We start from the raw sequence: 57671 nt of genomic DNA on the forward strand, positions 1-57671 counted from the left end.
AGGTGACAACGTTGAAATGTCAGTAGAATTAATCCACCCAATCGCAATGGACCCAGGTCTACGTTTTGCGATCCGTGAAGGTGGTCGTACTGTAGGTGCTGGTGTTGTTGCTAAAGTAACTGCATAATCACTTTTCAGTGAAAAAAGCGCTCCTTTTGGGGCGCTTTTTTTATATCCAATTGTTAGACAATTCAGTTGAAAGCTGGCCTTAACTGATACTTCAATGTCCCTATTTGCACTTAAGCCTTTTTATTAAGTTTGTATGATAAGAATCAAGAAAACGAACAATAAAGTTTAAGTAACTTAGGTTACTGGTAAGGAGCTTTCAATATGAATGCTAAAGTGAATATCACAAATCGTGCAGGGGCAAGCTTTCCTGTACGTCGTATGAACTTTGATTTTAATGATGTGCCAGAATACTGGATGAATGGTTCCGCTGGACTTACACATTTTATGACAGCGTTATCAGCGCTATTTCCAGCTGGTGAAAAGTTCTTTATTGATAGTGTACGTGCTGTACGTTATCACCCAGCAATTAAAGACAATGAAGAGCTACAAAAAGAAATTAGTGCTTTCATTGGTCAAGAGGCGATGCATACTCAAGAGCATGTAAACTTTAATGCTTCTGCCCAAAAATTTGGTCATGATGTTGAAACTTTAGAAAAGTTCACAGATACGGCTATTCAAACTGCCCGTAAAACTTTTGCAAAGCTCGTAAAACCATTTGGTATGACGCAAGAAATGGTGGACCTGACTGCTACTACAGCCCTTGAACATTTTACTGCAACCATTGCATCTCAGCTTTTAGTTAATACTCACATTCAAGAGTTGATGACAGATAAAACGATGTCAACCATGTGGTATTGGCACGCAATAGAAGAAAATGAACATAAAGCAGTCGCATTTGATGTGTATGAAGGTGTCTTTGGTAAAGGTGTAAAAGCTTATGCTTTACGCACAAGTTCACTTGTTTTTGCAATGGCTCTTATTTTCGCAATTCAATCTTCGTTTGTGGTTCGTCTTTTAAAGCAAGACCATAAATTAAACTTAGATGAGTTATTAGTAATTTATAAATATGGTTATAGCCCGTCGAAAGGCATTATTACGGGTATGGCTAAAGAGATGTTGGCTTATTTTAAGCCAGGTTTCCACCCGAATGATTTAGATACGGTTAGTTTGTTAAAAACTTGGAAATCTAAACTTGGACTTTAAGCTGAAAGTAAATGAAAAGGGCTGTTAGCAGTCCTTTTTTTATTGTCTATAAATTATGAACCACTTTTAAAAGATACTTGTTAATTTTGCCCTAGTATGAGGCTATTGATGACCTCATCTGATAATTTGCTGGCCTCATCTGCACTTAAATAGCGCCTTTAAAGGCGTATTATTATAAATATTAAGAAAATAAATAAGGATATAAGTGAATTTTCGATTCGCTTAAAGGAGTCTGACATGAATGCTAAAGTAAATATTTCTAATCGTGCCGGAGCAAGTTTCCCTGTGCGTCGTATGGACTTTGAGTTTGCTCAAGTTCCACGCTATTGGGCAAATTACGATGCAGGATTAACTCATTTTATGACAGCATTATCGGCTCTTTTTCCGGAAGGAGAGCAGTTCTTTGTAAACAGTACTCGTGCTGTGCGAAATGATCCTAAACTGGCTGATCCAGCACTTCAAAAAGAAATAAGTGCTTTTATTGGCCAAGAAGCTATGCATTCTAAAGAGCATCTAGCATTTAATGCTTCTGCGCAGGCGTATGGATATGATGTTCGTAAAATGGAAAAACAGACAGGTAAAGTTATTAAAGTAGGTACTGCGGTTGTAACCAAGCTAATGAAACCTTTTGGTTATACAAAAGAAATGATTGATTTAACAGGCACCTGTGCTTTAGAACATTTTACCTCAACTATTGCGGCGGAGCTTTTACAAAACCCTGAAATTCAAGCCATGTTCCAAGATGACACCATGTATCACTTATGGATGTGGCATGCGGTAGAAGAAAATGAACACAAAGCTGTGGCGTTTGATGTCTATACCAATATGTATGGGCAGGGGCCAAAAGCTTATTTTATGCGTTCAACTGCTTTAATCATTGCAATGGCCTTAATCTTTGCTACTCAGTCTTATTTTACTGCTAAGTTACTTAAGACTGATGATAAATTAACATGGAAAGATACCAAATACATGCTTAAGTTCATGTATGGCCGTAAAGGTTTTATGACTCGTCAAATTCCAGAATTATTAGATTTCTTAAGACCAAAATTCCATCCAAATGATTCGGATACGACAGCTTTATTGGCCACTTGGCGTGAAAAATTAGGTCTTTAAAAAAACTGACTGGAAAAGAGCAATTTAATTGCTCTTTTTTTTACTCGTTTTTTCTATTTAAGTTTCTATAATACGTTTACTTTGAAATCTAAAAATGTGTTGAAACTCATGATTCGTACTATGCAAGCCTCAGATATTGATAGTGTTGCTCAAATTGAGAAGCTTGTTCAAACACACCCATGGTCTAGGCAGCAATTTGTAGAATCTTTAAATTCTTACCAATGTACGGTAATAGAATTAAATAATAAGGTGGTTGGTTTTTGTATTTTACAACCTGTATTAGATGAAGCGAATTTACTGCTCATGGCAATTGATCCTCTAATGCAAGGTAAAGGATTAGGATATCAATTGTTAGATGCGTCGATTGAACGTTTAGAAAATCATCCCGTACAAATTTTTTTAGAGGTACGTGAAAGTAATAAAGCTGCTATTGGTTTATACGAAAAAGCAGGGTTTCACCAAATTGATGTGCGTCGTAACTATTATCCAACCCAAGAGGGTGGACGTGAAAATGCCGTTATTATGGTAAAAAGCTGTACTGATGATTTTGTTTCTTTATTCTAAGAATGCCTGTCTTGTTGCTGTTTGAACAACAAGACAGAAGCAGGTTATTTAATAATTAAATTATTCCATTCAGAAGGTAATGTGGTCATGAGGGAATTACCCAATTGATTGATCTCTTCTGGTGATAATGACCTATTTAAGCGGCGCCATTGCCCATCAAGTAAAAGTTCTAGCGGCGTATATTGAGATTTATAGTTCATTTTAGCTGAGTGGGGAACCCAATAGCCTAAGTAGACATATTCTAAACCGAGTGTTTTTACATATTCAATTTGATTTAGAATTGAATAAACGCCTAAAGATCTACGGTGTTCATCTGGGTCAAAGAACGTATAGACGGCAGATAACCCATCATCCATTAAATCACAAGTCGAAACGCTAATAAGACGATTGTCTTTCCATAGTTCTAAGAAGAAACTATCTGTACAGCTATGGACCAAGAATTTTTCAAACTGATCTAAACTTGGCGGAAACATATCACCATCGGCATGGCGCTCGTTAATGTAACGTTCATATAGATCATAATGAATTTGTGAGGCTTGCCGTGTTGGTAGAACAGTCATGGTGAGATCTTGATTTCGCTTCCATGCTTTTTTTTGCATGCTGTTCATTTGGAAATCGGCAACAGGTACACGACAAGATAAACACTGCCTGCATAAATGACATTCAGGACGGTATACAAAGTCGCCACTACGACGAAAACCTAATCGCGATAATTCAGAAAGCGTCACCACATCAATCCGATGAATCGGGTCTAAAAAGACCATGCGTGCTGATTTATTTTCTAAATAGCTGCAATCATGAGGTGGAGTAATATAATATTGCAGATCATTTAAAAGGGACTTCGGGTGATATGATTTCATGATTGGTCCCTCCTGTTATCATTCCATTAATTTTGCATTTAATGCTATTGTTTTACTTGAAAATACACGTTCTTGATACTTTTTCCAATTGATAGAGGGGTGAATAATTACATCTTGTAACGATTTAAGATATTCTTGCCGAGAAAGTGTACAAGCCCCAAGACTAATTAAGTGACTATTTACAAGTTGACAGTCAACCCAAGGAAGCTGATTTTCTTGACCAATTAACATTAAAGTATAAAAAGCCATTTTGGAAACATCGGTTTGGGTACTAAACATAGACTCGCCAAAACAACCCTTGCCGATCGTTACCCCATATAAACCACCTACCAGCTGCTCTTCTTGCCAGACTTCTACGCTATAGCCATAACCGGCATCAAACATTCCACAATAGCCTTCAATAATATCTTCACTAATCCATGTTTCATTAGCATAGCTTCGAGGTAATGAACATGAGCGAATGACTTGCTCAAAAGCACGATTTACCGTAATGGTGTAATCATATTTTTTCATGTTCCGAATAAGCGATTTACTCGGTTTATAGTTTTGAGGATAAATGATACAGCGTGGTTCAGGGCTCCACCAACAAATAGGTTCATCTTCATTAAACCATGGGAAAAGCCCATGTGTATATGCTTCATAGAGTGTGGAAGGGGAGAGGTCAGCGCCTATACAAATTAAACCATGACCATCTGGATCTGATTCCTCCGGATCTGGGAAAATATATTGAGATAGAGGCAGTGTTTTCATAAAACTAAAATAATATGTGCTTTAGGGCTATGCTATAAAAATTAATACAGGGCAGCCAGTAATTATTATAAATTCCAAAAAAACAGCCGTTATAAAACGGCTGTTTGAAATATCTAAACTTAAAGGTTATCTAGATATTTTTCGGCATCTAATGCAGCCATACAGCCTGAACCCGCTGAAGTAATCGCTTGACGATAAATACTATCAGCAACATCACCAGCAGCAAAAACGCCTGCTACAGAAGTCGCTGTTGCGTTACCTGAAGTACCACTTTGTACTTGGATATAGCCATCACGTAAGTTTAGCTGACCTTCAAACATAGAGGTATTTGGTTTATGGCCAATTGCAATGAATAAGCCTTGAACTTGTACTTCTTGTTTGCTGTCATCTTTCGTAGATTTTAAGCGAACACCTGTTACGCCAGTATTGTCACCAAGAACTTCTTCAACCTCGTGGTTCCAAACAATACTGATTTTGCCTTCTTTTTCTTTAGCAAATAAGTGATCTTGTAAAATCTTCTCAGAGCGTAAAGAATCACGGCGGTGTACAAGTGTCACATGTTCAGCAATATTTGATAAATAAAGTGCTTCTTCAACAGCAGTATTACCACCACCAACAACCATCACATTTTGGTTCTTGTAGAAGAAGCCATCACATGTTGCACATGCGCTCACGCCTTGACCCATAAATTTTTGTTCAGACTCTAAGCCAAGATATTGAGCTGTCGCACCAGTTGCAATAATTAAAGCATCACAAGTGTACTCATCCATATCACCTTTAAGAACAAAAGGACGTACATTTAAGTCCACTTCATTAATATGATCATAGACAAGTTCGGTACCAAAGCGTTCAGCATGTGCTTGCATACGGTCCATTAGGACAGGACCAGTCAAACCTTCAGGATCGCCCGGCCAGTTGTCAACTTCGGTTGTTGTTGTAAGTTGGCCGCCAAGCTGTAAACCTGCAATAAGTGTTGGTTTAAGATTTGCACGTGCTGCATAAACAGCTGCACTATAACCCGCAGGGCCAGAACCGAGAATAATTAACCGAGAATGACGAGCACTCATTGAGGGTATCCTTATTTATTTCGAGAATTTTGAAAATTATACGTGAAATTGCCGACCAATAGCGTTAAATCAATGTGGATAATATTGATCAGGTCAATCGAATTAAGTTATATAACAATATAGAAGAGCCTTATGTTAACAACAACTGTAAAGAATCATGCACCTTTTTTGTAAGAACAGGTGCATAATATAAAGTTCAATCGTTGAAGATCTGAAATGTAGGTCTTCACATCTCTAAACCAATAATTAAATGGGTTACAGGACAGTATATGACTGCGGTGTCAAGTGTTTATGCACAGCGCTTATTGATGACATTATTCTTGGTCTCTTTTGGGATTTATATGTTTCTGGCGACAGTAACATATACACCATTTGATCCGGGCTGGATGCATATTTCAAGTGATACTCAGCAAGTATCCAATGCAAGTGGTATTGCCGGTGCATGGATTGCAGATTTGCTGTTTGGCTTTTTAGGTTGGGCAAGTTTACTTATTCCAATCTTCCTATTTGTTGAAGCGATTCAAGTCTGGTGGCCACATAGTTTTCTAAACCGCCCATTCCGTTATGCTGCGCAGTTCTTCTTAATTCTTGTTGTGTCGAGTTTGCTTTACCTTCACTGGAATGTACCCGCAGATACTTTAGATAATGCGGCAGGCGGGATTATTGGTTATGAGTTGGGGCAAAGCTTATCTCAACTGTTAACAATTTATGGTGCGACATTATTTCTATTTGTTTTTGGAGTAGTATTGTTCACTTTGGCATTTGGGGTGCAGTGGAGCAAAACATGGGTTACGCTCAAAGCAATGCCTGGTTATTTACAAGATTTATTCTATAAAAATGTATCTCCTAACGAATCTGCTTATGACTTAACCACACAGCCTGCGAATAAAGCAGCAACGGTAAAAGTTGCAGAGATGCCTAAAGCAGAAGAAGTTACGGATGAAGTAGAGCTAAATGCCCAACCAGAAAAAGCTCAAAGCAAAGCGAGCTCTACACGACATGATGAAATAGCAGAGCGTTTATTTGCCGATGTTTTAGCTAAAGAACAAAGTCAACCTGAAACAATTGAAGAAAAACCAACTCCTCAGCCAGAAAACTTTGAGCGTACACTTGAGCAAGCCCAACAGCTTAAAAAAGACAGTGAGCGTTTAGTGGCTACGGGGGAGGTTTGGCGTGCTTTACAGCGTGATGATGTAAGCCATAAACAAGAAATTGATGCGCTGTTACGAGCTGCTGATGATTCAAGTGAACAGCCTTCGACTCATGAGCAATTTCAGCAAACAGTTTATCAGGCTAAACAAAATCAACCATCGAATACTCATCAAGGTTTAGATTGGAATGATGATGAGATTTTTGATGAACTACTTGCTGCAGTTCCAAATAGTAAAACAGCAACTGATGTGCATACGCCATTTGTTCAAGATCATCATGTTGAACCAGAAGTTACACCGCAAGCTCCTCAAACATTAGTTGAATCATCTGTACCTGTATCGAATTTAAATCAGTCACCTAAAAATTTATCGAATGAAGAAGTCTTTGATGATTTTGACGACTTATTGATTGATGAGGATATCCCGCCAGCAACTCAACCGATCAAGGCAAGTAGCTATGCGCAATCTTCGGCTTTTGTAAAAGCGCCTATTCAAACTACGATTGGTGCAGAGAAGCTGTCAAAAGAAGAATTTATTGAAGCTTGGCAGGAAACTGCTGGAAAGCCTCAGGATGACCTTGAGGATGAGTTTGATTTTGATGCGCCTCTAACAGATGCATCAGGTCGACCAATGTCTCGTGCCATGCAAGTGGCCAAAAAGCGTTTAGATTTACCAACATTACCGGGCTTTGAATTGCTTGATAAGGTTGACCCAAATAAGAAAGTTAACTTTACCGAGGAACAGCTTTCTCGTTTGTCTGAGTTACTTGAGATCAAGTTACAAGAGTTTAATGTGAAGGCTCAGGTGGTTGAAGCTCAGCCAGGTCCAGTGGTTACACGTTTTGAATTAGATTTAGCACCGGGTGTGAAAGCATCTAAAGTGACTAATATTTCCCGTGACTTGGCACGTTCAATGTCTATGGCTTCTGTACGTGTGGTAGAGGTTATTCCGGGTAAACCATATATTGGTATTGAAGTTCCAAATAGTGCTCGTGAAATGGTACGTTTGATTGAACTATTGGAAACACCCGCATATCGTGACCCAAGTGCTCTCATTAGTATGGCAATGGGTAAAGATATTTCAGGTAATCCGGTACTAACAGACTTGGCAAAAGCACCGCATATGTTGGTTGCGGGTACTACAGGTTCGGGTAAATCTGTTGCCGTTAACTCGATGATTTTATCGATGTTACTCAAATATACCCCTGACCAATTGCGTCTGATTTTAATTGACCCGAAACAGCTTGAATTAGCCAACTACAACGATATTCCGCATTTATTAACGCCTGTAGTCACTGACATGAAAGATGCAGTGAGTGCTTTGAACTGGTGTGTAAATGAAATGGAACGCCGTTATAAGCTTATGTCATTCCTCAAAATTCGTAAGTTAAGTGACTACAACCGAAAAGTTGAAGAAGCGCTTGCAAATGGAGAAGACTTGATTGACCCGACGTGGAAACCAAGTGACTCGGCGACACAAGAGCGTGCGCCTCGTTTAACGCCATTACCATCAATTGTGATTGTGGCAGATGAGTTCGCTGATATGATCATGCAAGTTGGTAAGAAAGCAGAAGAAATGATTACGCGTTTGGCGCAAAAATCTCGTGCTGCTGGTATTCACTTATTGCTTGCAACTCAACGTCCATCGGTAGATGTCATTACAGGCCTTATTAAAGCCAATATTCCAACGCGTGTAGCTTTACGTGTAAACAGTAAAATTGACTCACGTACTATTTTGGATGCAGGTGGTGCAGAAGACTTGTTAGGCCATGGTGATATGCTGTTCTTAGGGCCAGGTAAGATTGAGCCAGAACGTGTGCATGGTGCATTTATTAGTGATGATGAAGTTAACCGTATTTGTGATGCATGGCGTGAACGTGGCGAACCAGACTACGTAGATGAGATCTTAACTCCATTTGATGAAGAGCCTGCTTCGCGTGGCTTTGAAGAAGGTGATGGTGGTTCAGACCGTGATGCACTTTATGATCAATGTGTATCGTTTGTTTTAGAAACTCGAAAAGCTTCTACGTCTTCATTACAGCGTAAGTTTAGCCTTGGTTATAACCGTGCCGCTCGTATCATTGACCAAATGGAAGAGAATGGCATTGTGAGTGCTATGGGTGCCAACGGTAAGCGCGATATTTTAGTTTAAGATCTACAGTTAAAATTAAGCCTCTTCGGAGGCTTTTTTATGGTTAAAAATAATAATTACTACGGGTAGTTTGAGATTTTATCAAATAGTAAAAAATGCTAATGTGTGCTTCTCAATAAATAACAATGAAACAAATCAGGAGGACAACATGTTAGTCGCGTTAATTACGTTAGCTTTTATTCATTTTTGTGCGCTTATTACTCCAGGGCCTGATTTTTTTCTGGTATCACAGACCGCAGTGAGCCGATCTCGTAAAGAAGCAATGCTGGTTGTTGCAGGAATAACAGTGGGTGTTATGTTTTGGGCTTCTTTAGCACTGATGGGCTTAAATATTATTTTTGAGAAAATGGCTTGGTTAAAGCAAGGTTTACTTATTGCCGGCGGTTTATACCTATGCTGGTTAGGATACCAAATGTTGCGTTCGGCATTTTCAAAAAATCAGCAGGAAGAAGTGACAACTGTTGAATTACCGAAAGCGCCGTATTTATTTTTTATGAAGGGATTACTCACCAATTTATCGAACCCTAAAGCTGTGATCTATTTTGGTAGTGTATTCTCTTTATTTTTAGCAAACCCTCAGCTTGATCAAGTCCATTGGCTGCTTTTTATTATTGTGTCGGTTGAAACAATTTTATGGTTCTGCTTTGTGACTTTTATTTTTTCATTACCGAGTTTTAGAGCCGCTTACCGTAATTTTTCAAAATGGATTGATGGTATTTCAGGTGGTATTTTTACCGTTTTCGGTATTTTCCTGATTGGAAACCGATAAATCCAGACAATAAAAAAGCCTCTTTAAGAGGCTTTTTTAATTACTAACTTTTAGATCACTTATATAGGAATAATATAACAAAACTGAAAAGAATCAGCAGCCACATGATAGAACCTATAATAATTAAAATGATTTGAGGTGTATTGAATTTTTCTTGCTCAATTGTTGTTTCTATTTTTTTTTGTGCATAATTCAACGCTTTAAAGGCTGGTATTAAAAATATAATGCTGCAGAGAGAGATAAGCCAGTAAGGATCAGGTAGGCGAACCAGTAAAGATGTAATGAGATATCCTAAATACATCCAACCTGAAGAGAAATCATTAATATACCCTTGTTCTTTTGCATAAGTTTTTATCCGATTAAATAGTGAATATAAAAAGAATATAGAAAAAATTGCACGAGCAGCGGGCATAATATTTAACTTATCTTTGATTAGAAAAAATCGCCATGCTTTAAACATCCACCAAATTGGGTATAAGCCAAAGGAAATTAAGGATAGAAAGATAAACTTATTAACACTAATAACTTTTAAATTTTCTATATGATTTGATTGGATGGATTGTGTTTGATTTAAATTAGTAGGTTCTGGATTCATGAATTTATATTTGGAATGAAATAGTGCTGATGACTTTAGGATTATTTTTTATAAAAGTAAATAATTTAGATATTTGAATGAACCACATAATCTATCTACTAAATTTTACTAAGATAGATTATGCAGTCTTATTCAAATAAAAAAAGCTTAAGCAAACTTTGCTAAAACTTCTAAAAACGGCGCTGATTGACGTGGGAATTTAGCAATCACGTCATGGATGCGTTCGCCTTCCGGATTAGTCGCATTAATATCTCGTCCATCTGCAACAAATTTAGTTAAAAGACGTTCATAATCATTTGGACGCATATGTTTGAAAGCATGGTAGAGCACATGGAAGTCTGCGTTCACACCATTTGGAGGAAGTTGGTTGAGGTAGGCAAAAACACGCTCATCGGACCATTCTTCATTGAAAGTTGCTGGCTGTGATAATGCCATGACAATCTCCTCATTTTAAAAAAGGCAAAATAACTTGCGTTATTTTGCCTTGATTCTGTTTTATTGAATAGTCAGAAATAGAATTATCGTTCTTCAGGTAAATTGATATTCATTTCTAACATTTCGATGTTTGCTTCAGAACGAACTTGCATTTGGATATGCTGTTCGCCTACACCGCTAACATAACGACTGACCACCTGCATAATTTCTTTCTTCATTTGGTCAATCTTGTCTTGGCTTAAACGACGGCCTAAACCTTGTTCCGATGCAACAATGACTTTTAAACGATCTTTGGCAGTTTGAGCACTTGATGGTTTTTCTTCACTGCTAAATAATTTACTCCAGAATCCTGCCATATCTACGCTCCAAATAGTCGTGCTAACCAGCCTTTAGGTTGAGCTGTGATGTGTCGATAAGGGCGGTCTTCGCCAAGAAAGCGAGCAACCAAGTCATCATACGCTTGTCCAGCTTTAGTTTCTGAATACAGAATAACTGGCTTACCTTCGTTTGATGCTTGTAATACACTTGGACATTCAGGAATAACACCTAATGTCGGTACGCGTAAAATATCTTTAGAAATATCATCAATCGTCAGCATTTCCTGACGGTCAGCACGTTCAGGGTTAAAACGTGTAATACATAAATGTTTACGTATACGTCCTTCGTTGTGTTCAACCTTTTTAGTTTTGCTATCTAACATTCCGATGATGCGGTCAGAGTCACGTACTGAAGAAATTTCAGGGTTTGTCACAATGATTGCTTCATCTGCATGGTACATTGCTAAAATTGCACCACGCTCGATCCCCGCAGGTGAGTCACAAATAATGTAATCAAATTCTTGAGAAAGCTCATCAATTACACGAGCAACACCTTCGTCGCTCAAAGCATCTTTATCACGGGTTTGGGAAGCCGGCAAAATGTAAAGGTTTTCGATATCTTTATCGCGAATAAGGGCTTGTTGCAGACGTGCTTCATTATTAATTACATTGACGAAATCATAAACAACACGACGCTCACAACCCATAATTAAATCAAGGTTACGTAAGCCTACATCAAAGTCAATCACAACAGTTTTATGACCACGAAGGGCTAAACCTGTTGCAAAAGATGCACTCGTTGTAGTTTTACCTACACCACCTTTGCCTGATGTTACGACAACAATTTTGGCCACCGAATCCACTCCTATTATGGTCATACATACACCCTTAAAAGGGCTGTTTTTTGGTGATTTGCTTAATAAACTAAAGTTCTAGAGCTTCAAATTCAAGCTCTTGCTTTTCATTTAAATAAATATGTACTGGCTTTTTTACCACATGTTTAGGGATATCATCTGCGACACAATATGTTCCGGCAATGGAAACGAGTTCAGCCTCTAAAGATTGGCAAAAAATGCGTGCAGCAGCGTGCCCACCCGCACCAGCAATGACTCTACCACGAACCGTGCCATAAATATGTATATTTCCTGAAGCAATCACTTCGGAACCACTATTCATGCCAGCTTTTAAAATAATATCGCCTTGGTCTTGTACAAGAGATTGGCCTGTACGCAAAATTTCATCATGATAAGAGGTAATATGGGCAACTGCATTATTATTTAGTGGTTTTTTTGTTTCTACTGAAGCTTGTGCAGAGGTAGGCTTCTCTACAATTGCAACTTGCTCTGCAGTTGGTTTAATACGTTGTAATGGCTGATCTGCAGGTAATACAGGGAACTGAATGGCGCGTGCTTCGTCGCCTAAAATACCGTCAATGACAGCCATAGGCTGTAAGCCCATGCTGACTAACAGCTGAATTAAAGCAATAAGCTCTTGTTCAACAGTACTATCTATAATAACGACAGTTCCCTGATAGGAACCTTCATTTAATATATTTGATAATTGCTGGCGGATCACATCATGATCATTCGTATCGAAGGTTATCCTGCTAAAGTTAACCATTCTGCCGGTAATCCGGATATCAGCCATAAGTCTTCCTTCAAGGCGTTAAAACGAGCTGTAATATCGTTAAGTTTATTGTAAATAGAGCAAATGCTAGAACAAATCGTACCAATTCTCTAGCGTGATTTATAAAAAAATAAATAAATGCTTATTCTTTGATTCGATCATACTCCGCGAGTGTTTGTTGCCACTGTTTAACTTTAACTTGTTTACGGACAGCTTCTAGCGTTTCAAAAACGACAGACTCAACCAGCTGCTCAAGTTCATGGTTATCAATATTTATATGGCTAATTTTTTGAGAAATTAATTGATAAGTTGAATTAGGGTGTGCGGCTGAACCTTCAATTAACGGCTCTATTAAACCAGCACTGATATTTTCACCAAGACGTTGACCAATACTTTGAATTTGTTGCTCAATACGTCCCCCTACAAGTGGAATAAGCCTTAATAATTGTGTTAATTCAGGCGTATCTTCTATTGCCTGATCTACAATTTTTCCGACAGCTCGGGTGATTGCAGGCTTTTGTTCTTTTAAAGCAGTTGCTAAAGATTCTTGTAATAGGGCAGTTAGGGTTACGGTAAATTGTTCACGATGATGATTAACCAAATCATGAATAATTTGTTTATGGCTAGAACTCGTTTCAAGCTCGTATCGAATACCGTCAATTACGGTAATCACTACGCGGTCCGACAACTCTTCCATAACCACACGGTAATAAAAGAGACCTGTCTTTCTCCAGCTTTCAGGAATAACCGGATAACCAAGTTCGTGTAAACGGTATGCAATAATCCCGGCACGGAATAAACGTAGAAAACGTAGCTGAGGAATAATAGCTAAAATTTCATACCAGTGAATAAACGGGAAGAAGAACCAACGCTTATGATGTTTATAAACGATAGCAATTCCCCAACGGACCAGTAGTTCAATAATTAGAAAACCAATAAACCAGGCTTCAGAGGTAATAACCCATGGGTGTAAATGGGTACGGTAGAAAGACAATACTTGGGGCAAATGGATATGTTCAAAGAACCATGCCCCAATACTGCTCATTAAAAAGAAATTGGCTGCAAGACAGAACAGATTGAAAATGATAATAAACACCATAAAGATGTCGTAGACCAAAAACAGCTTAAATGAAAGGCTGCTTGAATCTACACGGTGATATTTCGTTTGCTTTCCGGAACTGTTTTGCATAAAAGTGGATTCTTTTTTAAAGATTTGTAGTCGCGTATTGAGCTTTCATTTTCTCGATGAGCTGATCTTTTTCGGTCCAGAGTTCATGTACCCATTGTTGAAAACGTTCACGGTAAACTGGATCATCTTCATAATTACCCCCGAGAACCCAGTCTGGTATTTCAATTTTTCGAAGATTGACCGCAATTTTTGAAACGTCACCTAGCCAGAAATCGCCATAACCTGGTACGCCATCAGGGTAGACAATGGTCATATCAACTAAAGCATCAATTTTGTCGCCCAAAATATTTAACGCCAGAGCCAAACCACCTGCTTTAGGTTTTAATAAATGTTTATATGGTGATTTTTGTTGGTCGTGTTTTTCCTGAGTAAAACGAGTCCCTTCCAAATAATTTAATAATGTAAAAGGTTGACTTAAGAGCTGTTCACACGCTTTACGTGCTTCCATCATATCGCGGTCTTTGAGTTCAGGATTTTTCGCGATTTGCTCTTTTGTATGACGCTTCATCATTGGGAAGCCTAAGATTTTAAAAGCTTGACCCACGAAAGGAATAAAGATGAGCTCCCACTTGGTAAAAAAGCGGGTAAGTGGCATACGGGTTAACCCGAAATACTGGTTTACCGTGGTATCAACCCAACTTTGATGGTTACAAGTCATTAAATAACGACCTTGCATATTCAGATCAAGGTCTTCGTCAATGCTAATGTCCCATTTTAAATTAGGTAAAACATGATCAATGAGCCAATTATTGACACCAAGCCAGCTATTAGTAATTTGAATATTGGTTTCATCAATTTTTGAAGACTTTTTAAATAGCTTTGTTAAACCTAAAGCTAAGACAGGTGGTCCATGAAAAAAAGTGCTACCTGTGATGACTGTACCTACAGTGAGTCCACGTGTAATTTTTTTTAGCGCAGATTGCTTATTGGGTGCAGTTGACATATAAATGGCCCCGAATATCCAAAATCCATAGAAAGTTGTTCAACTATAACTATCGTGAAATGAAATACAACGGTATCTTAGACAACAATGAAGAAATTGTGATGAGTGCACACCTTAAAGTGCATCAAAATATTACAAAAAAATAACTAAACTGTTTATTATTAACAAAATATCAATGTTTTATACTTCCTTTTTGTTTCATTATTCATTCAACAACAAAACACTCAAAGTGAGGAGGCATGCAATGCGTGCATTAGTTATTTCAACAGTGGTAGGGGCAGCAGTAGTACTTTCTGGTTGTCAAACAACAGGTAATAACCTTGGTGGCGTTGAATACGATAAAGCCGCATTAGGTACTTTGATCGGCGCAGCAGCTGGCTACGGTATTTCTAAATCAAATGCAAACTCTAGCCGTCAAAACAACCGTGCTGCGGCAATTGGTGCAGTTCTTGGTGCAGCTGGCGGTTTATATCTTGACCAAAAAGAGAAAAAATTACGCGAACAAATGGCTGGTACTGGTGTAGAAGTAGGCCGTAACCCAGATGGTTCTGTTCAATTGATCATGCCTGGTAGCATTACTTTTGATACTAACAAATCAAACATCAAGCCAAACTTCTATGCAACTTTGGACAAAGTAGCTCAAACATTGGCTGAAGATAACAAGAGCGCGATTTTAGTTACTGGTTATACAGATAACACTGGTAATGACTCTATTAACATCCCATTATCTCAAGCGCGTGCTCAATCAGTTAAAAACTATTTAGCAGGTAAAGGTGTTCCATCTAGCCGTATCGATGCACAAGGTTATGGTTCTTCTAACCCAATCGCAGACAACTCAACTGCTTCTGGTCGTGAACAAAACCGCCGTGTAGAAATCAGCATTTACGCTAAACAATAAGATCTAGTTTATTGTTTCAAAAACCACCTTCGGGTGGTTTTTTTATGGGTGAAGTATAAAAAATAATCATGACATTCTGCGGCGCATAAATTGCATTATTAGACATCATTTATACATATCCGTAGATTTACTATTGGGATTCTAAAAAAGAGATGACTATAATCATGCTCGAAAAATTAAGAGGTAATACACGATGTCATCTGCCAGTCAACTGAACAACAAGCAAGAAGAAGCCATGAAATATACTCAGGGCCCTTTATTGGTGCTTGCTGGCGCTGGTTCAGGTAAAACATCGGTAATTACGCGTAAAATTGCCTATTTGGTGCAACATTGCCGTATTCCTGCACATCGTATTACAGCGATGACCTTTACCAATAAAGCTGCACGTGAAATGAAAGAGCGTGTCACCAAGCTTTTATCACGTGAAGAAGCAAAAGGTTTGTCCGTTTCGACCTTCCATACTTTTGGTTTAAATCTTTTACGTTTAGAACTTAAAAATTTACCTTTAAAAGCTAATTTTTCGATTTTGGATGCAGATGACTGTAAACGTATTTTGATGGATTTGATGCATCGCGATAATTTATCGGGTGCAGAGAGTAAAGAGTTAATTGCTAAGGCAATGAAGAAAATTTCAGATTGGAAAAACGATCTGATTTTGCCTGAACAAGCACATTCGACGTGTGAAACTCCTGAAGATGTCCAGTTTGCCCATCTTTATCAACTTTATGAACGTAATTTACGTGCCTACAATGCAGTTGATTTTGATGACCTCATTGTTATGCCTACCCGCTTATTGCAAGAAAATGCAGAAGTGCGTGACAAGTGGCAAAACCGTGTTCGTTATTTGCTAGTGGATGAGTATCAAGATACCAACACCGCGCAATATATTTTGGTGAAATTACTAGTTGGCGTAATGGGGCAGTTTACTGCCGTAGGTGATGATGACCAGTCGATTTATGCATGGCGTGGGGCTAAGCCTGAAAACATGGCTTTGCTTAAACAGGATTTCCCAAATCTTCATATTATTAAGCTTGAACAAAATTACCGCTCGACCAGCCGTATTTTGAAAGCTGCGAACTGTGTGATTCAAAATAACCCGCATATTTTTGATAAAAAATTGTGGAGTGATAAAGGGCATGGTGAGGTCATCAGAATTATTACCTGTCGTAATGATGATGATGAAGCAGAACGTGTAGTCAAAGACTTACTGACTCACAAACTTATGAATGGTAAGAACTGGAAAGATTACGCTGTATTGTACCGTGGTAACTTTCAGGCGCGTGTATTGGAAACACAACTTCGCCAAATGCAGATTCCATACAAACTCTCTGGCGGTACATCGTTCTTCGCTCGTGCAGAAATTAAAGATGTAATGAGTTATTTACGTCTTATTATTAACCCAGAAGATGACAGTGCTTTCTTACGTATTATTAATACGCCTAAACGTGCGATTGGCCCAGTTACTCTTGAGAAGTTAGGCTTATTTGCACAAGAAAATAATTTGTCTTTACTTGGTGCTTCTTCTGACCAGCGCTTAAGTATGGTGCTTCCTAAAAAGGCAGAAACTCAATTGCATGAGTTTGCTGACTTTATCTCGACGTTTACACGTGAGTTGTTGGAAGATGATGAGCCTGTGCCTAAAGTTCGTCAAATGATGAATGAAGCGGGTTATATCGACTATATTCGTGAGCAATCCGCAACGCCTGCTCAAGAGAAAAGTAAGCTCGATAATATCGAGAACTTGTTTAGCAGTATTCAAAACTTAATTAATCGTGCTGAAGATGTTGATGAAAAGAACATTGAAAGTGTGATTCGAAAACTAGTCTTGCTTGATATGTTAGAGCAACAGCAAGAGGAAGAAGACACTGATAAAGTGAACTTACTTACTCTACATGCCGCTAAAGGTTTGGAATTCCCATATGTCTATATTATGGGTCTTGAAGAAGAGCTGTTACCGCATAAGAACTCAATTGCTGCTGAAACTATTGAAGAAGAACGCCGTCTTATGTACGTGGGAATTACCCGTGCACGTCAAGGCTTAACTTTGACTTTGGCAGAGCAGCGTAAAAATGGTGGTCAAATGAAACAGATGACCCCAAGCCGTTTCCTCGATGAGCTTCCACAAGACGAACTCGAATGGTTAGGGCGTAAAAAGAAAATTGCAGCAAATGTTGATCCTAAAGAACAGGCTCAACAATATTTGGCAAATTTAAAAGCTTTATTAAAGCGTTAATTTTTTTAATTTTTAGGAAATCCCATGAAAGTTCAAGTTAAATTGCTCGATCCGCGTTTAGGTAAAGAGTGGCCTTTACCTTCATATGCAACAGCAGGGTCAGCAGGTTTAGATTTACGTGCCTGTTTAGATGAAGCAATTGAGATTGAACCAGGCCAAACTGTTTTGGTTAAAACAGGTATGGCAATTTATATTCATGATGTGAATTTTGCTGGTTTAATTCTACCGCGTTCAGGTTTAGGCCATAAACACGGTATCGTGCTTGGCAACTTAGTTGGTTTGATTGATTCGGACTATCAAGGTGAGTTGATGGTTTCAGTGTGGAACCGTGGTCAAACCACATTCCGTTTAGAACCAGGTGAGCGTTTAGCACAGTATGTTCTAGTTCCAGTAGTTCAGGCTGAATTTGAGCAAGTAGAGGAATTTGAAGAAACTTTACGTGGCGCAGGCGGCTTTGGTCACACTGGTAAACAATAATTAATTTATAAAAAATAATGAAAAGAAACGCTTGTTTTACAAGTGTTTCTTTTTACACCTTGAATGTTACAATGAATTATATTACAAAACGCTTTACTCATATTCTTTTAACTTTTTTTAGCAAATACCCATTTTTCAGATTTTGAATACTCTATGTTTTTGCGATAGATCAAATTGATCTTTAAATAGAAGATACGCTATGAATGTAAGACACTCATTTCCAAAAAATATTTTCCGTGCTTACGATATTAGAGGCAAACTTTCTTATTTAACTACGGACGTCGTCCGTTCAATTGCCTATGGATTGGCACAACAATATAAACAAGCAGAACAAACTCAACTGATTATTGGTTATGATGCACGCCTGACGAGTCCGGCTTATGCGCATTTAATCGAAGAGATATTAGTAGAGCAGGGTTTAAATGTTACAAATATTGGTTGTTGCTCAACCCCGATGATGTACTACATTGCACGGGAGTTTGGTGGTAATGGCATAATGGTAACAGCTAGCCATAACCCTAAATCAGATAATGGTATAAAATGGATTTTAAGAGGTGAGCCTCCATCTCCTGAAATGATCCAGCAAGTAGGTGAATTTGCGCAAACTTATGTACCTACTCATACAATTTCATTATTAGAATTATCAACTCCTCAATTTAATTCAGAATTTTGTAAAAAATACCAACAAGCAATCTTTAACGATATTCAACTCAAGCGCCCTTTAAAAGTTGTATTAGATGGCCTGCATGGATCGGCAGGGCATTGCTCAAAACTCGTACTTGAAAAAATGGGTTGTGAAGTCATTGCTTTACGTACGACTCCAAATGGTGAGTTCCCTGATCACGCACCAGACCCTTCACATGCTGCGCATTTAAAAGAACTACGTAAAACGATTATTGAACAGGGGGCAGATATTGGTATTGCCCTTGATGGCGATGGCGACCGTGTCGTATTGCTTGATGAAAAAGCCAATATACTTACCGCTGACCGTTTATTGTCACTATTTGCACAAATGTGTCTGGAGCAGCAACCAGACAAAGAAATTGTATTTGATGTGAAATGCTCGCTCATGGTTCAAAGAACCGTAGAACGACTTGGTGGTAAACCCAAAATGATTCGCACGGGAAGTAGCTTCCTCCGCGCGTATTTATCTCAATCAAATGGTAACGCTATTTTTGGGGGCGAATACGCGGGTCATTATGTATTTAATGATGGGCGTGGTTTTGGGTATGATGATGGTTTGTACGCTGCATTACGTGTAATGGAATATTTCACCGAGTCGAGTGCGACAACAATTTCTGATTTATTTTCTAATTATCCTGAAAGATGCTGTACCGAAGATACTTATATTGGTACCCATCAGTCCGACCCTAAACATGTACTACAAGATATTGAAATTTTAAGCCATCGTTTAGGTGCTCGAATTAGTAAAATTGATGGCGTACGTCTTGATTTTGATGATGGTTTTGGCATTATTCGAGCATCAAATACAGGTGAGTATTTTACCGTAAGATTTGACGCTGATAATCCTTTACGTTTAAAGGAAATCCAGCAAAAATTTATTGATATGTTGCAAGAGCGTTATCCGCAAATTGCACAAGAACTTTCTGAGGCCTAATAAGGAGAGGCGCAATGCCACAAGATCAGCATCTCGGCGTCGACAAAGCAAAAATCTTGATTGAAGCTTTGCCATATATTCAACGTTTTTCTGGTAAGACGCTGGTGGTGAAATACGGTGGTAATGCGATGACTGATCCTGAATTGGAAAGTTCATTTGCCCGCGATATCGTTTTACTTAAAACTGTGGGTTTAAACCCGATTGTTGTGCATGGCGGTGGTCCACAAGTTGACTCTTTCTTAAAGCAATTAGGACGTGAGTCTGACCGTATTGATGGTATGCGTGTGACCGATGAAGCTACGATGGAAGTGGTTGAAATGGTCCTAGGCGGTAGCGTAAACAAATCTATTGTTAATTTGATTAATAAACACGGCGGCCGTGCAATTGGCTTGACTGGTCAAGATGGCAACCTATTACGTGCCCGTAAATTGTTAATGGAAAAACAAGAAGAGGACGGTTCTATCAAACATATTGACTTAGGTATGGTTGGTGAGGTGACCGGGGTTAAAACTGATGTATTAGAGATGTTTACCCAAAGCGACTTTATTCCTGTTATTGCTCCATTAGGTGTTGATGAAAAAGGTAACACTTACAATATTAATGCTGACTTGGTGGCTGGGAAGGTCGCAGAAGCATTAGGCGCAGAAAAATTAATTCTGCTGACTAATATTAGTGGCGTATTAGATGAAAACAAAAACCTTTTAACCGGTTTAACGACACAAGAAGTTGACCGTTTAATCGAAACAGGCGTAATTTACGGTGGAATGATTCCTAAAGTAGGCTGTGCGCTTGACGCTGTAAAAGGTGGTGTTGTGAGCGCACATATTGTTGACGGTCGTGTACCGCACGCAACATTACTTGAAATCTTTACAGATCACGGGGTTGGTACGCTTATTTCTAACCGTACACAAACAACTCACTAAACCTTATTATTTTTTATTAAAAGATCACGCTAAGTGGTCTTTTTTTATGCCATTTAATTTTGGTCATTTTTTTGTCATGAGCTTTGACTAGTGTAGTGGGTGTCACTAGGAGCGTTCATTATGCTGGAAAAATTTAATCAATATCGCCAAACCTGGACTTTACCTTTAAATCGCCATAAGGCTAACAATCAAACACAATTTCGCTTTGAATGGGTTGATAATTTAAAAGAATTACAAGATGTACAACGGTTTCGTGCACAACAATTTAGTAAACAATTCGGCATTCAATTTGAAGATAATTTAGATCAAGATATTTACGATTTTGGCTGTGAGCATGCTGTATTAAGAGAAAAATGGACAGGAGAGATAGTTGCTTATACACGACTTAAGCTCTTTCAAGGCCATGAAATAGGGCAAAGTTACAGTGCTAATGAGTTTGACATTGTTCCACACTTGTCGCATTTGCCAAATGTATTAGAGATAGGGCGTACTTGTGTACATCCACGTTTTCGTAATGGTAAGGCACTTTCAACATTATGGCTGAATCTTGCACCTAAAGTATTGTGGTCAATGCGTGCTAAATATTTGATGGGATGTGTCAGTATTCATCTGCAAGATAATTTGGCTCGAGCGTACTATACGCACCGTCAAATTCAGCAGTTACCGGATACTAAAACCATCGATATTCGTTCTAAGAAAATCTATGAACCTGAATATCCGGAGTTTAGTTTCCCTCAAGACGAGCGGATGCCGAAACTATTCCAAATGTATTTGAGTATGCAGTCTAAATTATCCAAAGATGCCTTCTTTGATGCTGAATTTAACTGTCTCGATTACTTTGTATTTTTAGAAGTGAATAAAATTGCCACTTCGTTTGTAATGAACAAAATGGCTCAGCGATAAAGTTATCTTATATTTTGTAATAGCGAGCGCATATTGGGATTTACAAGCCAATTTACTCTCATGCACAATAGTACGCATGGGGTAATGAAGTGAAAGTTTAAAAACAATATGTGCCAGCTATTAGGAATGAATTGTGCAACACCAACGGATATCACTTTTTCTTTCCGTGGTTTTTCACAACGCGCAGGAATTACCTCTGACCATAGTGATGGTTTTGGTATTGCCTTTTTTGAAGATAAGGCATGCCGTTTATTTGTAGATAACCAGTCTGCAGTTGAATCACCAATTGCTGATCTTATTCGTAATTATCCCATTAAATCACGTAATGTAATCGCACATATTCGTAAGGCGACTCAAGGCAAAATTACGCTTGAGAACTCACATCCTTTTATTCGGGAGTTATGGGGACGTCACTGGATTTTTGCCCATAATGGCGATTTACATGATTTTAATCCACCCTTAAGCGGACGTTTTACGCCGGTAGGAAATACCGATAGCGAAAGAGCATTTTGTTATTTATTAGATCAACTGGTAGAAGTATTTGGTTATGAAGAACCAACGCTTGAGCAGATATTTGAAGTATTAGAAAAGATTTCTCCTAAAATTGCAGAATATGGGACATTTAATTTCTGTTTATCGAATGGGCAAGCTTTATTTAGTTATGCGATTACTAAATTACATTGGTTAGTTCGAGAATATCCATTCAATAATGCACATTTAATTGATTTAGATGTTGAGGTTGATTTTAGTCAGGTAACCACTCCTGAAGATCGAGTTGCTGTAATTACCACTGAGCCTTTAACTCATAATGAAACATGGATTGCTTATCAACCTGGTGAAATGATTTTATTTCAACATGGTAAACCTATAAAGAAAGCGATTACTCAAGTTGAAAGATTAATACGTGAAGAGAAAAATCCTGAACTTAAGCGTATTACTCGTGCTGACCAATATTAATTTTTTATTGAAAGAAATGTAGTTTCTTGAGAAATATATATTTTTGTTTATTTAATAATAAAGTATTTTGTTTAAAAAATACTTTATCTTTTTAGTTGGTTAATATTAATTAATTTTTTAAAAATCAAAAACTTATTTATTTATTCATTTTTATTTATTTAAAGCCGACAAAATAACTTTGTTTTTATTTATACCCTTTAAAGATAAGATGCAGTTTATGCAACAGTCATTGAACATCATTGGGGGTGATGTATGAAAATGAAATGGGCTTCAGAATATAATACTGGTATTGACGTTATTGATGAGCAACATAAACGAATACTGGATTATATTAATGAGATTGATGATGTAAAAGATGATGAGGATAGACGTCGTATTAAAGATGTTTTAGACAATATTATTGATTATACGCAATCACATTTTACCTTTGAAGAAAGTTTACAAGAGGAAGCGGATTATAAATATAGAGTGCCTCATAAACGTGTACATGACTTGTTTATTAAAAAAATAGAATTATATCGTGAACGTTTTGAAATGGGCCATACGATTGAAGCAGAATTACAAGAGATCTTGGCTAAATGGTTAATTAACCATATTCAACATGATGATGCCGATTATGTGGGGGCAGTAAAAGAAAATATGATGGGGATTATTAGAGAAAAAGAAAAGAAGAAAGGAAAGAACTGGTTCGCCCGTTTTTTCTCATAACCTTAACTAAAAAAACTCTAATATACAGTTAGCGCGGCAAACTATCGTTTCGGTGGTTTGCTTTTTTTATTGTGCAAACTTTGATTTTCATGCATGAGACGGGCAAAATATCTATAGACTTTTTCAAGGAATGCATAATGCAGGACATACCTATGTCACGATGGTTATCGCCTCTTATGGCGTTTTGCTTATCTTTTGTCATCATGGCCACTTTGGCACCAACCATGGGAATCCAGATAGATCGTCAAATCGATTTCTGGTTATTGTGGTTTGGCACTATGTTGTTATTGGCATTACCAGTTTGTTATTTGGAAATTGCTTTAGCAAAACGATCAAAAACAACCGCTTTAAATGCGTTATCGAGTTTAACTCGTGAAGCTGATAGTTCCCCTAAATGGCGTGTGGTTGGCTGGCTTGCTGTTGTTTTTATTCCTTTCTTAGCGGGTAACGTTCTAAGTACTGCGAGCAATATATTAGTTGCACAGTTTGCCCCAAGCATTTCCGGTCAAATTATTTTTGCAGGCCTTGCAGTTGCTGCCTTGGTATTATCTTTTATTCCACGCCAAATACTTATTCTATTAATGACCTTAGGAGTAATCGCTTCTATTGTGTTGGCAAATATGATGGGCTCGACTTTACAACCTTGGCATTGGACCAGTGTTGAGTTTAAGGAGTGGGGTAATGCAACTGTACTTGCACTTGTCGCGAGCGGGTTAGGTTTAGGGCTTTACTGGCAAAATAGTGTAGGTGCTGTTCAGGCGCAAGAAGGCGCAACGAAAACTGTTCTTCCAATTTGGTTAGCTCAGCTCATTGCTGTGGTTGCTTTTGGCTTTTTCTCGCTTCAGGCTCAATTACCCGTTTTAACGTGGATATTTACCGGAGTAATGACATCCGCGTTATTTGTGCAGTTGGCTAGAGAACAACTTGCTCAGCGACAGCTTATGCCTGTTTTACAATGGGTGATTATTGTTGTAGCAATTGCAGTTTGGGCGGTGCCGGAAGTTCATAATTTATTCACGCTTATTCTTATGCTGTGGGGCTTACTTATTTGCTTAATCTATGCAGTTTTTGCAGGTTGGATTATGAAAATTAGCCACTTGCGTAAATCGATGAATTTCAGCAATGAGCTTTTTTATAACCTATGGCGTATTGCTGTACGTATCGTATTGCCGCTTTCAATTATTGTGGCAATGATTGCTGTACTTGGACAAAGTATCTAATGGAACGCACACAACAAGTTTGGGTCGCTTTTGCGGTACCGGAACAACAGTTTCTAATTTCTGTTCCATTTGAAGAAGGAATGACTGCTGCACAGGCAGTTCAAGCAAGTGGTTTATCAAATCAAATAGATTTGCCTGAACCACTTCAGCTCGGCATTTTTGGAATAAAAGTAGAAACTGATGCGGTATTACATGCAGGCGATCGAGTTGAGGTTTATCGACCATTAACGATTAATCCAAAAGATATTCGCCGGAAACGTGCTGCGAAAAACCCTGTAGGCAGATACATTAAAGGCAATCGCTTTAAGCAATCAGCTCAATAAGCAAAACCCCTCAAGTATTTCACTAGAGGGGTTTCTTTTTATTAGAAAAAACGATTATAGTGGTGGGGCAGTTAAAATTGCTTCTTTGGAAGCAGGTAAACCTGGTTGCGATTCTGGAATAGTCTCTAAACCTTCAATTTTAGTTACGGTTCCAGTTCCATCAAAGTAAATTTTTAAATGCTGACCATGTGCTGCGGGGATTTTCGCTTTTTTAGCATATGTTCCCGGGATATAGTTGTAGATATAGTCCCAACGTTGTGGATTGAGGGGATCAGTCACTGTTGGGCTACCAAGCAAAAAGCGCACTTGCTGGAAATTCATGCCGACCTGTACTTGAGAGGCTTGAGCTTTAGTCAATGGAGTCCCTTGAGGAATATCAACCTTATATACACCAAAGATTGAACAACCAGCTAGGAGTGAAGTGACGAATAACGTCAGCACGAGTTTTTGCATTTTGCTACACTATCCCAATAAATTATGATGCATTTGATCAAAGGATAGATCATACTTCATCTAAATTCTATTGCCTATTCCAACTTGAGATTTGTTGAGAGACCTTTTTTCATGCCTATTTCCAATCAAGATTTGCGCAAAGCTGGACTTAAAGTTACCCTTCCACGAATTAAGATTTTGGAATTATTAGAAAATTCAAAACAACATCATCTTAGCGCCGAAGATATTTACAAGACTTTGTTAGAGCAAGGGGAAGATGTCGGACTTGCGACAGTTTACCGTGTGTTAACACAATTTGAAGCTGCGGGTATTATTCAACGTCACCATTTTGAAAATAACCATTCTGTTTTCGAAATCATGCAAGAAGATCATCACGATCATTTGGTATGCCAAAACTGTAACAAAGTCATTGAATTTACTAATGATGTTATCGAGAAAGAACAGCATTCTGTAGCAGAACAACATGGGTTTACCTTAACGGGTCACTCATTAAATCTCTATGGTTACTGTAATGAACCTGAATGTCAGGAAGCATTGCGCAAGAAATAATCGTTTTCACATAAAGAAAACAAATAAAAAAGGAAGGTTACGTTTAACCTTCCTTTTTTTATGAAGAAATTACTGGCGGTCAAAAGTTAAATGCTGTTTTCCGTCTGATAATTGATCAGGACCTTCATCTGCAAGTTTAATGGTTAAACGTAAATCGTTCGGTGAGTCAGCATGTTTAAGTGCATCTTTGTAGGTAATTTGACCAGCTTTATATAAATCAAATAAAGCTTGGTCAAAGGTCTGCATACCAAGTTCACGTGAGCGTTTCATCAAATCTTTAATTTCATGAATTTCACCTTTACGGATGTAGTCTGAAATTAATGGTGAGTTAATTAAAATCTCAATTGCTGCACGGCGTGAATTACCATCTGGTGTTGGAATGAGCTGCTGCGCAATCATAGCCTTTAAGTTAAGTGACAAGTCCATATAAAGCTGGCTATGACGGTCACTTTCAAAAAAGTGAATAATACGGTCGAGTGCTTGGTTGGCGTTGTTGGCGTGCATGGTAGCTAATACAAGATGGCCTGTTTCAGCAAAGCCAATCGCGTAGTCCATGACTTCACGAGAACGAATCTCACCAATTAAGATGACATCCGGCGCTTGTCGTAATGTATTTTTCAAGGCAATTTCAAATGAGTCGGTATCGATCCCGACCTCACGCTGAGTAATGATGCAGCCTGCATGTTCGTGAATAAACTCAATCGGGTCTTCAATGGTAATGATATGGCCCTTAGAGTTATGGTTACGATGGCTGATCATTGAAGCCAATGAAGTGGATTTACCTGTACCTGTCGCGCCTACGAAAATAATAATGCCGCGTTTGGTCATCGATAAATCTTTAAGTACAGGCGGTAACTGCAAGTCATCAATTGAAGGAATCTTGGTTTCAATACGACGTAGTACCATGCCTGGCATGTCGCGCTGCTGAAAAGCACTGACACGAAAACGCGCCGTTTTTTCACGGTTCATAATGGCAAAGTTACATTCACGAGTTTCTGCAAATTCTCTGCGTTGTTTTTCACTCATGATGGAATGTAACAGTTGACCAATCACTTCCCCAGAAAGACTATTTTTTGAAATTGGAACAATTTGCCCGTTAATCTTCATAGAGGGCGCAACGCCATCTGTAATAAAGAGATCCGATGATTTTTTTTCAACCATCAGGTTGAGTAGGTCATTAAAATCCATAATTGTATTCTCGCTATTTTGTTATTTTTATAGGAATGATTCAGGCTGTTTTGCCGCAGTACGTGCGGTTTGTGGACTAATCACACCGCGAGCGACTAAGCCTTTTAAACTTTGGTCGAGTGTGGTCATGCCATGACTGGCACCAGTTTGAATGGCTGAGTACATTTGCGCGACTTTGTTTTCACGAATTAAGTTACGAATAGCCGGAATACCAATCATGATCTCATGCGCTGCGACACGGCCACCGCCATTCTTTTTAAGCAGGGTCTGCGAAATAACCGCTTGTAAAGATTCAGACAGCATGGCACGAACCATGTCTTTTTCTTCGGCAGGGAATACGTCAATCACACGGTCAATGGTTTTTGCTGCCGACGTAGTGTGGAGCGTACCAAACACCAAGTGACCTGTTTCGGCAGCAGTTAATGCTAAACGAATAGTTTCAAGGTCACGCATCTCACCGACCAAAATAATATCAGGGTCTTCACGCAGTGCTGAGCGAAGTGCTTCATTAAAGCCGTGTGTGTCACGATGCACTTCACGCTGGTTAATGAGACATTTCTTAGACTGGTGTACAAATTCGATTGGATCTTCCACCGTTAAAATATGGTCATAGCGGTTTTCGTTAATATAATCGAGCATCGCTGCAAGCGTAGTTGATTTACCCGAACCTGTTGGTCCTGTCACCAGTACAATGCCACGAGGATAGTCGCAAATATCTTTAAAGATTTGTCCTAGACCTAGATCTTCCATGGTGAGGACTTTAGATGGAATGGTACGAAATACTGCACCAGCACCACGGTTTTGGTTAAATGCGTTAACACGGAAACGCGCAACATTAGGTACTTCAAAAGAAAAGTCAGTTTCGAGTTTTTCTTCATAGTCACGGCGCTGTTTATCATTCATGATGTCGTAAACAAGACGGTGGACATCTTTATGTTCTAAGGCTGGTAAGTTAATACGACGAACTTCACCGTCAACACGAATCATTGGTGGCATGCCAGCAGAGAGATGTAAATCGGACGCGCCATTTTTCACAGAGAAGGCGAGTAGCTCTGTAATATCCATAATTTCCCCAAGTAAATTAAAATATGTCATTATTTTGTAGAATAATATACGGCTTTCACCGAGGCTTACCAACACCTCGCTTTATGTGAAAAGCAAAAAAGTTTTTTGAAAATGAGAACCTTGTCAATGAATTACCTGCAAGATGCGCGACAGCACGTATTACAGCAAATCAAAACAGCTTGTGAACTTGCTCAGCGTGCGCCTGAAACTGTGCAACTTTTAGCCGTATCGAAAACTCATCCGAGTGAAAGATTGCGTGAAATGTATGCAGCAGGGCAAAGGGCATTCGGCGAAAATTATTTGCAAGAAGCTTTAGATAAAATTGATGCTTTACAGGATTTGGATATTGAATGGCATTTCATTGGTCATGTTCAGCGGAATAAAACTAAGCATTTGGCAGAGAAGTTTGATTGGGTTCATGGGGTAGATCGTTTAATTATTGCAGAACGCCTATCTAACCAACGTGGTGATGACCAAGCTGCGCTTAATATTTGTTTGCAAGTCAATATTGATGGGCAAGAGAGTAAGGATGGTTGTGCACCGGAAGACGTTGCCGAGTTGGTTGCTCAAATGAGTCAACTACCGAAAATCAAGTTACGTGGTTTAATGGTGATTCCGGCTCCTGACAATACAGGTGCTTTTGCAGATGCCAAAAAATTATTTGACGTGGTAAAAGACCAACATGCTCACCCAGAAGACTGGGATACATTGAGTATGGGAATGTCGAGTGATTTAGAAGCCGCAATTGCCGCTGGTTCAACCATGGTACGTGTAGGCACAGCTTTATTTGGGGCTAGAGACTATTCGCAAAAAGGCTGATGTAAGCGATTTCTTACAGAAATTGCGGCCTTTTGCGGCTATGGCAGACAATGCTTTTTTTGTACTATGAACTCATCAGGAAACAGGATGTTTCTAAGAATAACAATAAAAAGTCATGAATGGATGCAGACAGGTACGACAGGAGTCATACCAACGCAGAATCTAAAAAAGCCCCGACAGGATGTCGGGGCTTTTTAGTTTTAACCCACTATTTCAATGGTACTTGCACCAGCGCCAAGTGGTTTCACTTGAATTTGTACAGGAATGCGTTCATGCATTTCTTGAATGTGTGAGATGAGAATGACCTGACGTCCCTGATTTTGCAGTTGGTCTAAAGCATTCATGACCATGTGCAAAGATGAGGCATCTAAAGTACCAAAACCTTCATCAATAAACAGTGATTCAATTTTCATTGAACCCGATGCCATATTGGCAATCGCTAAAGACAAGGCAAGGGCAGTTAAGAACGACTCACCGCCAGATAAAGACGCAACTGAGCGGGTTTCTCCATCCATGTCGTGGTCAATAATGGCAAGACTTAATGACTGATCAAGACGTTTTAGCGTATAACGCTGAGAAAGCATCGCCAGTTGTTGGTTGGCATGTTCAACTAAAATATCTAGGTGATATTGCTGAGCATAGTCACGGAACTCTTTACCTTTGGCATCACCAATCAAGCCTGAAATTTTGCTCCAGCGATGTTCTTCTTGTTGAATGTTTTGAATTTGTTCAGCGTATTTTTGCTGTTTGGCAAGGTTTTGCTGATGTAATTCAAGCTTCAGCTTTAGCCCGTCACGCACTTCAAGCTGTGCTTTGAGCTTTGCAATATTGTCTTGAATAAGGCTAACGAGCTTTTCGTATTCAATATCTGGCTGAGTTTGTAAGTGCTCGCTTAATTGCTCTTGCATCGTTTTAAGGGCAGAAGAGGCTTCACTTAATAAACGCTCGGCATGATTAAGACGGTTACGAATATCTTGCTCTTGAGCTGAATTAATCTGTATGAGTGCCGTAAGATCAGATGCCTGAAAATCAGTATGGGCTTTTAACCAGTTTTGAATTTGCCCATCGATCTGCTGTTGATGTTGTCCTGTGTGTTGATGCTGATGTTTAAGTTGATCGAGCGCCTGTTTTTGCTGTTCAAAGTGTTGTCTGGTTTGTTCGAAACGCTGTTTAGCCTCATGATACGCCGTTTGTTGGTGCTGACGTTTAGCGTCATGCTCAATTAACCATTCATGCGGCTTAATATCCGAACGGCCTGTCATTTGCTGAATGAGCGATACCGCTTTTTCATTATTTTGTTGGCCTTTAAGCGTAATCTCTTGGAGATTTTGATCGATCTCATCAATTTGCTTGGTCATTTGCTCAAGGTTGGCAGCTAACATTTTAAGTTCTTGCTGCTGTTGTTCAAAACGCTGTGAAAGCTGTTCTTGTTGTTCAAGTTGCTTAGCACGTGCATCCAGAATAGCCCAAGTCTGCTTAGCTGTTTGGCTACTTGCTTGCTGCCATGCGTGCTGTTCGGTTTCCGATAAACACTCGACAATATGTTGAACTTGTTGTTGCCATTGCTGTGCTGTATTAAGCAAACTTTCATTACGCTGAATAGTTTGAACAAGTTGATTGTGTTGTTTAATGGCTTGGGTTAAACGTAAGTTTTCTGAGTCAAATAAACTTATGGCAGTTTGTGTCGCTTGTCTCAGCTCATTAAGTGTTTGTAAGATTTGTTCAGGTGCTTGATTAAGCTCAATGTGTAATTGATTGAGGTTAAACGCTTGCTCAAGTTCTTGCTGTAAGTGCGTCTGTTTTACTTGCAGTTGAGCTAGATATTTCTGAACTTGTTCAAGCTCGGCCCGGCACTGAGTAAGTGCATGTTGCTGGGTTTGCCATGCATTAAACTTAGTTTGCTCGAGTGCAATAGCTTGTTGCTCTTGCTGTTGCTGTAAATCGAACAAGGCCTTGGAGACTGCACTGTCATCAATACGATAAGGATGGTGGGTGCTTCCACAGACCAAACACGCTTCACCTTCTTTAAGATTGGCACGTAACTGTTCAATATTTTCGGTGTGTAGTAAACGTTGCTGTTGCAGGATGTGCTGTAACTTTTCACGTTCAGTTTTTGCTGTTTGGTAGTCTTGTTCAGCTAACTGGCAAACGGTTTTAAGTTGGTCTTCTTTCGCGGAGGCTTGAGTATGTTTTTCGGTGAATTGCTGAAGCTCAGCATATAGCTCATGATAAATTTTTATTTTCTGTTGAATCAGATCTAACTGCGTGACTTGAGCAAGTTTCTGATCTTTATCTTTACGCTGTTGTTCAAGCTTTAACTCAATCTGTTCAACGGTGCCTAGTGAAACTGTGAGTTGTTCGAGTTCACTTTTAGCTTCCGATAGCTTTTGGCGAGCAAGGGGAGGGTTACCGAGCTGTTCTTCAATCGTTTGGTAATTTTGAATAAATTGCCCAAGCTGATGTAGATGTGCTGAAAGGCCCTTATCTAATTCAGCATATTGCTGAGTTTGGATCAGCTGCTGTTGTAAATGAATTTTGTTCTGCTCAAGCTGTGCAATTTGCTGTTGTACCGCGTTTTGCTGCTGTTGTAGTGGGCTTAGGTTTTGTTCAAGTACCTGTCTTTTTTCTTTGCACTTTTTATATTCATCGGCAATAAAAGCGCGTTCTTGAATGGACTGTCGAACTTGATTTAAAGCATGTTGATGCTGTTGCTCAAAATCGAGGGTCTGTTTAAGCTGTTGTTCTGCAAGTTGATATTTTTTTTGTCCCGTTTCAAAAATTTGTACCAACTCATTAAACTTGGTTTGAGCTTGCTGAATTTGCGGTTCAAGTTGTTGTAGGGTTTGTAAATTTTGAGCTTGCTGAAAAACTTGTGGGCGTATTTCAGAGAAAACTTCGAGTCGTTTTAATTGCTCACGTTCACTAGCCAGTTGTTGATGGTGATTTTGCTGGGTTTGAAACTGTTGCTGTTTTGTTTGAACTTCTTGTTCAAGTTTTGCTTTACGTTCAAACCATTGTTGCTGTTTGTCTAAGACATGTTTTTGTTGTTCTAATTGTTGATAGTTTTGTTCGGCTTGCTGGTATTGCTCGGTAAATGCAGCAATCTCTTCATCAGACAAAATTTCAATGTGACCTAAAAACTCTTCCAGTTGTTTACGCTGCTTTGCAATATCGGCTGTTTTACGAAAAGCCAGTTCACCGATTTTGGCGAAAATGCTGGAGTTAGTTAGGTACTCAAGTAATTCACCGCGTTCGCTGTCTCGAGCTTTTAAAAATGCGGTCACTTCGGACTGGGCAAGTAGCACCGCACGAGCAAACTGTTCAAAAGAAAGCTGGGTAATTTGCTTAACTTTTTCATCAACTGCTTTGGCTTTGTCGGCAAGTACCACACCATCGGTTAAACATTTTAAGTGGCGCTGTACACTTTGCAATTTACCATTTGGGTTTTCACGTGCACGTTTAATTTCCCAACGAGCCAAATAGCGCTTTTGATCTTGCGCAATAAAACAAAGCTCAGCAAAACCATGTCCTGTACCACGACGTAAAACAGTTAAAGGAGAGTTGGTCAGCAACTCAGAGCCATCAACATCTTTTAACTTACCATCGCTGTCTTTAAGGCGAGGAACCCGATTAAATAAGGCCAGACACATCGCATCTAGAATAGTCGACTTACCTGCGCCAGTTTTCCCCACAATTGCAATGAGACCTGCATGGGCCAGAGGTGCGCTTTCAAAGTCAATAAAATGCTCATCAGCAAGCGATGCCAGATTTTTTATTCGAATGGATAAAATTTTCATGACATATCCTTAATGGCTTGCATCATTTTCAAGATGTTTTTGTGCTTCTTGTACCAGACTCAGAAAATCTTTTAAGACCGCATCATCGGCGCTGTAACCTTGTTTTTCCCAAATATTTTGAAAGAGTTTTTCTGGTGTTGGTGGCTCAAGAGCAATGTGCTGGGTAGTATTTGAATTAGTTGTGTCTTTGTTCACGTATTGACGTGAAATACGCACTAAACGATAGCGGTCAGGTGGCAGAGCTGCTTCAAACTGCTGACGTAAATTTGGCTGTGGCGGCGTTAAACTATAATATTCAATATCGACATATTCACGGTGGTCAATATTTTCAATCACACCGTGAGGCAAGGCTTTGAGTTGTTGCAGCACTTCGTTTAGCTCACCACGAATGCGGTGCAATTGTATGCAGCGCGGAATTTCCACAGCTTCAAATTGCAAACGGTTGTCCGTATCTTGAGAAGGGTCAATTTTGACCTCAACCACTTGGTGCTTATAGTTAATTTCGCTAAAAGAAAGCGGAATGGGTGAACCGCTATAACGAATGTGCGGCTGACCTACTTTTTGTGGTTTATGTAAGTGCCCTAAAGCGACATAGTCGACCGCATCTTCAAATAACGTCGTTGAAAGCGCCTCTTCATTACCAATAATAATGGGGCGTTCAGAGTCGGATGTTTCCCCACCTTGCATATGCGCATGCGACATCAAGATAAGCGCTTGGTCTGGTGTCTTACGACGTTTGGCTTCGGCAATGAGTTGCTGGTGCAAATAGGCAATCGCGTTTTTGCTATTGGTGGTATGTTCGTTAAAGCCCGTAATTTCGGCCGAACGTAAAAAAGGCAGGGCAAGGCACCACGCCACAATATCTTGATTTTGGTTATAGATAGGTAAAAGCAGTCGATCGAGATCTAGGGTTTTATCTTCATTCCAGCGAACCACACCCACAGTTTTTGCATTGTATTTTTCTAAAAGCGGTTCGACCTGTTCAATACGGTAGCCTGAGTCATGGTTACCCGCAATCATGAGTGTTTGCATGTGCGGTGCAATACGATGGGCATCTGCTAAAAATTGGTAGAGTTGTTTTTGTGCTTGAGAACCCGGGTTAATGACATCAAAAATATCGCCAGCAATAAGCAGGGCATGTGGTTGTTTTTCTTGGATTTGAGTGAGCAACCAGCTTAAAAATTGTTGGTGTTCGTAGTGTCGTGAGTGATTATAAAAAAACTGCCCCAAATGCCAGTCAGAAGTATGTAGAAAATGTACGGACATAGAAACAGACATCAAGCCAAGATAAACACAGATACGTTAGCATAAATTGGCAGGAGATTTTATCAAGACATTTTAAAGTGTTCGTTATTTAAGCCAGCAATGAAATCTGAATTATTTTGTCTCCTTAAGCTCTGCTTTGTTACTATCAGGTCAAACCATGAACTTTGAGAACAAAATGGCTATTCATAAATACGAAGTAAAAATACAGTGGGAAGGCAATACGGGTACAGGCACTTCCTCTTATCGTTCATATAAACGCGACTTTAGTATTCAGCATCCTCAAAAGACCACTATTCAAGGTTCATCAGACCCTGCCTATTTGGGCGATGTGACCAGATGGAACCCAGAAGATTTATTGGTCGCGTCAGCTTCTGCTTGTCATAAGCTTTGGTATTTACACCTATGTGCAGTCAATCATATTCACGTTGTGAGTTATGTCGATCATGCACTTGGTTTTATGGAAGATACAGATCCGGTCAAACGTGGTCATTTTACCCAAATTATTTTAAGGCCCGAGGTTGTTTTAGAAAAAGGGGCTGACCAAGAGCTTGCAGCAAAACTGCATGAAGAAGCACATCACGAATGTATGATTGCCAATTCGGTAAATTTTCCAATTACATGTGAAGCCAGCTTTAGCTTTGCTGAATAATTCATATGAAATAGCCACCGATAAAAGCGGTGGCTATAAATTAAAATAAATAGGCTAAATAAAATCTTTAAGCTGCATTTTCATCGACTTGAAAAATACCAAAAACGTTGTGGTCTAAATCGACAAAGTAACCATGCCAAGCGCGGCCCGGAATAGCGAATTTATCCATTGCCACAATGCCACCTTGCGCTAAAATTTTTGCAGCCACTTCATCGAAGTTTTCCACCTGAACCGAACAGGTAAATGCATTGGTGCCATATTCCATTGGCGGTGTTTGAGCAGGGCGTTTTAATAGCCCACCCATAATTGAAGGTGTCTCTATGCGGTAATATTCAATCGGTAAGCTTTCATCGAGTTTAAATTGCCAGCCAAACACAGCTTGATAAAACTGCGCATCGCGGGTAGGGTTTGAAGACTGGATTTCAAAATAGGCAATAGTGTTCATATTATTTAAATCATATTTTTATGGTGTAAAAAGTATACGCATAGCCTTTATAGCCACGAAAGCATTATTGTGTATGGTGAGCGTAAAATAAATGAACGTACTAGAAAATAAAAACCGACGATTCGAGTGATGAGAGAATCGTCGGTCAAAAACTTCATCAAGGGTTTCGGCTGCTAACAAAACCTAATCCGAAGGAAGAAAGAGTCGTAATGAAAGGTCACCGAAACAATTTTGCGGATGCCGTGCAAAGGAAGTATTCGGTTGCTGCGACCTTGTTACCCTATATAACGTCAAGAGATCAGGATTGGTTGACAGAAAATGAAAAAAAATCGAAAAAAATTTATAATTATTTTTTGAACCCAAAAATTAGGCAAAAATATGACCAAATTACGTTCTTACTTTCTCTGGTTTTTTGCTTTATGCATCGTGCTCACTTTAATTGTCGGTGTGATTGCAGCACTATTACCAGCGAGTGTAGGCGGTATTTTAACAGCCGTTCCATATTTAGGCGCAATGATTTTTGTCTTATTTAGATTTTTAAAGAAAGAACGCCGTGCACCGACAGTACCAGAAAAAAAGAAATTTACTTTAGGTTTTACCCTCATATTTTGGGGCTATAACTTGTGTGGTGTTTTATTTGGTCTGTTTTTATTTTCAAGAAAAGACCCTGAGATTTTGCAAAACTTTATGCTTTACCTCAAACAGCCTCAGTTCTTAAGCATTATGGTGATTATGCTTTTAATGTTAGCTATTCCGCTTTATTTAATTACCTACTGGTTTTATGGCAAACAAGCCCAGCGCATGGCAAACAAAATGTTTAATGCATCATAACTCACCACAAAAAACTGATACGATTAGTTCGTTATTAAATTTTATAACTATATTAATTAAAAACTGCTGTCCTCGGTTTTGGAGGAAATATGAATAAGAATGTATTAATCACAGGTGCCAGTGGCTTTATTGGAACGCATTTAATTGGGTTCCTGCTACAAAAAAATTATAACGTGATTGCTGTGACACGGCAGGCTGGAAAGAAATCTGACTATCCTGCCTTGCAGTGGGTACAAAAGTTCGAAGATATCTCGACCCGTCAAATTGATTATGTGGTGAATTTGGCCGGTGCAAATATTGGTGAGAAACGCTGGACTGAGTCACGTAAAAAACAACTCATTGAAAGCCGTGTAAATACGACCCAAAAACTGTATGCATGGCTCAAGCAATCTCAAATTTTTCCTGAAGTAATTGTCTCTGGTTCTGCAATTGGTTATTACGGTATAGATAATCAAGAAAAGTGGACAGAGGTGTGCACTGAACAAAGTTCACCACAGCCTATTTTTATGTCTCAGCTTTGCCAAGAGTGGGAACGCGCAGCTTTAGCAGATCCTCAGCAAAATACTAAAATTATTCGTTTAGGTGTGGTGTTTGGGCAGGGCGGTGGCATTTTGCCTAAAATGTTGCTTCCTATTCGACTCAATTTAGTCGGTCAAATCGGTCATGGCCGTCAACCTGTGGTTTGGGTACATATTGAAGACGTATTAAACGCAATTGAGTTTATATTTCAGCATCCTCAATCAGCTCAAATTCATAATGTGGTGGCGCCAGAAAATGTGACCCAAAAGGTATTTGTTGAACAAGCTGCCAAGGTTTTGAATAAAAAACCACTGTTGTCGGCGCCTAGTACAGTTTTTCGCTGTTTGTTAGGAGAGCAGTCGCAATTGATCTTAAATGGGCAATACGTCAAACCCGCAGCCTTACAAGCAGAAGGATTTGAGTTTGCTTATCCTCAATTAATAATGGCTTTAGAAAATATACTCGCCTCAGGCTAAGATTTTATTTTGCAAACGCTCTGGGGAATATGCTTTGGCATCAACTAATGTTGGTTGTCCTAGCATAAGCTGACGGAGCAATTGCGCAGAACCTGCGCCCATACACAAACCATTTCTAAAGTGACCAAAGTTTGCCCATAGGTTATCCATTTCAGGCATTTTGCCAATGTACGGAACGCCATTTGGTGAACTTGGTCTGAGTCCTGCCCAACGATGTACAATCGGGAAATCGGCCAGTTCAGGCACCATTTCTAAACACGCTTCTAAAATATTGTGCTGCGTAGTTTCATCGGTAGAGGTGTCAAAACCACGATGTGCCATGCTAGAACCACACACAATATGACCGTCCATACGTGGAATCAGGTACATGACTCGATTCATACACATGGTCGGTAGCCAGTGAGCAGGGGTTTTAAATAACAGCATCTGACCTTGCACAGGTTCGACTGGAATGTCGAGTTGTAATTGTGAGTTCCAATAATGGCTCCAAGCGCCTGAAGTTATTACAAAATGGTCTGCTGTATGTTTGCGACCATCTTCGGTTTGGAGTGCTTGTATGGCATCACCTTGTTGAATCAGTTTTTTAACAGGAGTGTTTTCAAAAAACTCAACATTCGGATGTTGCTTTAAATAACTAATCAGAGACTGTAATACGCGTGGATTACGAATATTAGACAGTTCAGGGAAGTAAATGGCTTCTTGAAATTGTTCGGAAATATGCGGATTAACTTGTTCTAAGGCATCTCTTTGTAAATATTCACAGCGCTGCATCGGCTCTTGATGCTGCTCTGCATAGGACAAACCAACGTCAAAATCTTCTTCATCAAAAATCAGCATGCCTGTGTCATGTATTTCAAAATCAATCCCTGTAACAGGGTAGAGCTTTTGGTTCCATGCTTGATAAGAGGCTTTGCCAAATTGAGCGAGTTGGTTCACTGCATGCACATAACGCCACGGGTACATCGGAGAGAGAATACCTCCGCCAGCCCAAGAGGCTGCTTGTCCCGCTTGTTGTTGATCAAAAATGCTGATCGTACAGCCTTGTTCAACCAACTCCAACGCAGACATTAATCCACTTATGCCCGCGCCAATGATTGCAATATGCATGCAGTGTTATCCTTTCTCTGCGAACTTAGTTCATTTCCTTGAGTTTTTTAGCAGCGGTTTCTGCAAAGTAAGTCCAGATTCCGTCTGCACCAGCGCGGCGGCAGCACATGAGCGATTCTAAAATCACTGAGTCTGATAACCAGCCATTTTGAATTGCGCCAGCTAACATTGCGTATTCGCCACTCACTTGATAAATGAATGTCGGAATACCAAAGGTATCTTTCACCTCACGTACCACATCCAGATATGGCATGCCCGGTTTTACAATCACCATGTCGGCGCCTTCTTGAATATCAAGCGCGATTTCATGTAATGCTTCGGCACGGTTGGCAAAATCCATCTGGTAGTTATATTTATTACCACCTTTTAGGTTGGATGCAGAGCCAACAGCATCGCGGAATGGACCATAGAAGCTAGAGGCGTATTTTGCAGAGTAGGCCATGATGTTGGTATAGATGTGACCATTGGCTTCTAAAGCTTGACGAATTGCGCCAATACGGCCATCCATCATGTCACTTGGAGCAATCACTTCGGCACCTGCTTCTGCGTGACTTAAGGCTTGTTTAATCAAGCATTCTACAGTCTCGTCGTTTAGCACATAGCCAGTTTCATCAATAATGCCGTCTTGACCATGAGTCGTGTATGGGTCGAGTGCACCATCGGTGATTAGCACCATTTCTGGTAATTCTTTTTTAAGCAGACGACATGTGGTTTGTACTAAACCATCTTCACGCCATGCAGCTTCTGCGGTAAGGCTTTTATCTTCTTGAGGTGTTACAGGGAAAAGAGCCAGTTTGGATACACCTAATTCCAGAAGTCTTTCAGCTTTTTTCAGTAATAAATCTGCCGACAAACGCTGAATGTTTGGCATACTTGGAATATCTTGAGTTTGATTTTGTCCCGGTAATACAAATACTGGATAAATCAAGTGATTGGTAGTGAGCTGTGTTTCGCTGACCATCGCACGCAATTGGTCATTTTTACGGATACGGCGCATGCGAGTAGCTGGAAATGCAGGACGATTGAACGTATAAGTCATAACAATCTCGATGTTCGGTATTACACTAGGATAGGTTGGCGGATATTCCATTACTGTCAACCGACTGCTGTATTGTAGCCCCATAATGCTGGATTTGTACAAAATTATGGGTGTTTATCATGCTTTTAAATTTAGGCAACGTATGAGTGATGAAAAGAAAAATTGGACGGGGAACATACAATTAGGCGCCAAAACTGACCTAAATGTGGTTCTCAACCAATTGTGTAAGGCGTTTAATAGCTGTCCATTTTTTAAGCATAGTGGAATGATTATGCGTGTGGTAGATGGGCACATTGAAGGCTATGTTGAAATGCAACCTGACCTCATTGGCAATTTGGCTTTTCAGGTTTTGCATGGTGGTGTGGCTGCAACTTTGCTCGATAGCATTGGTGGAATTGTGGCAATGGAACATCTCTATCGCCGTTCAACCCCCGAAACCCTGCCTGAAACCATTAAACAGGTTACACGCTTGGCAACTGTCGATATGCGTGTAGATTATTTGGCACCGGGGCGTGGTAAATATTTTATTGCACGTGCCGAAGTCCTACGTTTAGGCCGCAAGGGCTGTACCATGCGCATGACTATGGTCAATGATGAAGATAAACAGATTGCTGCCGGCATTGCCTCATATGCCTATTAATCTAGGCATTTTAAGCATTTAAAAAGCGCTCAGGGCGCTTTTTTTCATATTAAAAAAGATAAAAATTTCACAAAAACTTTGAGATAAACATTAATTTAATTAGAACGAACGCATTAGTTATATTTTTTTATTCTCATATCATGAGGTTTTAGCGTTAAAATTGTCTCCTTTGACAATGCGGTATGTCTTGTTTATAGAAAAATAAAAACTCTATAACAAGGTGTAGTGCGAGATTGATGGCAAAGCCAACTCATCTTTAGGAACATACCATGACTGATGCACAAAGCAATGTACAAGAAACAGTGCCAACAACATCTGCCTCGGATGACAACATGCAAAACAAGCGCAAAAAATTTCTTGGTTTCTTTGCGCTGATTTTATTGATCGCCGCTATTTTATATGCAATCTGGGCATTATTTTTAAATCACTCGGTGAGTACGGATAATGCTTATGTCGGTGCAGAAACCGCGCAAATTACCTCAATGGTTAGCGGACAGGTCGCTCAGGTTTTGGTAAAAGATACTCAAACAGTACACCGCGGTGATGTGCTGGTTCGTATTGATGACCGTGATGCCAAAATCGCGTTGGCACAAGCCGAGGCAGAGCTTGCCAAAGCAAAACGCCAATACAAACAAACTGCGGCAAACAGTAGTTCTTTAAACTCTCAAGTGGTGGTTCGTGCTGACGAAATTAATAGTGCTAAAGCACAAGTTGCTCAAGCACAGGCCGACTATGACAAAGCTGCTTTAGAACTGAACCGCCGTGCACAGCTTGCTGCCTCTGGCGCTGTGTCTAAAGAAGAACTCACCAAAGCACAAAGTGCGGTTGAAACTGCTAAAGCCGGACTAGAGCTTGCTAAAGCCGGCCTTGCACAAGCGACTTCTAGTCGTAAGGCAGCCGAAAGCACCTTAGCTGCAAACGAAGCGTTAATTCAGGGTGTAAGCGAAACCTCGACTCCGGATGTACAAGTTGCACAAGCGCATGTAGAACAAGCTCAGCTTGACTTGGAACGTACCGTGATTCGTGCACCAGTTGATGGTGTGATTACACGCCGTAATATTCAAGTTGGTCAACGCGTTGCACCGGGTACAAGCATGATGATGATTGTGCCACTCAATGATTTATATGTAGATGCTAACTTCAAAGAAAGTCAGTTGAAAAAAGTCCGCCCAGGTCAGCCAGTCACATTAACGTCAGATTTATATGGTGATGATGTTGAATACCACGGCAAAGTGGTGGGCTTCTCTGGTGGTACAGGCTCTGCCTTTGCCTTAATTCCGGCTCAAAACGCAACAGGTAACTGGATTAAAGTGGTTCAACGCTTGCCGGTTCGTATTGCACTTGACCCGAAAGAACTTGCTGAACACCCATTACGTGTTGGCTTGTCGATGGAAGCAAAAGTCGACTTATCTGCGAAGTAAACGCTTATGAAAACGCAAACACCTTTTGCCGAGTTAAGCGGTGGCCGTTTACTACTGGCAGCGTTTGTTATTGCCTTGTCGAACTTTATGGTCGTACTTGATACGACCATTGCCAACGTCTCTGTACCGCATATTACCGGTAACCTTGCTGTTTCAAGCACACAAGGCACATGGGTCGTTACTTCATATGCAGTTGCAGAAGCGATTTGTGTACCTTTAACGGGTTGGCTGGCAGGCCGCTTTGGAACGGTGCGGGTCTTTATCTTCGGTTTAATTGGCTTTACGGTCTTTTCTTTCCTGTGCGGTTTGGCAACATCGTTAGAAATGTTGGTATTTTTCCGTATTGGGCAGGGTCTTTGTGGTGGTCCACTTATGCCACTCAGCCAAACTTTGCTTATGCGTATTTTCCCTCAAGAAAAGCATGCGCAGGCAATGGGTCTATGGGCAATGACCACAGTCGTCGGGCCAATTTTAGGACCAATTTTGGGTGGTCTGATTAGTGATAACCTGTCTTGGCACTGGATCTTCTTTATTAACTTACCGGTTGGTATTGTCTGTGTATTAGCAGCAATGCGTTTGTTAAGAGTAGCTGAAACAGAAACCATTTCTTTAAGAATCGACACTGTTGGTTTAGGTCTGTTAATTCTGTGGATTGGTGCGCTACAGCTTATGCTCGACTTGGGGCATGAACGCGACTGGTTTAACAGCACCAGCATTGTGGTTTTAGCTTTAACTGCCGCCATTGGTTTTGTGGTGTTCCTGATATGGGAACTCACCGACAAACACCCCGTGGTGGATGTCAAAGTCTTTAGGCATAGAGGCTTTGCCATTTCGGTACTGGCCTTGTCGCTCGGCTTTGGCGCATTCTTCGGCAGTATTGTACTGATTCCCCAGTGGCTGCAAATGAACCTTTCCTATACCGCAACGTGGGCCGGATATTTAACTGCAACCATGGGCTTTGGTAGTTTGACCATGTCACCGATTGTGGCAAAACTTTCGACCAAACATGACCCGCGTGCGCTGGCGAGCTTTGGTTTAATTTTGCTGGGTATTGTGACTTTAATGCGGGCATTCTGGACCACAGATGCCGACTTTATGGCACTGGCTTGGCCGCAAATCCTGCAAGGTTTTGCAGTACCGTTCTTCTTTATTCCACTGTCAAACATTGCACTTGGTTCGGTGTTGCAGCAAGAAATTGCATCTGCTGCGGGCCTCATGAACTTCTTAAGGACCATGGCAGGGGCGATTGGCGCTTCAATTGCGGTGACCGTGTGGGACGACCACGCCAAAGTTGCCCGTAGTGAAATGGTGTCAAACCTACATACGACTGAAGTACAAAACACACTTTTGCAAAATGGTTTTACGGCTGACTCGACGCTTGGAATTATTTCAAACCTTGTCGATAAAGAAGCCATTACCATGTCGGCAAACCATGTGTTTTTACTGTTTGCGATCGTGTTTGTCTTTGCAGGGCTGGTGATTTGGCTGTGTCCAAAACCCAAACAAGTCAGCGGTATGCCTTCTCACTAAACATCAAAAAGCATCTCTTCGGAGGTGCTTTTTTTAGACCTACTACAAAATGAGCGAGTTTATAAATAGCAGATTTTGCCTGTATTTAAAGAAATAAAGCATGCCAGAATTGGGCAAATCAGTTATAAAAGAGTGTGATAACAAACAAGGAGACATCAACAGAGCACAAAATAAACACCCTTAATCATTTAATATTATTAAAACTTTATTTTTATCAAAGATTAAAAAACTGAAGACCTGAAAACAAAGAAGCTTGCATGGCAATTGCATGGATAGGCAGGCGTATATATTGGAGTTATCACGTGAATAAAAGATATTCATTTTTGTTCAGTAGTTTATTAGCAGTCGGTTTATTACAAGGATGTGGAGATGACTCCTCGTCAGATCAGCCCAAGGATGATTCAAATACAACCCCGCCCAATTTAATTGTAGATAACGACCCGACCAGTTGTAGCAAACTGGCCCAAGACGGTTCAAGTGTGGTGGTCGGTTCAAACCAAAATGGTGACCCAGCCGCACCAGAGGGTGCATCGGGTTATAGACTCGGTAACACGGTTAAATACGCAGATAAATATATGGTGGTGGCAAACACGCCACTTGCGGTAAAAGCAGGTTGTGATGTGTTAAAAGCAGGCGGTAGCGCAGTCGATGCAGCCGTTGCGGTACAAGCCGTGCTTGGTTTGGTCGAGCCACAGTCGAGTACCATCGCCGGTAGTGGTTTTATGATGTATTACGATGCCAAAACCAAGCAAGTCACTGCTTATGATGGCCGTGAAACCGCACCTGCTGCAGCCAACGAATTTTATTTAATTCGCCAAAATATATATGACCCAAATTCACCTCCGCCTGTACCAAGTGCCCGCCGTAGCGGTCGCTCGATTGGTGTGCCGGGCGTGATGCGTTTGCTTGAACAAGCACAAAAAGAGCATGGCAAACTTAAGTGGAACCAACTTTTTGGTGAAGCGATTGGTTTGGCTGATAACGGTTTCCGCATTCCGGGGCGTTTGGCAGATGCCATTGCAAGTAATGCAAGCAATTTAGCACTCGATGCAAATGCAATGGCGACTTATTTCTACCCAGATGGATCACCACGTAAAGTCGGCGAGACCATGACCAATAAAGCCTATGCCAGAACACTCGAAGCACTCGCTTCACAAGGGGCAAACGCACTACACACTGGTCCAATTGCGCAAGCCATTGTGGCAAAAGCAGGGCAAACCGTGGGTGATGACCCAGCACGGACTCCAATTACCCCAAGCTTGATGACCTTGCAGGATTTATCGAACTATCAGGTGAAAAAACGCGACCCGATTTGTACGACGTACCGTGACCGTTACTATGTATGTACCATGCCACCTCCATCTTCGGGAGGGATTGCGGTTGCACAGACGTTGGGTATTTTAGAAAACTTTGATATGTCGCTTTACCCACCTAAAAACCCTGAAAATGAAGGTGGTGTGCCCGATGTGATGGGCGTACATTTAGTGTCTGAGGCAGAGCGTTTGGCCTATGCTGACCGTGATAAATATGTGGCAGATACCGACTTTGTTCGTTTGCCGGCACAGGGTATTCCAAGTTTTATTGATAAAAACTACTTAAAACAACGTGCAGCACTGATTAACCCGAACCAAAGTATGGGCGTAGCACCAGCAGGTAATTTCAATACAGCGGCAGGAGTGGATACCACTGTTGAACATGGCACAACTCAGTTCACGATAGTAGATGCCTATGGCAATGTGGTTTCAATGACATCGACTGTTGAATCGAGCATGGGTTCATTCCACATGGTGGATGGTTTCTTGCTGTCAAACCAGTTAACTGACTTTAGCGCGACCCCTTATGACAGCACTGGGGCGCTAGTTGCCAACCGTGTAGAAGGCGGCAAACGCCCACGTAGTACTATGGCACCAACCTTAGTGTTTAAAGGCACCACGCCAGATGAGTTTTATATGGCAACAGGTTCACCAGGTGGCGGTACGATCATTCAATATGTGGTTAAAACTTTGGTGGGTGCATTGGACTGGAATTTAAATGCACAGCAGGCCACTTCGCTTGTAAACTTTGGCGCGACCAATAGCAAAAACACCAATGTGGATAGCTCGAATGTACAGCTTTCCTTAGTTGACCTAATTGAAGGCTTAAAAGCAAAAGGGCATGGCATCTCTAACACTGCACAAACCAGTGGTATTTCAACGATTATGAAAGTAAATATAAATAATCAAAGTAAATACGCAGGTGGGGTAGACCCACGCCGTGAAGGGATTGTGTTAGGCAATGGTGCTTTATAGGCTAAACTTAAAAAAGCCGTCATTTTTGGCAGCTTTTTTTATGAGGGGCCTTGAAAAAAACAAAAGGCACTCAATTATGTAAGTATGTTCATCAGTGGCAGACTGTTGATAAAATGCACAGCATTTTATTTTAGTTATGCTATGATGTGCAGACATTCATGGGGATGTTATTGGCTTCGACGCCGGTGATGAAACTCATAGATGCATGCCGAGAGCGCATTTTCTCTCGTAAATAAAATTTGCATTTAAATAGTCGCAAACGACGAAACTTACGCTCTAGCTGCCTAAGGGCCGCTTGTCCGCTTCCTAGAATACTTGTGGTCTGGGAACCCGACTGAAGCGCACGCACACAAGTCCGTATAGAGTCAAGCCTCGGGGCTTTATACCAAACTTAGAGGATCGCACCTTGTACCCTGTTCGTCGGGTCACTTGGTGTTAAAACAATAGACGATATCTAAGCATGTAGTATTCTCGAGCGTAGTGCTGGCGGACGCGGGTTCAACTCCCGCCATCTCCACCAAAATTCTTTCCGAAGTAATCTATCGGAATCTAAAAAAGCCTTTAAACTCAATGTTTAAAGGCTTTTTTTATACCTGTTTGTCCGACCCTGTCCTAAGCTGTTTGACCCAATTTTTGCTTTGTGGGGGTCAAAATTGGGACAATTTGACCCACTAAATAAGTTTAATTGTGTGGGGCAAAGATATGTCGCTTACTGATGTGCTGTGTAAAAAAGCATTACCAAAAGAAAAACAGTACCGCCTTTCTGATATTAATGGTCTGTCTTTACGAATAGATCCGAATGGGAAAAAATATTGGTCTATCCGGTATACGGAAAATGGACAAAGGAAATCCAAAGCATTAGGTCTATATCCTGAGCTGAGTTTAAAGCGTGCAAGAGAGATAGCGCTTGATTTGAGATATAAACTCAAGAATACAGTTGAGGTCGAAGAGGAGCAGCCTTGCTTTAAGGAGGTTGCAGAGGATTGGTTTAATAATCAAAAAGAAACCTGGTCATCTAAGCATATTAGTAATGTTAGAGCTTCATTGGATGAGCTTTATATTGCTCTTGCTAATAAGCGTATTAACCAGATTCAGGCTCCTGAGATTCTACAAATCATTAAGAAGATTGAGGCAAGAGGTTCGCTTGAAATTGCAAAACGTACCTTATCTCGTTGTGGCATGGTCATGAAGTATGCCATTGCTCATGGATACCGCTATGACAACCCGGCAGGTGATCTGGTTTATGCTCTCAAGAATAAACGGGTCAAAAACTTAGCTTCGCTTTCGGCCTCTGAAATGCCTGAATTTTTAAGAAAGGTAAGAGCATACCCAAGTGATGCTCAAACGCATCATGCCATTATTCTGATCATGCTGACAGGCGTTCGGGTTAGTGAGTTGCTGCAAGCACGCTGGGAAGAATTTGATCTGGAAGGACGTAAGTGGGATATCCCTGAAGAACGAATGAAGAACAGACTTCCGCATCGTGTACCGTTGACGGACATGATGATTGCTGAGCTTCAGGCATTAAGACTTACTCATAATCAGGAACTGCTTTTTCCACATCGTTTAAATAACAAAGAACCGATGCGTAGCGAATCTATTTTAGCGGTAATCAAACGTTCAGGCTATGCAGGTCGGATGACCACACATGGTTTTAGGTCGCTATTCAGTACAGTCGTAAACGAATCGAATCTATTTAATCCAGATGCTATTGAGCGCCAGCTTGCCCATGTGCCACAGAATAGAATTCGCTCGGCCTATAATCGAGCACAGTACTGGGATGAGAGAGTAAGGTTGATGGAGTGGTATGGAAATATAATAAATTCATGGCTGAATGATTAGTACTAGTTATCCTCTTTTTTCTCGTCAAATAAAACAGGATGGACTTGATGTTTATTCACGGCTCTTAGATTTTTATGAAAATTCAAGATGCTTTTTGGTACACCATTACGATCTTGATTACTCACAACAATAGAAGGGATATCTTCTACACAATATGAGCTTACAAAGCTGAATTATATTCTTGAATCGCAAAACCCTCAGTTGTATTAAGGGCGTTTGGTTGCGAAATATCATATAAAAATATTGACTATATGGATTAAACGATCATTCATGAGTTCAGAAATCAACCTGAAATCTTATTAGAAATATTACGAAAGGATATTTTCTGAGGCTGTTTTTTTAGGAAGGAGTTTATATATCGGGTGAGATGGCTTCGAAGTCGTATCTTTAATCCATGACTTGCTGGGTTTGGTAGTGAATTTTATTGTGGTGAAAATTCAGGATTAAAGGTAGGGCTTGAGGCAGGACAATATTTTAAAGGCAGGAGCATAGGCTTCTGCTTTTTTTTGTCGATAATGAATGAAAATTAATACATCTAAAAGTTGTATTTTTATAAAAATAAAGAGGATTATTAAATCTATAGAATAAAAATAATATTTTTTAATTGTATTTTTATCTCTTGATAACGAGATATAATTTAATTAATACCTGTAATAATACATTTCAAAATTATGAAACAACAGCGATATATAAGCATATTAGACACTTTTAGTTGGAATAAATTACAAATTGATGTTGCAGATATATTTCATATATTGAAATTTAAAAAAATAACAATGATTGCTTCTTATGAGGAAGGTGTGATTGGTGTCGAACAGGCTAAACATCTGCTGGATGAGTTGGAAAAGTTGCAGTATTTATGGTGTTTGGTTGAGCAAAATTCTTTTTTGACTTTTGATCAGTTTAAGAACAATTTAATGAACAGTACGGCAACAAATTGGGTGTGTGCCAGACAAGAGATAGAAGGTTTAAGTTGTGATCTGAATGCACTGACGATGCCCTATCTTAAAATTGGCAATGAACTGTATTTAGTTTGGTTTAGGCTGAATGCTCTGAATCAATCGCCATCATATTTAAATGATCATCAGCCGTACCTGTATTCACCTTTAAATACAAATGTGACTTTGCTACCGTCAACAGCAGTCAGTAGCGGTACACATCTTCAGCATCATACGTATTTAAACCTTGTACTGTGGTTGAAGCAATATTTAAGTACAACCAGCTTTCTTCCGAATTATGTTATTCCAGCGCTACCACCTCAAGTCACAACGGAGCAGCTTTTTGATACCTTGCTGGAAAGATATCAATCACTTTATTGCCTGTCCTTAAATATTCAGCTTCCATTCAAGTCAAACGGAATGGTTGACTATCATGCGTTTATTCAAGATCGATTGATGCGTATCCCACAGTTACAGCAGGTGATAACAGGTACTGCGGGTCTCTTGTTTATGATGACCAAGACGGAACATGACTTGGTATCAGGATTGAACCTCAATGTTGTTCTCATATTGAGTAATAAAAAAGAGCAGTTGGCTGAGAGAATCATTCAGAAATTTGAATCCGAGTTGAAAAAGCTTTTAATTGGTCGCCCTTTTCATATTCATCACTGGGGGAAACAGCTGGCTCAGGAGTTGAAAAAAGATGCAATTGATGGAGTAATGAAGTCAACAGATAAACGAAAAATAAAGGATTTTAAATATTGGATTCTGAGTTTTTTTCAGAATGTAGATGAAGTCATTCAATTTCAATATTTCCTCAATAATCAAAATTACAATATCAATCAATACTGGTATTCCTCTGGGCTTTTAGATGAACGTAATTTTCCTGTTGACCTGACTATGATGGGGAGAAAATCTTTTCAGGATTTGGTGTGCTATGAGGATGATAAAATATGGAGTGTTCGTCATCTACCAGTCATAGCAAAAAATAGGCTTAAGATTTCGCAAATTTTTAATCGTGAGTTATCAATTCAGCTAGATGATTTTCCAAATTTTATAGGTCTCATTCAAAATATAGAAATGTTTATGGCGACTGTGATGGATACTACAGTCGGTGCATTTAATCTACCAATACGACTAGGAAATGTTGAGTTGTCTGCTGAAGAAATCGAGCGTTCAATAACACGTATAGGTCATCAGTTGTTATGGATATTCAGTAACTTGCCTGACTTACACTTGTTAAGTGCGAGCCCTTACTTATCTCGGTTGAATATCAATGTGCAGTTCTTTTTAAAGAATGCGAATCTTTGGCAGGTAGAGCAACAATTGGCTGCAAAAACCAGTAAGCAAGGTGCTGAACGATTTAATGCGCTGGTTAAACAACTTCGACGGGATTACCACTCGAATATCAGACAGTCGAAGCTGAATGTAAAAATCTGGAAACAGGTGCGGCATTCAGTAACAGTGAACTTGGACGTGCCAACAACAAATAGCAATGGAACGGTCGTTGAAGCTGTCGAATATGTGGACTATGTCCAAGCTGTTGATGTGGGTGATGAGGACATTGCTACAAATGATCATATTGAAGCCTGTTATAAGAAGTGTGAACTCAGACTGAAAAGCTTGCAGACGTACGTTAAAAATTTACTGAAAAGAGAATGTACTCTGTATAGAGTTCATTTTGGATTGGGGTCAAATGGTGCGGAAGTCAATCAGCAGATTTTTTCAAAAAACATCACTGAAATGTTTTTACGTAACCGCAGACGGCAACCCATATCCAGTATGACAGGATATTTTGGAGCATGGCGTGAATATGGTGGGCAGCATACTTATCTTGATCTCATTTTAGTTTTTGATGCGAGAAAGTATGAGGAACTAAGAGATATGGATAATTTATTCTGGGAATTGTGGAAAAGCCAAATGGATTCTGTTCAGCAGGATGGGTACAAAACGTCATTCAACATTGTTCCATTGATGCCATCTGTTCCTGAGATGAATCAGCAATCGTTTTTACTTGAACTCGGTGATCAGTCAAGGCGAAAGCAGGTCTTTGATGTATTGGTCAATTATTATAGTTTTATTGAGCTGTATGAGCGACAAGCTACTGTTCGAGTCCCTAAAGTTTTAGTGAAGGGCAGTGTAACTAAAAGGACAGTTAAATCTAAAGTTAAAACCAAAGCTAAGGTGTAAGTTTAGCTTTAGCAACATCCCCATATTTTGGTTGTTCTCATTGTATGGGACTGCGGTGTAATGGTTAGATCAGAATGATTTGCTTAACAGGTAATATATATTATTAACTACAAGAGTAATGTATAAATAATATATTAAACATAAACAATATCTTATTTGGTTAAGTGAGTATGTGATTTACTTAGCTCAGTATAGCCCATACTCAAATGGGCTATAGACTATGTATCAATGACACAGTGTTAAAATATTCAGAACTAACCCTATAGTATGTTCTAAAGTCTTTAAGCATATTCAGCTAAGCAGGATGACCACAACATCCTGCTAGAGAATCATGATCAGTAAAATTTTACATCTCTCTCTTAGATATGAACCTTGTATTTCAAGAGAAACCAAATGTACCAGAATATTCAATACGATCTACTTTACCATGAAGCGGAAGTGCTGGCAGCAATAGACCATTTCATACAAGAAGTATGCTTGGGTAGTTATGAACTATATCATCAAAACCTAATGGTAGACCTGCAAAAGCTAGTTCAGGCATTTAAGCCAATCTATAACGTCAATTTCTACTACTGTTATACCGTACAGATATTCATTGATGTGGTAAACATCGTTGATTACACCTTAAGTCTGATGCCACAGGCAGACTATGATTATATAGTCTGTTTTGATGAGATGACTGTTTGGCATATCTTGAATTATATCCAGTCATTGTCAGGTTATGTTCAACAGCAACTAAAGGATTTCCAACAGCGGGAGTTAAAGAATCAACATAGCCTTTTGGAGTATGCATCTGCATTGATTCACCATTATGCGAGAACGTTAGTCGTTCGAGTGGATTTATCTATCAAGAAAGAATATCAAGCCTTATACAATATTCAAGTATTCAATGAAGCCCTAGAAATATTGCTACGGCGTATCGCAGATCAAGACACTTGCTTTAGTAGTTTGTATGGTTATGCATGGGCATTAGAGCACGGGGTTAGTAAGGGTTATCATTGCCACCTTTTGCTTATGTATGATGGAAATGTACATCGAGATGGCTATGAGCTAGGAGAGTGGGTAGGTGAGTGCTGGGAACAGATTACTCATGGATATGGTTATATTTGTAACTGTAACCGTTCCAACTATATGGCGAAATTTGAAGCGAAGGGGACTTTAGGAATCGGTATGATCCATCGTACTGATGATCAGCAAGTTCACAATTTTCTGAATTACGTTGTTCCTTATCTGGTGAGTGATGAAAAAGAACAGCAGCATCCCCGAGTGAAAGATTCAGCCTATATGCATAGCTTTGGTAAAGGTGTGATCGACTCTAAAAATCGTAGAGGATTGGATTAATATCTATTACAAAAGAGAGCACTAAATTAATAAAATGCTCTCTTTGTTGGCATCGTCCTGTTAGGTATTCTGATTGAGTGAATACAGATCTAGATCTATTATTTTTTGTCTGGCAGGCTAGAAGAAAAAGCCTCTGGAGGAATCTGTACTTTACGGGCTTTGAACATTCTTTCAGATTCAGGTATTGGGTGAATTTGATCTTTAAACCATTGTGGTGACAAATAAGGATGATCACTGTGATTTTGTATTGAGGATTTAGAGGAAAGAGGGATTTTAGCAATTTGTGGTGGAAACACCCCTAGTTTATTAAGTTCTGCCTCATAATAATTTTTAAGGTCAAGCGTGTTCTGTAATTCTACTTTTAGTTCAGCAATCTCATTTTGAAGTGTAATCAGACCTGAATTTTTAGGTTTTATGCCATCTAAAATCTGTAGTGCTTTTTCTTCATCAATGATTCCATCAGAAATTCTTACTAATTTTCCTGAACGAATTGCATGTCTAATTTGATGTGCTGTGAAACCGTATTTACCACAAAAATCTGCTATTTGAATCTGAGCCATAATTTTAAAGTTCATAAGAAATGTTTGAGTTTATCCTACTGATTTTATATAACAAATCAACTATTAAATTGAATCACATTCTAAATTATTTCAAACACATAACATCCTAATGAGAATCATGAAGCTCATTTGAGTACACATGAAAAATGAATATCAAGCCTGCCATCGTGCAGGCTTTTTTATGCCCTAAATTTAGGAGTCGAGTCATGAGCTTGAATTGCCCCTTTTGTCATTCAACTGACATCATGATTGTTGAAGCAAACATACAACAAGCAAATTCAACATTATCAAATCTTGCATCACCTGCAGCATTAGGTGCTTTAGGCACAACCGTTGCGAAGTCTTTGAACTTGCCTCCCATCGTTGGAGGAATTGCAGGAACTGTACTCGGTGGTTTGTTTAATTCATTTACAGAGCAAAACACACCTCCAAAGCAAAGTTTGTGCTTCTGTCATAACTGCTACCAAAAGTTCCCCATTCAATATCTGAATTAAGAACAGATCCAATTTTTAACATTATTTTAAAAAGGAATAAAATTATGACGCATCAGGTCGAACAAATGGCGTATGTCGGAGAAACCCCTTGGCATGGTCTAGGGAATCAACTGACACAGAATCAGCCGATTGAAGTCTGGGCAAAACAGGCAGGAATGGACTGGCGAATTGAATCTTCTGATGTCAGCTACATGGCAAAGAATGAACGCGGGCAGAGCATCATCATGCCCTATGAAGAACAGCGAGTTCTGTATCGTTCCGATACTCATGCCCCCTTGTCTGTAGTGAGTCAGCGTTATCAGGAAGTACAGCCGATGGAGATTCTGGAGTTCTACAGGGATCTGACTGAGAAATCTGGTTTTGAATTGGAAACCGCAGGTGTTCTGAAAGGTGGTAAGAAGTTCTGGGCATTGGCACGTACAGGACAATCTACAGCGCTCAAGGGTAAAGACGTCAGTAACGGCTACATTCTGCTGGCGACTGCCTGTGATGGTACGTTGGCGACTACAGCACAGTTCACCAATATCCGGGTGGTGTGTAACAACACTTTGGCAATAGCCCTACGCGGACAAAGCAGCAGTGCAGGTGTGGTGAAAGTGCCACACAGTACCAAGTTTGATGCTGACAAAGTCAAACAGCAATTGGGCATTTCAGTCCGTGCCTGGGATGAGCATATGTATGAAATGCAACAGCTGACCCAGCGTAAGGTCACTCAAGGAGAAGCAGCTGCCTATTTTGATGCCGTGTTTAACAATACCAGCATGAGTGCTGTTGACCAGGAGGAGAACATCATTCAGTTCTATCGCAATATCGCTAATCCAACTCCAGCCAAAGAAAAGCCTGAACCGAATGGACGTGCCATGGCTAAAGTCATGGACATGTTCAATGGACAAGGCCGTGGTGCAGAACTAAGCTCAGCCAAAGATACTGCCTATGGTCTACTGTGCAGTATTACAGAGTTTGCCGATCATGAACGTCGGGCCATGAGTACCGATCATCGTCTGGACTCTGCTTGGTTTGGTGCAGGTGCTGCATTAAAGCAGCGTGGGCTAGAACAGGCCCTTCGCTTAGTGGTTTAAGTTTCATTTAAGCCAGTGCTATTAAAATAATGGTCAAGGGTCATGCAGATGATCCTTCTCCAGTGAAACCCTCTTTTGCCACATCTCCAGATGTGGCTTTTTTTATGCCGAAAATTTTACAGAACTCAATATTTAAAAGGATCAGAGCATGAATCAGATTGCACCGATAAATACCTCTCAACTTCCTCATTTGCCAATTCCGAATGAGATGAAGGAATCAAATACCGCAGCTAAACGAACAGCGACAGCCAAACGTTTAGCCAATACTAAAAATATAGATTATCAAGAATGGCTAGAAGTGCGTAAGCAAGGGATTGGCAGCAGTGATGCTGCAACCGCCTGTGGCCTAAATCCCTATATGTCTATGCTGGAGCTGTGGATGATCAAGACCGGTCGAACTCAGCAGAATATTGATGATGACAGCTCAGGCGTTGCACCGTTGTATTGGGGCAAACAGTTAGAGCCATTGGTGGCGGAGTACTACAGCTTGCATACCAATAATAAAGTGAGACGAGTCAATGCCGTGCTTCAGCATCCCGATCCGGATAAGTCGTTTATGTTGGCAAATCTGGACTATGCGGTCGTGGGTAGCGATGACGTGCAGATTCTGGAATGTAAAACAGCTGGGGAACATGGTGCCAGACTATGGCGAGATGGTGTGCCTTTATACGTGCTGTGTCAGGTGCAACACCAACTTGCGGTAACAGGCAAACAGGCTGCACATGTCTGTGTTCTGATCTGTGGGCATGAAACCAAAATCTTCAAAGTGACACGTTCTGAATCAGTGATTCAACACATCGTTAAGGCAGAGCGTTATTTCTGGGAGTGTGTGGAAACGGATACTCCACCATCAGTCGATGCCAGTGAATCCGCAGCCAAAGCCATTCTGCAACTCTATCCAGCGCATGTACCGCTGAGCGTTGAAGATCTCTCACAAAATGAAAATGCCAATTTGATGTTTGATCAGCTCATCAAAATGAAAGAAGAGATTCAGCACAAGCAGGAACGCTTTGACCAGCTGAAACATCACATCCAAATGCTGATGAAAGATGCAGAACGTGCCACCTTTGCCAATGGCTCGGTGGTCTGGAAGAAAGCCAAGGACTCCATCAGCCTAAATACCAAAGCATTGCTTCAGCATCAGCCTGAACTTATCGAGCTTTATCCACTGCAAAAACAGGGTAGTCGTCGATTCAACATCTATACCGACTAAGTCTGTTTCAGCCCATTCAAATAGCGATGCACAAAAACCGCTCCCCGCCCTCCATTTGCTAGGAATAGAGGGCAATACGGTCGCGGCTTTTGTAGCTAGCTATATACATATTTATTGAATCAGGTGATCTACATAAAGCTGGATGATCTGTAAAAAATCAAATTGAGGAAAATACAATGATTAAAGGTTTAGCGATTACACCACCTGCCTTGGGACGTATTAGTATTGGTCGGGTAGTAGAAAAGAATGGCAAACGCCTACCTGAAAAGGATGATCAGTTCACCATTACTTCCCAGATTCAAAGCAAAGAGGGTTGGGTGAAACATCCCCTGGATGAACAGCTTCGAGCCAATACGCCTAATCAAAAACTCAGAACTATACCCGTCCGAATGATCTTCAATGATCCTGACTTAAACCTACGTGCAGAATACAGCCTATTTGACCGACAGACTGGGCGGCCAGTGTGTGTCGGCAATGGTGAAACCTGCCAGCGGTTAACCAATCAAGGGGTGGAACAGCATCCATGTCCATCTCCAGATTTATGTCCGTTGGCTCAAGGAGGTAACTGTAAGCCGTATGGGCGTTTGCATGTGAACTTAGATGAATCGGATGAGTTTGGAACCTTTATCTTTAGAACCACCGGCTTTAACAGTATTCGGACTTTGGCTGCACGGCTGAATTATTATCACGCCGCATCAAATGGTTTGCTGTCTTGCTTACCTTTGCAGCTCACTTTAAGAGGTAAAAGCACCACACAAAGCTATCGTCAGCCGGTGTATTACGTGGATCTGACTCTAAGAGAAGGGATTAGTCTGAATGATGCAATTACCCAAGCCAGGCAAATTGATGAGCACAGCAAACAAGCGGGATTCTATCAAGAGGCGGTAGACCATATCGCCAGACGAGGTTTTGCCAATGCACGGTTTGAGACAGATATAGAGGAAGGGTTGGATGTGCTGGAGGAGTACTACCCTGAACAAGAACAGAACCGGGCGGTGGAGCAACAAACTTCACCTGAAGGATTTTTACAGGATATTCAGCAGGGGTTGCAGCAGAGTGTAAGAGCTGTGAATTAAGCTAGAGGAGAGAAGATATCTAACGTTAAATTTTACAGACCAGCTCTATTATTTGAGCGAATAGCCGCTCGCATCAATGATTAGGAGCTAGCCTCATGAATGCGTTTATCGGTCAAACATTTCAAATGAATCAACTCATCAGTATTAAGCAGGTTGTAGAATTTGTCGGTGTGGGGCGTTCTACCATCTACGAGATGATGGATGAAAACTCACCTTATTACGATCCTACTTTTCCAAAGAAAGTTAAAATCACTCAAAATCGTATCGGCTGGTCAGCTTATGAGATCCATCAATGGATTGAAAGTAAGTTGGCGAGTCGAGAATAAGGGATGCTCTTAGCTCCCTTATTTTTTTGTTTTCTTGTAGACTGAAAGTGTCTTTTAGCCTAAGTGTCCGTAATGAAAACAATAGACTACTACAATAAGCATGCAGAAGAATTTACAGCTTCAACGTTTGAAGTTGATATGGAAAGCCTATATCAGCCATTTCTAGTTGAGCTGCAGGAAGGTGCTCGGATTCTTGACGTTGGCTGTGGCTCAGGACGAGATACTCTGGCTTTTAAAAATAAAGGCTATCAGGTCGATGCAATAGACTATTCAGAAGAACTCGTCAAAAAAGCAACTCGGCTTACAGGTATTCCTGTTAAGTTACAGAGCTTTTATGAGATTGATGCTGATGAAGCTTATTATGGAATTTGGGCGTGTGCATCGTTATTGCATTGTGAGCGTACTCGTTTAAAAGAAGTGATAGGAAAACTGTTGAGTGCGCTAAAGCCAAACGGTGTGCTTTATATGTCATTTAAGTATGGCAACAGTGATCGAGAAAAAGAGGGGCGTCAATTTACTGACTTAAATGAAGCTCAAGCGGAGATTTTACTTGGGCAGCTTGAAAATGTTCAACAGATACGGCAATGGATCACAGTAGATAAGCGAGCTGAACGCACAGAGCAGTGGCTTAATCTACTTTGGAAAAAATATGTTTGATTTTATTCCTACAGCTCAAGAACAACTCAAATTCCTTAAAAATATCCAACTGATTTTGCAGTCTGGGAGCTTTAGCAGTACCTATAAATTTGCTTTGCTAATTAGTCTGAGTCGTTTGAGTATTGAAAAAGGTGAAGATGAGGGGGGTACTTTAATTCTAGAGTACACAGATCTCGCTGAAAAATTTATAGAGTTATATTGGAAGCAAGCAGTACCATATACCTTTCATGAAGATGGGCAGCTGATCCTGAATCAGAATAATGGTAAGCAGGCAGCGATTGTAAATCGAATTATTTTACTGAGACAAAGTTATTCGTCACTTGGTTTATTACGTCGGGATACATCTGTTTGGTTAAAGCTACTAAAAGAAGTGGCAAAAACAATAAAAGAAATGCCTGTACGATATTTACAAAATATCAATGGTCAAAATTTTGAGTTTTTATATCGACTCGAATATTCAAATAAGCAATTAACCCTTTTGCCGCAAGTCATGTATTGCTTAAGACAATTTAGTGAAATTATTGAAGAGCTATGTCAAAAACGATGGATTGATTACATACGAAAAAACAGTACGAATGCACCTATCTTAAATAAGCTCCCGAACCTAGAGCAATTTATGTTTGAACCGAGTCGTAATCAGCTCAATGCAGTGGCAAATGTACTAGTAGAGCTACAAGAGTGTAAGTGCTTTTACTGTAACAAATCGATGAAAAAAGGCAGTTATGCAGTGGATCACTTTATTCCGTGGTCAATGTATCCATCGGATACAGGGCATAATTTTGTACTTGCGGATTCAAGTTGTAATTCTAAAAAAAGTAACTTACTTGCCTCAGATGAGTTTTTACATAAGTGGCGGGAGAGGAATGAAGAA

53 protein-coding genes, 1 other RNA gene and 1 pseudogene (1 of these 55 running past the window's edge) are annotated in these 57671 nt (G+C 40.0%); 36 read left to right on the forward strand and 19 right to left on the reverse strand.

Going from position 1 to position 57671, the window contains the following annotated elements:
* The 4 genes and pseudogenes from NQ782_RS16555 to rimI all read left to right on the forward strand — a co-directional run.
* Positions 1-127 (forward strand): annotated as a pseudogene (locus tag NQ782_RS16555) (elongation factor Tu); the annotation flags it as partial.
* A 203-nt stretch (positions 128-330) separates the two neighbouring features.
* Positions 331-1212, forward strand: a complete 882-nt coding sequence (locus NQ782_RS16560) for a metal-dependent hydrolase (protein WP_000992302.1) — start codon at positions 331-333, stop codon at positions 1210-1212.
* Between the two features lie 237 nt (positions 1213-1449).
* Positions 1450-2325 carry a metal-dependent hydrolase gene (locus NQ782_RS16565; protein ID WP_000992291.1) on the forward strand — a complete coding sequence of 292 codons (876 nt, stop codon included), beginning with the start codon at positions 1450-1452 and terminating at the stop codon, positions 2323-2325.
* 108 nt (positions 2326-2433) lie between these two features.
* Complete coding sequence (rimI, locus tag NQ782_RS16570) at positions 2434-2889, forward strand: ribosomal protein S18-alanine N-acetyltransferase (protein ID WP_057094720.1); 456 nt, start codon at positions 2434-2436, stop codon at positions 2887-2889.
* Positions 2890-2933: 44 nt separating this feature from the next.
* On the opposite strand, the gene NQ782_RS16575 is transcribed toward rimI, so the two are convergent.
* The 3 genes from NQ782_RS16575 to trxB all read right to left on the reverse strand — a co-directional run bounded on the left by NQ782_RS16575 (position 2934) and on the right by trxB (position 5566).
* Entirely contained in the window at positions 2934-3749 is an 816-nt protein-coding gene (locus NQ782_RS16575; RefSeq protein ID WP_000844343.1) for an arginyltransferase, read from the reverse strand.
* A gap of 18 nt (positions 3750-3767) precedes the next feature.
* A complete protein-coding gene (gene aat / locus NQ782_RS16580; protein WP_000854785.1) occupies positions 3768-4499 on the reverse strand; it encodes a leucyl/phenylalanyl-tRNA--protein transferase in 732 nt (243 codons plus the stop codon).
* A gap of 119 nt (positions 4500-4618) precedes the next feature.
* Complete coding sequence (trxB, locus tag NQ782_RS16585) at positions 4619-5566, reverse strand: thioredoxin-disulfide reductase (RefSeq protein ID WP_001276144.1); 948 nt, start codon at positions 5564-5566, stop codon at positions 4619-4621.
* Positions 5567-5835: 269 nt separating this feature from the next.
* Here trxB and NQ782_RS16590 point away from each other — a divergent pair, with 269 nt between their 5' ends.
* Together NQ782_RS16590 and rhtC are read left to right on the forward strand one after the other, a co-directional pair.
* On the forward strand, positions 5836-8868 hold the full coding sequence (locus tag NQ782_RS16590; protein ID WP_057094718.1) for a DNA translocase FtsK: 3033 nt from the start codon (positions 5836-5838) through the stop codon (positions 8866-8868).
* Positions 8869-9016: 148 nt separating this feature from the next.
* The gene (rhtC, locus tag NQ782_RS16595) at positions 9017-9637 is read left to right on the forward strand and encodes a threonine export protein RhtC (protein WP_000959263.1); all 621 of its coding nucleotides are present in this window, start codon (positions 9017-9019) and stop codon (positions 9635-9637) included.
* Positions 9638-9692: 55 nt separating this feature from the next.
* On the opposite strand, the gene NQ782_RS16600 is transcribed toward rhtC, so the two are convergent.
* From NQ782_RS16600 to NQ782_RS16630, 7 genes are all read right to left on the reverse strand, one after another.
* On the reverse strand, positions 9693-10232 hold the full coding sequence (locus NQ782_RS16600) for a hypothetical protein (RefSeq protein WP_267581269.1): 540 nt from the start codon (positions 10230-10232) through the stop codon (positions 9693-9695).
* Between the two features lie 147 nt (positions 10233-10379).
* Positions 10380-10667 carry a PA4642 family protein gene (locus tag NQ782_RS16605; protein WP_001218560.1) on the reverse strand — a complete coding sequence of 96 codons (288 nt, stop codon included), beginning with the start codon at positions 10665-10667 and terminating at the stop codon, positions 10380-10382.
* An 83-nt stretch (positions 10668-10750) separates the two neighbouring features.
* Complete coding sequence (gene minE / locus NQ782_RS16610; protein WP_000896934.1) at positions 10751-11023, reverse strand: cell division topological specificity factor MinE; 273 nt, start codon at positions 11021-11023, stop codon at positions 10751-10753.
* 2 nt (positions 11024-11025) lie between these two features.
* Complete coding sequence (minD, locus tag NQ782_RS16615) at positions 11026-11838, reverse strand: septum site-determining protein MinD (protein WP_001074362.1); 813 nt, start codon at positions 11836-11838, stop codon at positions 11026-11028.
* Positions 11839-11908: 70 nt separating this feature from the next.
* Positions 11909-12631 (reverse strand): septum site-determining protein MinC, encoded by a 723-nt coding sequence (gene minC, locus NQ782_RS16620; RefSeq protein WP_000763678.1) that lies wholly within the window; start codon positions 12629-12631, stop codon positions 11909-11911.
* A gap of 121 nt (positions 12632-12752) precedes the next feature.
* Positions 12753-13799: a hypothetical protein gene (locus NQ782_RS16625; RefSeq protein WP_033852133.1), complete on the reverse strand. Its 1047-nt coding sequence runs from the start codon at positions 13797-13799 to the stop codon at positions 12753-12755.
* 16 nt (positions 13800-13815) lie between these two features.
* Positions 13816-14742, reverse strand: a complete 927-nt coding sequence (locus NQ782_RS16630) for an acyltransferase (protein ID WP_000100967.1) — start codon at positions 14740-14742, stop codon at positions 13816-13818.
* Positions 14743-14986: 244 nt separating this feature from the next.
* On the opposite strand from NQ782_RS16630, the gene NQ782_RS16635 reads away from it, so the two are divergent.
* The 10 genes from NQ782_RS16635 (at position 14987) to NQ782_RS16680 (ending at position 25002) form a co-directional block, all read left to right on the forward strand.
* The gene (locus NQ782_RS16635; protein WP_001202415.1) at positions 14987-15640 is read left to right on the forward strand and encodes an OmpA family protein; all 654 of its coding nucleotides are present in this window, start codon (positions 14987-14989) and stop codon (positions 15638-15640) included.
* 193 nt (positions 15641-15833) lie between these two features.
* Complete coding sequence (gene rep / locus NQ782_RS16640; protein ID WP_000093035.1) at positions 15834-17873, forward strand: DNA helicase Rep; 2040 nt, start codon at positions 15834-15836, stop codon at positions 17871-17873.
* 24 nt (positions 17874-17897) lie between these two features.
* Complete coding sequence (gene dut, locus NQ782_RS16645; RefSeq protein ID WP_000868152.1) at positions 17898-18350, forward strand: dUTP diphosphatase; 453 nt, start codon at positions 17898-17900, stop codon at positions 18348-18350.
* 199 nt (positions 18351-18549) lie between these two features.
* A complete protein-coding gene (locus NQ782_RS16650) occupies positions 18550-19968 on the forward strand; it encodes a phosphomannomutase/phosphoglucomutase (protein WP_001102848.1) in 1419 nt (472 codons plus the stop codon).
* Positions 19969-19982: 14 nt separating this feature from the next.
* Complete coding sequence (gene argB / locus NQ782_RS16655; RefSeq protein WP_001135419.1) at positions 19983-20891, forward strand: acetylglutamate kinase; 909 nt, start codon at positions 19983-19985, stop codon at positions 20889-20891.
* A 120-nt stretch (positions 20892-21011) separates the two neighbouring features.
* Entirely contained in the window at positions 21012-21794 is a 783-nt protein-coding gene (locus NQ782_RS16660; protein ID WP_000890283.1) for a GNAT family N-acetyltransferase, read from the forward strand.
* Between the two features lie 108 nt (positions 21795-21902).
* Positions 21903-22751 carry a class II glutamine amidotransferase gene (locus NQ782_RS16665; RefSeq protein WP_000336548.1) on the forward strand — a complete coding sequence of 283 codons (849 nt, stop codon included), beginning with the start codon at positions 21903-21905 and terminating at the stop codon, positions 22749-22751.
* A 252-nt stretch (positions 22752-23003) separates the two neighbouring features.
* Positions 23004-23459, forward strand: a complete 456-nt coding sequence (locus NQ782_RS16670; protein WP_000782976.1) for a bacteriohemerythrin — start codon at positions 23004-23006, stop codon at positions 23457-23459.
* A gap of 152 nt (positions 23460-23611) precedes the next feature.
* Entirely contained in the window at positions 23612-24679 is a 1068-nt protein-coding gene (locus tag NQ782_RS16675) for a membrane protein (protein ID WP_010590411.1), read from the forward strand.
* Positions 24679-25002, forward strand: coding sequence for an RnfH family protein (locus tag NQ782_RS16680; protein WP_000442581.1), 324 nt, complete (start codon positions 24679-24681; stop codon positions 25000-25002). Before NQ782_RS16675 ends, NQ782_RS16680 begins: the two co-directional genes overlap by 1 nt.
* 54 nt (positions 25003-25056) lie before the next feature.
* Here the strand turns inward: NQ782_RS16680 and NQ782_RS16685 are convergent, their stop codons facing one another.
* Complete coding sequence (locus tag NQ782_RS16685) at positions 25057-25455, reverse strand: outer membrane protein assembly factor BamE (protein WP_001170994.1); 399 nt, start codon at positions 25453-25455, stop codon at positions 25057-25059.
* Between the two features lie 111 nt (positions 25456-25566).
* On the opposite strand from NQ782_RS16685, the gene fur reads away from it, so the two are divergent.
* The gene (gene fur / locus NQ782_RS16690) at positions 25567-26004 is read left to right on the forward strand and encodes a ferric iron uptake transcriptional regulator (protein ID WP_001122847.1); all 438 of its coding nucleotides are present in this window, start codon (positions 25567-25569) and stop codon (positions 26002-26004) included.
* Between the two features lie 69 nt (positions 26005-26073).
* On the opposite strand, the gene NQ782_RS16695 is transcribed toward fur, so the two are convergent.
* Positions 26074-27192 carry a PilT/PilU family type 4a pilus ATPase gene (locus tag NQ782_RS16695; protein WP_000347039.1) on the reverse strand — a complete coding sequence of 373 codons (1119 nt, stop codon included), beginning with the start codon at positions 27190-27192 and terminating at the stop codon, positions 26074-26076.
* Positions 27193-27219: 27 nt separating this feature from the next.
* Positions 27220-28257 (reverse strand): type IV pilus twitching motility protein PilT, encoded by a 1038-nt coding sequence (locus NQ782_RS16700; RefSeq protein ID WP_057094168.1) that lies wholly within the window; start codon positions 28255-28257, stop codon positions 27220-27222.
* Positions 28258-28383: 126 nt separating this feature from the next.
* Here NQ782_RS16700 and NQ782_RS16705 point away from each other — a divergent pair, with 126 nt between their 5' ends.
* Positions 28384-29076 carry a YggS family pyridoxal phosphate-dependent enzyme gene (locus NQ782_RS16705; RefSeq protein WP_031959811.1) on the forward strand — a complete coding sequence of 231 codons (693 nt, stop codon included), beginning with the start codon at positions 28384-28386 and terminating at the stop codon, positions 29074-29076.
* 200 nt (positions 29077-29276) lie between these two features.
* Here the strand turns inward: NQ782_RS16705 and NQ782_RS16710 are convergent, their stop codons facing one another.
* Together NQ782_RS16710 and NQ782_RS16715 are read right to left on the reverse strand one after the other, a co-directional pair.
* Positions 29277-32873 (reverse strand): AAA family ATPase, encoded by a 3597-nt coding sequence (locus NQ782_RS16710; protein ID WP_057094170.1) that lies wholly within the window; start codon positions 32871-32873, stop codon positions 29277-29279.
* A gap of 9 nt (positions 32874-32882) precedes the next feature.
* Entirely contained in the window at positions 32883-34151 is a 1269-nt protein-coding gene (locus tag NQ782_RS16715; RefSeq protein ID WP_031997756.1) for an exonuclease SbcCD subunit D, read from the reverse strand.
* A 163-nt stretch (positions 34152-34314) separates the two neighbouring features.
* Between NQ782_RS16715 and NQ782_RS16720 the strand changes: the two genes are divergently transcribed.
* Positions 34315-34788: an OsmC family protein gene (locus tag NQ782_RS16720; RefSeq protein WP_000974355.1), complete on the forward strand. Its 474-nt coding sequence runs from the start codon at positions 34315-34317 to the stop codon at positions 34786-34788.
* Positions 34789-34855: 67 nt separating this feature from the next.
* On the opposite strand, the gene NQ782_RS16725 is transcribed toward NQ782_RS16720, so the two are convergent.
* Positions 34856-35233 carry a VOC family protein gene (locus NQ782_RS16725; RefSeq protein ID WP_017816629.1) on the reverse strand — a complete coding sequence of 126 codons (378 nt, stop codon included), beginning with the start codon at positions 35231-35233 and terminating at the stop codon, positions 34856-34858.
* 378 nt (positions 35234-35611) lie between these two features.
* On the opposite strand from NQ782_RS16725, the gene NQ782_RS16730 reads away from it, so the two are divergent.
* Both NQ782_RS16730 and NQ782_RS16735 read left to right on the forward strand, forming a co-directional pair.
* Positions 35612-36064 carry an ABZJ_00895 family protein gene (locus NQ782_RS16730; protein ID WP_000164152.1) on the forward strand — a complete coding sequence of 151 codons (453 nt, stop codon included), beginning with the start codon at positions 35612-35614 and terminating at the stop codon, positions 36062-36064.
* A gap of 89 nt (positions 36065-36153) precedes the next feature.
* On the forward strand, positions 36154-37059 hold the full coding sequence (locus tag NQ782_RS16735; protein WP_057094172.1) for a TIGR01777 family oxidoreductase: 906 nt from the start codon (positions 36154-36156) through the stop codon (positions 37057-37059).
* On the opposite strand, the gene NQ782_RS16740 is transcribed toward NQ782_RS16735, so the two are convergent.
* Positions 37051-38166: an FAD-binding oxidoreductase gene (locus tag NQ782_RS16740; protein ID WP_000546702.1), complete on the reverse strand. Its 1116-nt coding sequence runs from the start codon at positions 38164-38166 to the stop codon at positions 37051-37053. The two genes, NQ782_RS16735 and NQ782_RS16740, sit on opposite strands and share 9 nt — an antisense overlap.
* A 25-nt stretch (positions 38167-38191) precedes the next feature.
* Complete coding sequence (gene hemB, locus NQ782_RS16745; protein WP_057094176.1) at positions 38192-39205, reverse strand: porphobilinogen synthase; 1014 nt, start codon at positions 39203-39205, stop codon at positions 38192-38194.
* Positions 39206-39347: 142 nt separating this feature from the next.
* Here hemB and NQ782_RS16750 point away from each other — a divergent pair, with 142 nt between their 5' ends.
* The 8 genes from NQ782_RS16750 to NQ782_RS16785 all read left to right on the forward strand — a co-directional run bounded on the left by NQ782_RS16750 (position 39348) and on the right by NQ782_RS16785 (position 51395).
* A complete protein-coding gene (locus NQ782_RS16750) occupies positions 39348-39845 on the forward strand; it encodes a thioesterase family protein (protein ID WP_002156418.1) in 498 nt (165 codons plus the stop codon).
* Between the two features lie 269 nt (positions 39846-40114).
* Positions 40115-41266: an EmrA/EmrK family multidrug efflux transporter periplasmic adaptor subunit gene (locus NQ782_RS16755; protein WP_000128703.1), complete on the forward strand. Its 1152-nt coding sequence runs from the start codon at positions 40115-40117 to the stop codon at positions 41264-41266.
* Between the two features lie 6 nt (positions 41267-41272).
* The gene (locus NQ782_RS16760; protein ID WP_000857095.1) at positions 41273-42796 is read left to right on the forward strand and encodes a DHA2 family efflux MFS transporter permease subunit; all 1524 of its coding nucleotides are present in this window, start codon (positions 41273-41275) and stop codon (positions 42794-42796) included.
* A 302-nt stretch (positions 42797-43098) separates the two neighbouring features.
* On the forward strand, positions 43099-45084 hold the full coding sequence (gene ggt, locus NQ782_RS16765) for a gamma-glutamyltransferase (RefSeq protein WP_057094174.1): 1986 nt from the start codon (positions 43099-43101) through the stop codon (positions 45082-45084).
* A 160-nt stretch (positions 45085-45244) separates the two neighbouring features.
* Positions 45245-45604, forward strand: a transfer-messenger RNA (tmRNA) gene (gene ssrA, locus NQ782_RS16770).
* 182 nt (positions 45605-45786) lie between these two features.
* Positions 45787-46926, forward strand: coding sequence for a phage integrase central domain-containing protein (locus NQ782_RS16775; RefSeq protein ID WP_032051860.1), 1140 nt, complete (start codon positions 45787-45789; stop codon positions 46924-46926).
* A gap of 671 nt (positions 46927-47597) precedes the next feature.
* Positions 47598-50054, forward strand: a complete 2457-nt coding sequence (locus NQ782_RS16780; RefSeq protein WP_171456837.1) for a hypothetical protein — start codon at positions 47598-47600, stop codon at positions 50052-50054.
* 393 nt (positions 50055-50447) lie between these two features.
* A complete protein-coding gene (locus NQ782_RS16785) occupies positions 50448-51395 on the forward strand; it encodes an inovirus-type Gp2 protein (RefSeq protein WP_125519095.1) in 948 nt (315 codons plus the stop codon).
* Positions 51396-51493: 98 nt separating this feature from the next.
* On the opposite strand, the gene NQ782_RS16790 is transcribed toward NQ782_RS16785, so the two are convergent.
* Positions 51494-51955: a hypothetical protein gene (locus NQ782_RS16790; RefSeq protein WP_034438249.1), complete on the reverse strand. Its 462-nt coding sequence runs from the start codon at positions 51953-51955 to the stop codon at positions 51494-51496.
* Positions 51956-52161: 206 nt separating this feature from the next.
* Here NQ782_RS16790 and NQ782_RS16795 point away from each other — a divergent pair, with 206 nt between their 5' ends.
* The 7 genes from NQ782_RS16795 to NQ782_RS16825 form a co-directional block, all read left to right on the forward strand.
* Positions 52162-52449, forward strand: a complete 288-nt coding sequence (locus NQ782_RS16795) for a hypothetical protein (protein ID WP_005247083.1) — start codon at positions 52162-52164, stop codon at positions 52447-52449.
* 44 nt (positions 52450-52493) lie between these two features.
* Positions 52494-53528: a DUF932 domain-containing protein gene (locus NQ782_RS16800; protein ID WP_125519093.1), complete on the forward strand. Its 1035-nt coding sequence runs from the start codon at positions 52494-52496 to the stop codon at positions 53526-53528.
* Between the two features lie 148 nt (positions 53529-53676).
* Positions 53677-54741: a YqaJ viral recombinase family protein gene (locus tag NQ782_RS16805; RefSeq protein ID WP_125519091.1), complete on the forward strand. Its 1065-nt coding sequence runs from the start codon at positions 53677-53679 to the stop codon at positions 54739-54741.
* 176 nt (positions 54742-54917) lie between these two features.
* On the forward strand, positions 54918-55817 hold the full coding sequence (locus tag NQ782_RS16810; protein ID WP_125519090.1) for a hydrolase or metal-binding protein: 900 nt from the start codon (positions 54918-54920) through the stop codon (positions 55815-55817).
* A gap of 95 nt (positions 55818-55912) precedes the next feature.
* Positions 55913-56143, forward strand: a complete 231-nt coding sequence (locus NQ782_RS16815; protein WP_045796130.1) for an AlpA family transcriptional regulator — start codon at positions 55913-55915, stop codon at positions 56141-56143.
* A 72-nt stretch (positions 56144-56215) separates the two neighbouring features.
* Positions 56216-56800: a bifunctional 2-polyprenyl-6-hydroxyphenol methylase/3-demethylubiquinol 3-O-methyltransferase UbiG gene (locus tag NQ782_RS16820; RefSeq protein WP_125519088.1), complete on the forward strand. Its 585-nt coding sequence runs from the start codon at positions 56216-56218 to the stop codon at positions 56798-56800.
* Positions 56793-57671: the 5' portion of an HNH endonuclease domain-containing protein gene (locus NQ782_RS16825; RefSeq protein WP_125519087.1), read on the forward strand. Its footprint extends 129 nt past the window's final position; only the first 879 of its 1008 coding nucleotides appear in the window; it begins with the start codon at positions 56793-56795; its stop codon lies beyond the right edge, outside the window. Before NQ782_RS16820 ends, NQ782_RS16825 begins: the two co-directional genes overlap by 8 nt.

The organism is Acinetobacter sp. BD54, assembly GCF_044778325.1.
Lineage (GTDB): Bacteria > Pseudomonadota > Gammaproteobacteria > Pseudomonadales > Moraxellaceae > Acinetobacter > Acinetobacter baumannii.

What these genes read in the sequence shown, in the direction of transcription:
- rep (WP_000093035.1), top strand. Translation starts at nt 15,834, where the DNA reads ATGTCATCTGCCAGTCAACTGAACAACAAGCAAGAAGAAGCCATGAAA.
- NQ782_RS16685 (WP_001170994.1), bottom strand. Translation starts at nt 25,455, where the DNA reads ATGCAAAAACTCGTGCTGACGTTATTCGTCACTTCACTCCTAGCTGGT.
- argB (WP_001135419.1), top strand. Translation starts at nt 19,983, where the DNA reads ATGCCACAAGATCAGCATCTCGGCGTCGACAAAGCAAAAATCTTGATT.
- NQ782_RS16820 (WP_125519088.1), top strand. Translation starts at nt 56,216, where the DNA reads ATGAAAACAATAGACTACTACAATAAGCATGCAGAAGAATTTACAGCT.
- NQ782_RS16760 (WP_000857095.1), top strand. Translation starts at nt 41,273, where the DNA reads ATGAAAACGCAAACACCTTTTGCCGAGTTAAGCGGTGGCCGTTTACTA.
- rimI (WP_057094720.1), top strand. Translation starts at nt 2,434, where the DNA reads ATGATTCGTACTATGCAAGCCTCAGATATTGATAGTGTTGCTCAAATT.
- NQ782_RS16755 (WP_000128703.1), top strand. Translation starts at nt 40,115, where the DNA reads ATGACTGATGCACAAAGCAATGTACAAGAAACAGTGCCAACAACATCT.
- minE (WP_000896934.1), bottom strand. Translation starts at nt 11,023, where the DNA reads ATGGCAGGATTCTGGAGTAAATTATTTAGCAGTGAAGAAAAACCATCA.
- NQ782_RS16695 (WP_000347039.1), bottom strand. Translation starts at nt 27,192, where the DNA reads ATGGATTTTAATGACCTACTCAACCTGATGGTTGAAAAAAAATCATCG.
- NQ782_RS16795 (WP_005247083.1), top strand. Translation starts at nt 52,162, where the DNA reads ATGAGCTTGAATTGCCCCTTTTGTCATTCAACTGACATCATGATTGTT.
- NQ782_RS16675 (WP_010590411.1), top strand. Translation starts at nt 23,612, where the DNA reads ATGTCACGATGGTTATCGCCTCTTATGGCGTTTTGCTTATCTTTTGTC.
- NQ782_RS16715 (WP_031997756.1), bottom strand. Translation starts at nt 34,151, where the DNA reads ATGTCTGTTTCTATGTCCGTACATTTTCTACATACTTCTGACTGGCAT.
- aat (WP_000854785.1), bottom strand. Translation starts at nt 4,499, where the DNA reads ATGAAAACACTGCCTCTATCTCAATATATTTTCCCAGATCCGGAGGAA.
- NQ782_RS16665 (WP_000336548.1), top strand. Translation starts at nt 21,903, where the DNA reads ATGTGCCAGCTATTAGGAATGAATTGTGCAACACCAACGGATATCACT.
- NQ782_RS16670 (WP_000782976.1), top strand. Translation starts at nt 23,004, where the DNA reads ATGAAAATGAAATGGGCTTCAGAATATAATACTGGTATTGACGTTATT.
- NQ782_RS16625 (WP_033852133.1), bottom strand. Translation starts at nt 13,799, where the DNA reads ATGCAAAACAGTTCCGGAAAGCAAACGAAATATCACCGTGTAGATTCA.
- NQ782_RS16810 (WP_125519090.1), top strand. Translation starts at nt 54,918, where the DNA reads ATGATTAAAGGTTTAGCGATTACACCACCTGCCTTGGGACGTATTAGT.
- NQ782_RS16560 (WP_000992302.1), top strand. Translation starts at nt 331, where the DNA reads ATGAATGCTAAAGTGAATATCACAAATCGTGCAGGGGCAAGCTTTCCT.
- NQ782_RS16635 (WP_001202415.1), top strand. Translation starts at nt 14,987, where the DNA reads ATGCGTGCATTAGTTATTTCAACAGTGGTAGGGGCAGCAGTAGTACTT.
- hemB (WP_057094176.1), bottom strand. Translation starts at nt 39,205, where the DNA reads ATGACTTATACGTTCAATCGTCCTGCATTTCCAGCTACTCGCATGCGC.
- NQ782_RS16710 (WP_057094170.1), bottom strand. Translation starts at nt 32,873, where the DNA reads ATGAAAATTTTATCCATTCGAATAAAAAATCTGGCATCGCTTGCTGAT.
- NQ782_RS16775 (WP_032051860.1), top strand. Translation starts at nt 45,787, where the DNA reads ATGTCGCTTACTGATGTGCTGTGTAAAAAAGCATTACCAAAAGAAAAA.
- NQ782_RS16800 (WP_125519093.1), top strand. Translation starts at nt 52,494, where the DNA reads ATGACGCATCAGGTCGAACAAATGGCGTATGTCGGAGAAACCCCTTGG.
- NQ782_RS16740 (WP_000546702.1), bottom strand. Translation starts at nt 38,166, where the DNA reads ATGCATATTGCAATCATTGGCGCGGGCATAAGTGGATTAATGTCTGCG.
- NQ782_RS16575 (WP_000844343.1), bottom strand. Translation starts at nt 3,749, where the DNA reads ATGAAATCATATCACCCGAAGTCCCTTTTAAATGATCTGCAATATTAT.
- NQ782_RS16790 (WP_034438249.1), bottom strand. Translation starts at nt 51,955, where the DNA reads ATGGCTCAGATTCAAATAGCAGATTTTTGTGGTAAATACGGTTTCACA.
- NQ782_RS16565 (WP_000992291.1), top strand. Translation starts at nt 1,450, where the DNA reads ATGAATGCTAAAGTAAATATTTCTAATCGTGCCGGAGCAAGTTTCCCT.
- NQ782_RS16730 (WP_000164152.1), top strand. Translation starts at nt 35,612, where the DNA reads ATGACCAAATTACGTTCTTACTTTCTCTGGTTTTTTGCTTTATGCATC.
- dut (WP_000868152.1), top strand. Translation starts at nt 17,898, where the DNA reads ATGAAAGTTCAAGTTAAATTGCTCGATCCGCGTTTAGGTAAAGAGTGG.
- NQ782_RS16605 (WP_001218560.1), bottom strand. Translation starts at nt 10,667, where the DNA reads ATGGCATTATCACAGCCAGCAACTTTCAATGAAGAATGGTCCGATGAG.
- NQ782_RS16630 (WP_000100967.1), bottom strand. Translation starts at nt 14,742, where the DNA reads ATGTCAACTGCACCCAATAAGCAATCTGCGCTAAAAAAAATTACACGT.
- trxB (WP_001276144.1), bottom strand. Translation starts at nt 5,566, where the DNA reads ATGAGTGCTCGTCATTCTCGGTTAATTATTCTCGGTTCTGGCCCTGCG.
- NQ782_RS16660 (WP_000890283.1), top strand. Translation starts at nt 21,012, where the DNA reads ATGCTGGAAAAATTTAATCAATATCGCCAAACCTGGACTTTACCTTTA.
- NQ782_RS16590 (WP_057094718.1), top strand. Translation starts at nt 5,836, where the DNA reads ATGACTGCGGTGTCAAGTGTTTATGCACAGCGCTTATTGATGACATTA.
- NQ782_RS16725 (WP_017816629.1), bottom strand. Translation starts at nt 35,233, where the DNA reads ATGAACACTATTGCCTATTTTGAAATCCAGTCTTCAAACCCTACCCGC.
- fur (WP_001122847.1), top strand. Translation starts at nt 25,567, where the DNA reads ATGCCTATTTCCAATCAAGATTTGCGCAAAGCTGGACTTAAAGTTACC.
- NQ782_RS16815 (WP_045796130.1), top strand. Translation starts at nt 55,913, where the DNA reads ATGAATGCGTTTATCGGTCAAACATTTCAAATGAATCAACTCATCAGT.
- NQ782_RS16680 (WP_000442581.1), top strand. Translation starts at nt 24,679, where the DNA reads ATGGAACGCACACAACAAGTTTGGGTCGCTTTTGCGGTACCGGAACAA.
- NQ782_RS16805 (WP_125519091.1), top strand. Translation starts at nt 53,677, where the DNA reads ATGAATCAGATTGCACCGATAAATACCTCTCAACTTCCTCATTTGCCA.
- rhtC (WP_000959263.1), top strand. Translation starts at nt 9,017, where the DNA reads ATGTTAGTCGCGTTAATTACGTTAGCTTTTATTCATTTTTGTGCGCTT.
- NQ782_RS16720 (WP_000974355.1), top strand. Translation starts at nt 34,315, where the DNA reads ATGGCTATTCATAAATACGAAGTAAAAATACAGTGGGAAGGCAATACG.
- NQ782_RS16780 (WP_171456837.1), top strand. Translation starts at nt 47,598, where the DNA reads ATGAAACAACAGCGATATATAAGCATATTAGACACTTTTAGTTGGAAT.
- NQ782_RS16750 (WP_002156418.1), top strand. Translation starts at nt 39,348, where the DNA reads ATGAGTGATGAAAAGAAAAATTGGACGGGGAACATACAATTAGGCGCC.
- NQ782_RS16650 (WP_001102848.1), top strand. Translation starts at nt 18,550, where the DNA reads ATGAATGTAAGACACTCATTTCCAAAAAATATTTTCCGTGCTTACGAT.
- minC (WP_000763678.1), bottom strand. Translation starts at nt 12,631, where the DNA reads ATGGCTGATATCCGGATTACCGGCAGAATGGTTAACTTTAGCAGGATA.
- NQ782_RS16600 (WP_267581269.1), bottom strand. Translation starts at nt 10,232, where the DNA reads ATGAATCCAGAACCTACTAATTTAAATCAAACACAATCCATCCAATCA.
- NQ782_RS16705 (WP_031959811.1), top strand. Translation starts at nt 28,384, where the DNA reads ATGAATTACCTGCAAGATGCGCGACAGCACGTATTACAGCAAATCAAA.
- NQ782_RS16735 (WP_057094172.1), top strand. Translation starts at nt 36,154, where the DNA reads ATGAATAAGAATGTATTAATCACAGGTGCCAGTGGCTTTATTGGAACG.
- NQ782_RS16700 (WP_057094168.1), bottom strand. Translation starts at nt 28,257, where the DNA reads ATGGATATTACAGAGCTACTCGCCTTCTCTGTGAAAAATGGCGCGTCC.
- NQ782_RS16785 (WP_125519095.1), top strand. Translation starts at nt 50,448, where the DNA reads ATGTACCAGAATATTCAATACGATCTACTTTACCATGAAGCGGAAGTG.